83 protein-coding genes and 1 tRNA gene (1 of these 84 running past the window's edge) are annotated in these 50,498 nt (G+C 71.0%); 64 read left to right on the top strand and 20 right to left on the bottom strand.

The features are described from left to right. The 43 genes from ACWER9_RS06690 to ACWER9_RS06480 form a co-directional block, all read left to right on the top strand. Positions 1-269 carry the end of an ERF family protein gene (locus tag ACWER9_RS06690; RefSeq protein ID WP_452300848.1) on the top strand. Its footprint begins 463 nt before the window's first position, so the window shows 269 of its 732 coding nt (coding positions 464-732); its start codon lies off the left edge, out of view; the stop codon is at positions 267-269. Continuing rightward, positions 266-559: a hypothetical protein gene (locus ACWER9_RS06685; protein WP_452300847.1), complete on the top strand. Its 294-nt coding sequence runs from the start codon at positions 266-268 to the stop codon at positions 557-559. The genes ACWER9_RS06690 and ACWER9_RS06685 overlap by 4 nt, the downstream gene beginning before the upstream one ends. After that, on the top strand, positions 556-1,158 hold the full coding sequence (locus ACWER9_RS06680; protein WP_452300846.1) for a hypothetical protein: 603 nt from the start codon (positions 556-558) through the stop codon (positions 1,156-1,158). Before ACWER9_RS06685 ends, ACWER9_RS06680 begins: the two co-directional genes overlap by 4 nt. After that, positions 1,155-1,469: a hypothetical protein gene (locus ACWER9_RS06675; protein WP_452300845.1), complete on the top strand. Its 315-nt coding sequence runs from the start codon at positions 1,155-1,157 to the stop codon at positions 1,467-1,469. The genes ACWER9_RS06680 and ACWER9_RS06675 overlap by 4 nt, the downstream gene beginning before the upstream one ends. Further along, positions 1,457-2,365 (top strand): hypothetical protein, encoded by a 909-nt coding sequence (locus ACWER9_RS06670; RefSeq protein WP_452300844.1) that lies wholly within the window; start codon positions 1,457-1,459, stop codon positions 2,363-2,365. The genes ACWER9_RS06675 and ACWER9_RS06670 overlap by 13 nt, the downstream gene beginning before the upstream one ends. Then, positions 2,358-2,528: a hypothetical protein gene (locus ACWER9_RS06665; protein ID WP_452300843.1), complete on the top strand. Its 171-nt coding sequence runs from the start codon at positions 2,358-2,360 to the stop codon at positions 2,526-2,528. The genes ACWER9_RS06670 and ACWER9_RS06665 overlap by 8 nt, the downstream gene beginning before the upstream one ends. Then, positions 2,521-2,712, top strand: coding sequence for a hypothetical protein (locus tag ACWER9_RS06660; RefSeq protein WP_452300842.1), 192 nt, complete (start codon positions 2,521-2,523; stop codon positions 2,710-2,712). The genes ACWER9_RS06665 and ACWER9_RS06660 overlap by 8 nt, the downstream gene beginning before the upstream one ends. Then, the gene (locus ACWER9_RS06655) at positions 2,709-3,161 is read left to right on the top strand and encodes a hypothetical protein (protein ID WP_452300841.1); all 453 of its coding nucleotides are present in this window, start codon (positions 2,709-2,711) and stop codon (positions 3,159-3,161) included. The genes ACWER9_RS06660 and ACWER9_RS06655 overlap by 4 nt, the downstream gene beginning before the upstream one ends. Next, the gene (locus ACWER9_RS06650; protein ID WP_452300840.1) at positions 3,158-3,427 is read left to right on the top strand and encodes a hypothetical protein; all 270 of its coding nucleotides are present in this window, start codon (positions 3,158-3,160) and stop codon (positions 3,425-3,427) included. Before ACWER9_RS06655 ends, ACWER9_RS06650 begins: the two co-directional genes overlap by 4 nt. After that, positions 3,424-3,807 (top strand): hypothetical protein, encoded by a 384-nt coding sequence (locus tag ACWER9_RS06645; RefSeq protein ID WP_452300839.1) that lies wholly within the window; start codon positions 3,424-3,426, stop codon positions 3,805-3,807. Before ACWER9_RS06650 ends, ACWER9_RS06645 begins: the two co-directional genes overlap by 4 nt. Further along, on the top strand, positions 3,800-3,994 hold the full coding sequence (locus tag ACWER9_RS06640) for a BldC family transcriptional regulator (protein ID WP_452300838.1): 195 nt from the start codon (positions 3,800-3,802) through the stop codon (positions 3,992-3,994). The genes ACWER9_RS06645 and ACWER9_RS06640 overlap by 8 nt, the downstream gene beginning before the upstream one ends. Beyond that, positions 3,991-4,296 (top strand): hypothetical protein, encoded by a 306-nt coding sequence (locus ACWER9_RS06635; protein WP_452300837.1) that lies wholly within the window; start codon positions 3,991-3,993, stop codon positions 4,294-4,296. The genes ACWER9_RS06640 and ACWER9_RS06635 overlap by 4 nt, the downstream gene beginning before the upstream one ends. After that, on the top strand, positions 4,293-4,664 hold the full coding sequence (locus ACWER9_RS06630) for a hypothetical protein (protein ID WP_452300836.1): 372 nt from the start codon (positions 4,293-4,295) through the stop codon (positions 4,662-4,664). Before ACWER9_RS06635 ends, ACWER9_RS06630 begins: the two co-directional genes overlap by 4 nt. Continuing rightward, positions 4,661-5,293: a hypothetical protein gene (locus ACWER9_RS06625; protein WP_452300835.1), complete on the top strand. Its 633-nt coding sequence runs from the start codon at positions 4,661-4,663 to the stop codon at positions 5,291-5,293. Before ACWER9_RS06630 ends, ACWER9_RS06625 begins: the two co-directional genes overlap by 4 nt. Beyond that, a complete protein-coding gene (locus tag ACWER9_RS06620) occupies positions 5,290-5,673 on the top strand; it encodes a hypothetical protein (protein WP_452300834.1) in 384 nt (127 codons plus the stop codon). Before ACWER9_RS06625 ends, ACWER9_RS06620 begins: the two co-directional genes overlap by 4 nt. After that, positions 5,670-5,906, top strand: a complete 237-nt coding sequence (locus tag ACWER9_RS06615) for a hypothetical protein (RefSeq protein ID WP_452300833.1) — start codon at positions 5,670-5,672, stop codon at positions 5,904-5,906. Before ACWER9_RS06620 ends, ACWER9_RS06615 begins: the two co-directional genes overlap by 4 nt. Further along, a complete protein-coding gene (locus ACWER9_RS06610) occupies positions 5,903-6,025 on the top strand; it encodes a hypothetical protein (RefSeq protein ID WP_452300832.1) in 123 nt (40 codons plus the stop codon). Before ACWER9_RS06615 ends, ACWER9_RS06610 begins: the two co-directional genes overlap by 4 nt. Next, positions 6,022-6,396, top strand: coding sequence for a DUF6085 family protein (locus ACWER9_RS06605; protein WP_452300831.1), 375 nt, complete (start codon positions 6,022-6,024; stop codon positions 6,394-6,396). Before ACWER9_RS06610 ends, ACWER9_RS06605 begins: the two co-directional genes overlap by 4 nt. Positions 6,397-6,399: 3 nt before the next feature. After that, the gene (locus tag ACWER9_RS06600) at positions 6,400-7,041 is read left to right on the top strand and encodes a hypothetical protein (RefSeq protein ID WP_452300830.1); all 642 of its coding nucleotides are present in this window, start codon (positions 6,400-6,402) and stop codon (positions 7,039-7,041) included. Between the two features lie 3 nt (positions 7,042-7,044). Then, positions 7,045-7,272 (top strand): hypothetical protein, encoded by a 228-nt coding sequence (locus ACWER9_RS06595; RefSeq protein ID WP_452300829.1) that lies wholly within the window; start codon positions 7,045-7,047, stop codon positions 7,270-7,272. After that, complete coding sequence (locus tag ACWER9_RS06590) at positions 7,269-7,439, top strand: hypothetical protein (protein WP_452300828.1); 171 nt, start codon at positions 7,269-7,271, stop codon at positions 7,437-7,439. Before ACWER9_RS06595 ends, ACWER9_RS06590 begins: the two co-directional genes overlap by 4 nt. 3 nt (positions 7,440-7,442) lie before the next feature. After that, a complete protein-coding gene (locus ACWER9_RS06585; RefSeq protein ID WP_452300827.1) occupies positions 7,443-7,727 on the top strand; it encodes a hypothetical protein in 285 nt (94 codons plus the stop codon). Beyond that, entirely contained in the window at positions 7,727-8,563 is an 837-nt protein-coding gene (locus tag ACWER9_RS06580) for a hypothetical protein (protein WP_452300826.1), read from the top strand. The genes ACWER9_RS06585 and ACWER9_RS06580 overlap by 1 nt, the downstream gene beginning before the upstream one ends. After that, positions 8,560-8,799 carry a hypothetical protein gene (locus ACWER9_RS06575; RefSeq protein WP_452300825.1) on the top strand — a complete coding sequence of 80 codons (240 nt, stop codon included), beginning with the start codon at positions 8,560-8,562 and terminating at the stop codon, positions 8,797-8,799. The genes ACWER9_RS06580 and ACWER9_RS06575 overlap by 4 nt, the downstream gene beginning before the upstream one ends. After that, positions 8,796-8,957 carry a hypothetical protein gene (locus ACWER9_RS06570; protein WP_452300824.1) on the top strand — a complete coding sequence of 54 codons (162 nt, stop codon included), beginning with the start codon at positions 8,796-8,798 and terminating at the stop codon, positions 8,955-8,957. The genes ACWER9_RS06575 and ACWER9_RS06570 overlap by 4 nt, the downstream gene beginning before the upstream one ends. Before the next feature lie 28 nt (positions 8,958-8,985). Then, positions 8,986-9,648: a hypothetical protein gene (locus tag ACWER9_RS06565; protein WP_452300823.1), complete on the top strand. Its 663-nt coding sequence runs from the start codon at positions 8,986-8,988 to the stop codon at positions 9,646-9,648. Further along, complete coding sequence (locus tag ACWER9_RS06560; protein WP_452300822.1) at positions 9,645-9,881, top strand: hypothetical protein; 237 nt, start codon at positions 9,645-9,647, stop codon at positions 9,879-9,881. The genes ACWER9_RS06565 and ACWER9_RS06560 overlap by 4 nt, the downstream gene beginning before the upstream one ends. Next, positions 9,878-10,144 carry a hypothetical protein gene (locus ACWER9_RS06555; protein WP_452300821.1) on the top strand — a complete coding sequence of 89 codons (267 nt, stop codon included), beginning with the start codon at positions 9,878-9,880 and terminating at the stop codon, positions 10,142-10,144. The genes ACWER9_RS06560 and ACWER9_RS06555 overlap by 4 nt, the downstream gene beginning before the upstream one ends. A 440-nt stretch (positions 10,145-10,584) precedes the next feature. Next, positions 10,585-10,716, top strand: a complete 132-nt coding sequence (locus ACWER9_RS06550; protein ID WP_452300820.1) for a hypothetical protein — start codon at positions 10,585-10,587, stop codon at positions 10,714-10,716. Between the two features lie 217 nt (positions 10,717-10,933). Beyond that, on the top strand, positions 10,934-11,428 hold the full coding sequence (locus tag ACWER9_RS06545; protein ID WP_452300819.1) for a hypothetical protein: 495 nt from the start codon (positions 10,934-10,936) through the stop codon (positions 11,426-11,428). After that, complete coding sequence (locus ACWER9_RS06540) at positions 11,418-13,076, top strand: hypothetical protein (RefSeq protein ID WP_452300818.1); 1,659 nt, start codon at positions 11,418-11,420, stop codon at positions 13,074-13,076. The genes ACWER9_RS06545 and ACWER9_RS06540 overlap by 11 nt, the downstream gene beginning before the upstream one ends. Before the next feature lie 18 nt (positions 13,077-13,094). Beyond that, complete coding sequence (locus ACWER9_RS06535) at positions 13,095-14,540, top strand: phage portal protein (RefSeq protein WP_452300817.1); 1,446 nt, start codon at positions 13,095-13,097, stop codon at positions 14,538-14,540. Further along, positions 14,530-15,591 carry a VG15 protein gene (locus tag ACWER9_RS06530; RefSeq protein ID WP_452300816.1) on the top strand — a complete coding sequence of 354 codons (1,062 nt, stop codon included), beginning with the start codon at positions 14,530-14,532 and terminating at the stop codon, positions 15,589-15,591. The genes ACWER9_RS06535 and ACWER9_RS06530 overlap by 11 nt, the downstream gene beginning before the upstream one ends. A 48-nt stretch (positions 15,592-15,639) precedes the next feature. Continuing rightward, positions 15,640-16,398 (top strand): hypothetical protein, encoded by a 759-nt coding sequence (locus ACWER9_RS06525; protein WP_452300815.1) that lies wholly within the window; start codon positions 15,640-15,642, stop codon positions 16,396-16,398. A gap of 59 nt (positions 16,399-16,457) precedes the next feature. Further along, positions 16,458-17,180: a hypothetical protein gene (locus ACWER9_RS06520; protein ID WP_452300814.1), complete on the top strand. Its 723-nt coding sequence runs from the start codon at positions 16,458-16,460 to the stop codon at positions 17,178-17,180. Next, on the top strand, positions 17,180-18,244 hold the full coding sequence (locus ACWER9_RS06515; protein WP_452300813.1) for a major capsid protein: 1,065 nt from the start codon (positions 17,180-17,182) through the stop codon (positions 18,242-18,244). The genes ACWER9_RS06520 and ACWER9_RS06515 overlap by 1 nt, the downstream gene beginning before the upstream one ends. Beyond that, positions 18,244-18,657 (top strand): hypothetical protein, encoded by a 414-nt coding sequence (locus ACWER9_RS06510; RefSeq protein WP_452300812.1) that lies wholly within the window; start codon positions 18,244-18,246, stop codon positions 18,655-18,657. The genes ACWER9_RS06515 and ACWER9_RS06510 overlap by 1 nt, the downstream gene beginning before the upstream one ends. A 73-nt stretch (positions 18,658-18,730) precedes the next feature. Next, positions 18,731-19,126: a hypothetical protein gene (locus tag ACWER9_RS06505; protein ID WP_452300811.1), complete on the top strand. Its 396-nt coding sequence runs from the start codon at positions 18,731-18,733 to the stop codon at positions 19,124-19,126. 59 nt (positions 19,127-19,185) lie between these two features. Further along, on the top strand, positions 19,186-19,599 hold the full coding sequence (locus tag ACWER9_RS06500) for a hypothetical protein (protein ID WP_452300810.1): 414 nt from the start codon (positions 19,186-19,188) through the stop codon (positions 19,597-19,599). Between the two features lie 179 nt (positions 19,600-19,778). Continuing rightward, complete coding sequence (locus tag ACWER9_RS06495) at positions 19,779-20,741, top strand: hypothetical protein (protein ID WP_452300809.1); 963 nt, start codon at positions 19,779-19,781, stop codon at positions 20,739-20,741. Positions 20,742-20,750: 9 nt separating this feature from the next. After that, entirely contained in the window at positions 20,751-21,140 is a 390-nt protein-coding gene (locus ACWER9_RS06490; RefSeq protein WP_452300808.1) for a DUF6093 family protein, read from the top strand. Then, on the top strand, positions 21,137-21,523 hold the full coding sequence (locus tag ACWER9_RS06485; RefSeq protein WP_452300807.1) for a hypothetical protein: 387 nt from the start codon (positions 21,137-21,139) through the stop codon (positions 21,521-21,523). Before ACWER9_RS06490 ends, ACWER9_RS06485 begins: the two co-directional genes overlap by 4 nt. Then, positions 21,520-21,933 carry a hypothetical protein gene (locus ACWER9_RS06480; RefSeq protein WP_452300806.1) on the top strand — a complete coding sequence of 138 codons (414 nt, stop codon included), beginning with the start codon at positions 21,520-21,522 and terminating at the stop codon, positions 21,931-21,933. Before ACWER9_RS06485 ends, ACWER9_RS06480 begins: the two co-directional genes overlap by 4 nt. Here ACWER9_RS06480 and ACWER9_RS06475 read toward each other — a convergent pair. Further along, the gene (locus ACWER9_RS06475) at positions 21,930-22,400 is read right to left on the bottom strand and encodes a hypothetical protein (RefSeq protein WP_452300805.1); all 471 of its coding nucleotides are present in this window, start codon (positions 22,398-22,400) and stop codon (positions 21,930-21,932) included. The two genes, ACWER9_RS06480 and ACWER9_RS06475, sit on opposite strands and share 4 nt — an antisense overlap. Positions 22,401-22,483: 83 nt before the next feature. On the opposite strand from ACWER9_RS06475, the gene ACWER9_RS06470 reads away from it, so the two are divergent. From ACWER9_RS06470 to ACWER9_RS06410, 13 genes are all read left to right on the top strand, one after another. Further along, on the top strand, positions 22,484-22,819 hold the full coding sequence (locus ACWER9_RS06470) for a hypothetical protein (protein ID WP_452300804.1): 336 nt from the start codon (positions 22,484-22,486) through the stop codon (positions 22,817-22,819). 14 nt (positions 22,820-22,833) lie between these two features. Next, on the top strand, positions 22,834-23,190 hold the full coding sequence (locus ACWER9_RS06465) for a hypothetical protein (RefSeq protein WP_452300803.1): 357 nt from the start codon (positions 22,834-22,836) through the stop codon (positions 23,188-23,190). Between the two features lie 3 nt (positions 23,191-23,193). Next, positions 23,194-23,673: a phage tail tube protein gene (locus ACWER9_RS06460; RefSeq protein ID WP_452300802.1), complete on the top strand. Its 480-nt coding sequence runs from the start codon at positions 23,194-23,196 to the stop codon at positions 23,671-23,673. Between the two features lie 92 nt (positions 23,674-23,765). Next, complete coding sequence (locus ACWER9_RS06455) at positions 23,766-24,314, top strand: hypothetical protein (protein ID WP_452300801.1); 549 nt, start codon at positions 23,766-23,768, stop codon at positions 24,312-24,314. 95 nt (positions 24,315-24,409) lie between these two features. Next, on the top strand, positions 24,410-24,682 hold the full coding sequence (locus ACWER9_RS06450; protein ID WP_452300800.1) for a hypothetical protein: 273 nt from the start codon (positions 24,410-24,412) through the stop codon (positions 24,680-24,682). A gap of 4 nt (positions 24,683-24,686) precedes the next feature. Then, positions 24,687-27,608: a phage tail tape measure protein gene (locus tag ACWER9_RS06445; protein WP_452300799.1), complete on the top strand. Its 2,922-nt coding sequence runs from the start codon at positions 24,687-24,689 to the stop codon at positions 27,606-27,608. A 13-nt stretch (positions 27,609-27,621) separates the two neighbouring features. Then, the gene (locus ACWER9_RS06440) at positions 27,622-28,011 is read left to right on the top strand and encodes a hypothetical protein (RefSeq protein ID WP_452300798.1); all 390 of its coding nucleotides are present in this window, start codon (positions 27,622-27,624) and stop codon (positions 28,009-28,011) included. 1 nt (position 28,012) lies between these two features. Further along, entirely contained in the window at positions 28,013-29,137 is a 1,125-nt protein-coding gene (locus tag ACWER9_RS06435; RefSeq protein ID WP_452300797.1) for a hypothetical protein, read from the top strand. Next, positions 29,134-29,817: a hypothetical protein gene (locus ACWER9_RS06430; protein ID WP_452300796.1), complete on the top strand. Its 684-nt coding sequence runs from the start codon at positions 29,134-29,136 to the stop codon at positions 29,815-29,817. Before ACWER9_RS06435 ends, ACWER9_RS06430 begins: the two co-directional genes overlap by 4 nt. A 12-nt stretch (positions 29,818-29,829) precedes the next feature. After that, positions 29,830-32,823, top strand: coding sequence for a carbohydrate binding domain-containing protein (locus ACWER9_RS06425; RefSeq protein WP_452300795.1), 2,994 nt, complete (start codon positions 29,830-29,832; stop codon positions 32,821-32,823). An 11-nt stretch (positions 32,824-32,834) separates the two neighbouring features. Beyond that, positions 32,835-34,556 (top strand): PIG-L family deacetylase, encoded by a 1,722-nt coding sequence (locus ACWER9_RS06420; protein WP_452300794.1) that lies wholly within the window; start codon positions 32,835-32,837, stop codon positions 34,554-34,556. Positions 34,557-34,567: 11 nt separating this feature from the next. Beyond that, a complete protein-coding gene (locus ACWER9_RS06415) occupies positions 34,568-35,458 on the top strand; it encodes a hypothetical protein (protein WP_452300793.1) in 891 nt (296 codons plus the stop codon). 271 nt (positions 35,459-35,729) lie between these two features. After that, on the top strand, positions 35,730-36,002 hold the full coding sequence (locus ACWER9_RS06410; RefSeq protein WP_452300792.1) for a hypothetical protein: 273 nt from the start codon (positions 35,730-35,732) through the stop codon (positions 36,000-36,002). Here ACWER9_RS06410 and ACWER9_RS06405 read toward each other — a convergent pair whose 3' ends face one another. Continuing rightward, the gene (locus ACWER9_RS06405; RefSeq protein ID WP_452300791.1) at positions 36,003-36,320 is read right to left on the bottom strand and encodes a hypothetical protein; all 318 of its coding nucleotides are present in this window, start codon (positions 36,318-36,320) and stop codon (positions 36,003-36,005) included. 30 nt (positions 36,321-36,350) lie between these two features. Between ACWER9_RS06405 and ACWER9_RS06400 the strand changes: the two genes are divergently transcribed. Beyond that, complete coding sequence (locus tag ACWER9_RS06400; RefSeq protein WP_452300790.1) at positions 36,351-36,584, top strand: holin; 234 nt, start codon at positions 36,351-36,353, stop codon at positions 36,582-36,584. Positions 36,585-36,658: 74 nt separating this feature from the next. Here ACWER9_RS06400 and ACWER9_RS06395 read toward each other — a convergent pair whose 3' ends face one another. From ACWER9_RS06395 to ACWER9_RS06370, 6 genes are all read right to left on the bottom strand, one after another. Then, positions 36,659-37,246, bottom strand: coding sequence for a hypothetical protein (locus ACWER9_RS06395; RefSeq protein ID WP_452300789.1), 588 nt, complete (start codon positions 37,244-37,246; stop codon positions 36,659-36,661). 243 nt (positions 37,247-37,489) lie between these two features. Then, on the bottom strand, positions 37,490-37,948 hold the full coding sequence (locus ACWER9_RS06390; protein WP_452300788.1) for a hypothetical protein: 459 nt from the start codon (positions 37,946-37,948) through the stop codon (positions 37,490-37,492). Next, positions 37,945-38,559 carry a hypothetical protein gene (locus tag ACWER9_RS06385; RefSeq protein ID WP_452300787.1) on the bottom strand — a complete coding sequence of 205 codons (615 nt, stop codon included), beginning with the start codon at positions 38,557-38,559 and terminating at the stop codon, positions 37,945-37,947. The genes ACWER9_RS06390 and ACWER9_RS06385 overlap by 4 nt, the downstream gene beginning before the upstream one ends. Next, positions 38,559-38,792 carry a hypothetical protein gene (locus tag ACWER9_RS06380; protein ID WP_452300786.1) on the bottom strand — a complete coding sequence of 78 codons (234 nt, stop codon included), beginning with the start codon at positions 38,790-38,792 and terminating at the stop codon, positions 38,559-38,561. The genes ACWER9_RS06385 and ACWER9_RS06380 overlap by 1 nt, the downstream gene beginning before the upstream one ends. Then, the gene (locus ACWER9_RS06375) at positions 38,792-39,136 is read right to left on the bottom strand and encodes a hypothetical protein (protein WP_452300785.1); all 345 of its coding nucleotides are present in this window, start codon (positions 39,134-39,136) and stop codon (positions 38,792-38,794) included. The genes ACWER9_RS06380 and ACWER9_RS06375 overlap by 1 nt, the downstream gene beginning before the upstream one ends. A gap of 72 nt (positions 39,137-39,208) precedes the next feature. Beyond that, positions 39,209-40,504, bottom strand: a complete 1,296-nt coding sequence (locus ACWER9_RS06370) for a hypothetical protein (RefSeq protein ID WP_452300784.1) — start codon at positions 40,502-40,504, stop codon at positions 39,209-39,211. A 127-nt stretch (positions 40,505-40,631) separates the two neighbouring features. On the opposite strand from ACWER9_RS06370, the gene ACWER9_RS06365 reads away from it, so the two are divergent. Then, on the top strand, positions 40,632-40,856 hold the full coding sequence (locus ACWER9_RS06365; protein WP_452300783.1) for a hypothetical protein: 225 nt from the start codon (positions 40,632-40,634) through the stop codon (positions 40,854-40,856). Between the two features lie 54 nt (positions 40,857-40,910). Here the strand turns inward: ACWER9_RS06365 and ACWER9_RS06360 are convergent, their stop codons facing one another. The 6 genes from ACWER9_RS06360 to ACWER9_RS06335 form a co-directional block, all read right to left on the bottom strand. Continuing rightward, a complete protein-coding gene (locus tag ACWER9_RS06360) occupies positions 40,911-41,078 on the bottom strand; it encodes a hypothetical protein (protein ID WP_452300782.1) in 168 nt (55 codons plus the stop codon). Between the two features lie 78 nt (positions 41,079-41,156). Next, positions 41,157-41,345: a DUF397 domain-containing protein gene (locus ACWER9_RS06355; RefSeq protein WP_452300781.1), complete on the bottom strand. Its 189-nt coding sequence runs from the start codon at positions 41,343-41,345 to the stop codon at positions 41,157-41,159. Between the two features lie 19 nt (positions 41,346-41,364). Then, positions 41,365-41,568 (bottom strand): hypothetical protein, encoded by a 204-nt coding sequence (locus ACWER9_RS06350; protein WP_452300780.1) that lies wholly within the window; start codon positions 41,566-41,568, stop codon positions 41,365-41,367. Continuing rightward, a complete protein-coding gene (locus tag ACWER9_RS06345) occupies positions 41,565-41,831 on the bottom strand; it encodes a hypothetical protein (protein WP_452300779.1) in 267 nt (88 codons plus the stop codon). Before ACWER9_RS06345 ends, ACWER9_RS06350 begins: the two co-directional genes overlap by 4 nt. Continuing rightward, positions 41,828-41,998: a hypothetical protein gene (locus ACWER9_RS06340; RefSeq protein WP_452300778.1), complete on the bottom strand. Its 171-nt coding sequence runs from the start codon at positions 41,996-41,998 to the stop codon at positions 41,828-41,830. The genes ACWER9_RS06345 and ACWER9_RS06340 overlap by 4 nt, the downstream gene beginning before the upstream one ends. Before the next feature lie 148 nt (positions 41,999-42,146). Continuing rightward, entirely contained in the window at positions 42,147-43,154 is a 1,008-nt protein-coding gene (locus ACWER9_RS06335; RefSeq protein ID WP_452300777.1) for a helix-turn-helix domain-containing protein, read from the bottom strand. A 156-nt stretch (positions 43,155-43,310) separates the two neighbouring features. Here ACWER9_RS06335 and ACWER9_RS06330 point away from each other — a divergent pair, with 156 nt between their 5' ends. Both ACWER9_RS06330 and ACWER9_RS06325 read left to right on the top strand, forming a co-directional pair. Then, positions 43,311-43,721 (top strand): GntR family transcriptional regulator, encoded by a 411-nt coding sequence (locus ACWER9_RS06330; RefSeq protein ID WP_452300776.1) that lies wholly within the window; start codon positions 43,311-43,313, stop codon positions 43,719-43,721. A 134-nt stretch (positions 43,722-43,855) separates the two neighbouring features. Beyond that, positions 43,856-44,431, top strand: a complete 576-nt coding sequence (locus ACWER9_RS06325) for a hypothetical protein (RefSeq protein ID WP_452300775.1) — start codon at positions 43,856-43,858, stop codon at positions 44,429-44,431. A gap of 69 nt (positions 44,432-44,500) precedes the next feature. Here ACWER9_RS06325 and ACWER9_RS06320 read toward each other — a convergent pair. After that, positions 44,501-44,575: transfer RNA gene (locus ACWER9_RS06320), tRNA-Val, on the bottom strand. Between the two features lie 50 nt (positions 44,576-44,625). Then, complete coding sequence (locus ACWER9_RS06315; RefSeq protein WP_452300774.1) at positions 44,626-45,246, bottom strand: PGPGW domain-containing protein; 621 nt, start codon at positions 45,244-45,246, stop codon at positions 44,626-44,628. A gap of 294 nt (positions 45,247-45,540) precedes the next feature. Between ACWER9_RS06315 and ACWER9_RS06310 the strand changes: the two genes are divergently transcribed. Next, entirely contained in the window at positions 45,541-45,972 is a 432-nt protein-coding gene (locus ACWER9_RS06310; RefSeq protein ID WP_053653619.1) for an SsgA family sporulation/cell division regulator, read from the top strand. A gap of 96 nt (positions 45,973-46,068) precedes the next feature. On the opposite strand, the gene ACWER9_RS06305 is transcribed toward ACWER9_RS06310, so the two are convergent. Next, positions 46,069-46,845: a glucose 1-dehydrogenase gene (locus ACWER9_RS06305; protein ID WP_452300773.1), complete on the bottom strand. Its 777-nt coding sequence runs from the start codon at positions 46,843-46,845 to the stop codon at positions 46,069-46,071. 202 nt (positions 46,846-47,047) lie between these two features. Here ACWER9_RS06305 and ACWER9_RS06300 point away from each other — a divergent pair, with 202 nt between their 5' ends. Then, positions 47,048-48,040 (top strand): helix-turn-helix transcriptional regulator, encoded by a 993-nt coding sequence (locus tag ACWER9_RS06300; RefSeq protein WP_452300772.1) that lies wholly within the window; start codon positions 47,048-47,050, stop codon positions 48,038-48,040. Between the two features lie 7 nt (positions 48,041-48,047). Continuing rightward, complete coding sequence (locus tag ACWER9_RS06295; RefSeq protein ID WP_357357457.1) at positions 48,048-48,503, top strand: RrF2 family transcriptional regulator; 456 nt, start codon at positions 48,048-48,050, stop codon at positions 48,501-48,503. Positions 48,504-48,515: 12 nt separating this feature from the next. Here the strand turns inward: ACWER9_RS06295 and ACWER9_RS06290 are convergent, their stop codons facing one another. From ACWER9_RS06290 to ACWER9_RS06280, 3 genes are all read right to left on the bottom strand, one after another. Beyond that, positions 48,516-49,127 carry a malonic semialdehyde reductase gene (locus ACWER9_RS06290; protein ID WP_452300771.1) on the bottom strand — a complete coding sequence of 204 codons (612 nt, stop codon included), beginning with the start codon at positions 49,125-49,127 and terminating at the stop codon, positions 48,516-48,518. Further along, positions 49,124-49,684 (bottom strand): flavin reductase family protein, encoded by a 561-nt coding sequence (locus ACWER9_RS06285; RefSeq protein WP_452300770.1) that lies wholly within the window; start codon positions 49,682-49,684, stop codon positions 49,124-49,126. The genes ACWER9_RS06290 and ACWER9_RS06285 overlap by 4 nt, the downstream gene beginning before the upstream one ends. Before the next feature lie 191 nt (positions 49,685-49,875). Next, the gene (locus tag ACWER9_RS06280) at positions 49,876-49,953 is read right to left on the bottom strand and encodes a putative leader peptide (protein WP_349881247.1); all 78 of its coding nucleotides are present in this window, start codon (positions 49,951-49,953) and stop codon (positions 49,876-49,878) included. A 247-nt stretch (positions 49,954-50,200) separates the two neighbouring features. Here ACWER9_RS06280 and ACWER9_RS06275 point away from each other — a divergent pair, with 247 nt between their 5' ends. After that, a complete protein-coding gene (locus tag ACWER9_RS06275) occupies positions 50,201-50,380 on the top strand; it encodes a DUF4236 domain-containing protein (RefSeq protein WP_030333600.1) in 180 nt (59 codons plus the stop codon). Positions 50,381-50,498: the final 118 nt, after the last annotated feature.

Below are 50,498 nucleotides of genomic sequence, written 5' to 3'. Positions count from 1 at the left end.
CGGCTCGGCAGGCTGGCGGGCCGGCCCTGCCGGGCGAGTCGAGCCCGGGTGCCGGCGGGATCTCGGAGGCGCAGTCGCGCAAGCTCCACGCCTGCCTGCGGGAGGCCGGCATCAGCACCCGGGACGAGGCGCTGCTGTACATCTCCGACGTGCTGGACAAGCCGATCGAGTCGACGGCGCAGCTGTCGAAGTCGGAGGCGGCCCGGGTGATTGACCGCCTGGAGCGGTTCATCGCGCAGCAGGAGCCGGGCGGCGGTGAGGACCAGTGAGCCGGGGCGCGCACGCGATGGCGGAGCGGACCGCCCGGGCCCTCGACATCGTCGAGCAGATCGCCGGCCGCACAGGCGACCCGGCCACGGCGCAGCTCAAGGCGATCGACCTGATGCTCGACCCGGTCGCGCCGGCGACCATCCCGGTCATGCTGGCGCTGCTCAGCGAGGCGTGCAAGGACCTGGCTGAGGCGTCGGGTCGGCCGGTGGCCGAGGTGGTGGCGGGGTGGCGCGCGTCGTCGGCCCGGTACATCGACATGGCCGAGCGGGCGCGCGGTGATCTGCCGTGACCGAGCTGCGCATGATCGGCCTGGACCTCGCGCTCGCCGCGGCCGCGATCAGCTGGACCCACGACCACCACGGCCAGGCCGCACTGGGCTGCCGCACCGTCTACACCGCCCGGGTCAACCGCGACGCCGTTGACCACAACCGCATCCACAAGGTCCTCGAATGGGTCGCGGCCGCGGCGAAGAGCCGCCCGCACCTGGCGGTCATCGAAGGCACGTTCACCCGTGGCGGTGGGAGCGACATTCCGCTGATCGGGTTGCGCACAGTCGTGACCCACTGGTTGTGGACGCAGAAGATCCCGTACGTCGATGTTGCCCCGTCGACGCTGAAGGTCTGGGCGACGGGGCACGGCGCGACCACCGGCGACAACAAGGTCACCAAGGACAAGGTCAGAACGGCCGTGGTCGCGACGTACGGCCGGCTGATGACCATCGACCCGCGTGACGACAACCAGTGCGACTCGGTGGCGCTGCTGTCGCTGGGGTTGGCGGCGTACGGGCAGCCGCTGGTCCGGATCAGCCGGTCGCAGCAGACGCGGGCGCTGGCGGTGCCGAAGTGGCCGACGTTGGCCACCGAGTCCGGGCCGGTGGTGCCGGTATGAGCGCACCGCAGATCCCGCCGCACGTCCTCGCTGACGTGGACCAATCCCGGGCCGAGCTGACGGAACTGGTCGGCGCGGTCCGGGAGCACACCGACGCGTTCGTGTGCGAGATGCCGGGCTACTGCCCTGGCGAGCAGGTGGCCGTGTTCGTGCACCGGATGCCGGCGGACCGGCAGCGCGCGCTGCTGTACATGGCGCTGGCCGAGCTGGTCGCCCTGGACTACGGCGCGCCGGTGCACCTGACCGAGGCGGCGGTGGCCGCCCTTGATGACAAGCCGAAGAGCAGGGGGTGGTGGTCGTGGCGCCGGTGACGGGGCAGGCCGCCGTGGTGGACGCGGGCGCGTGCGGTGAGTGCGGGTGCGGGCAGTGGAACCACCGGCTGGGCAAGAAGGGCTGCAAAGACCCGGGCTGTGGGTGCGGGAAGTACGAGCCGCCGAAGGACGCGCCTGCCGAGCCTGAGCCGTCCGACGCTGAGGTTGAGGCGGCGGAGACGGCCCTGGATCGCGATAAGCCGTGCTGCTCCGAGGGCCCGGACGCGCCGCACCACCGGGAGTGCCCGGTCGGGGAACGGCCGACGTTGGTGGTCGACCCGGGCAGTCCGGTGCCGGGTGTGGTCGACGTGCGTCCGGACGACACGGACCCGGGTGTACCCGTGGGTGGGTTCGAGCCGGCCGAGCCGGGGGACGCCGACCTGCCCGTGGCCGTGGAGCCGACCGACGACGAGGTGGCCGACGAGATTGACCGGGCCGAGGCCACCGCCGAGATCGAGCGGCTACACGCCGAGCTGGCCGAGATCCGGTCGGCGTTGGGCGTCGACGAGGTCACCTCGCCCATGGAGGCGATCCGCGCGTTCGGGCGGGAGATCACCCGGCTGACCACGGTCCTCGGTGATCGGACGCGGGAGCGTGACGGGTTCGAGGTGCAGCGGGACCAGGCGTACGAGCGCGTCGACGAGCTGACCGAGCGGGCGAGGCGGCTGCGCCGCGAGTTGAACGGTGCGAACGCCGGCCGGCTGCACGCCCAGGACGCCCTCGACGAGGCGATCCGGACCGGCACCACGGCGGCCGCGAACGTGCTGTTCCGGTACGACGCCGACCAGTGCACCACGGAGGGCTGCGGGAGCCGGTACACGGTGCCCGTCGACCACCAGCACCCGCTGACGCCGGTGACGGTGCTCGTCGTCCGCCGGGAGGTGCCCGGTGCCTGACGGCAAGCCGAACCCCGGATCGCAGGAAGCACACGACGGCGGCTGCCTCTGCCCGGTGCTCGACAACAACCACGGCAAGTTCCCGCCGTACCCGCCGGACGGCTGGTGGATCCGCGAGGACTGCCCGATGCACCGCCTGCCGGTGGTGATCCCCGGTGCGTAGGTGGCTGGCACGGCTGGTCGACGCCGAGGTGCGCCAGCTCAAGGCCGAACTAGACGAGGCCCGGCGCACCCGCGCCAAGGCCATGGCGGCGGCCGTGCGCTGGCACGCCGTCGCCCAGATCCACAAGGCCCGGGCAGACGCCCTGGCCGCTCAACACCGCACGAAGGAGAGCACCACCGGATGACCACCAACATCAGCTCGGCGTGGACCAAGGAGTCCCGGCCCCGCAACGGGCTCGTCGCGATCGAGGACAAGCTGGTCAACGACAACCTGCTCGACGCCGCGTACTGGGCTGTCTGCCGGGTCGAGCCGAACTTCTACAAGGTGTCGTCGGAGGACGGCAGCAAGACCCCGACGGCGAAGATCGCGCACATCGAGGTCGTCGAGGACGAGGCCGACGTTGAGGTGGTGCGGTCGCTGTTGCAGCGGCGGTTCAAGGACCGCACGGGGATCGACGACGCGCCGCCGGCGACGTTGTTTGACGCCGGGATGGGCGGCGGCGAGGACGGTGCACGGGAGGTGCCGGAGGCGTCCGGGGAGGAGTTGCTGGCCGAGCACCGGGAGCGCAAGGCGGCCGAGCAGGCCGGGGGCGTGGCCACGCCGGCGTTCTCCGACGGCGGTGAGGGCCAGTGACCGGGCCGGAGCACTACCGCGAGGCCGAGAAGCTGCTCCAGGACTGCGGGTTCAACACCGCCGAGGACGCGTCCGCCGCAACCTCCGACGCGGCTACGAGCAACTACCTGGCCGCCGCTCAGGTCCACGCCACGCTCGCGCTGGCGGCAGCGACCGCCATCAACGACCCGGACCCGAACGGCACCGGCCAGCCGGACTGGGCGACGAAGGAGTGGGAAGCAGCGGCGTTCCCGGACCCGCTCGACACCGAGGATGGCCCGTCGTGACCGCCCCGACGATGACCGTCAGCGCGCTACAGGCCCGCGTCGACCGGGGCGTCGTGTGGCTCGACGAGCACATCCCCGACTGGTGGCACGCCAACCGGCCCAGCCAGGGCTTCGACTCGGGTGGCCCGATCGACCTCGACGAACTGTCCATGAAGAACTCGTGCTACTGCGTCCTGGGTCAGCTGAACGGCAACTTCTACCGCGCCACGATCAGCCTCGACGAGGCGGTTGCGTTCGGCTTCGACGCGGCCACCATGCCGATGGTCAACATCGCGACCGACGAGTGGCGGACCGCGATCGCCGACGAGTTCGACGCCCTGACTGAGCTGTGGTCGCGGATCATCGAGCAACGCCGGGCGGAGGTGACCGGCCGTGGCTGACACCCAGAACCGAGGCCGGCTCCTCACACCCGGCGAAGTCGCCGCGATCTTCCGCGTCGACCCGAAGACCGTCACCCGGTGGGCTGCCGCCGGCCGGCTCCACGGCATCCGAACCCCGGGCGGGCACCGCCGGTTCTACGAGGCCGACATCCAGGCCGTCCTCACCGGGGAGCCGGTCGAACCATGACCGAACGCGACGCGCTCTACGAGGCGCTTCTGACCGAACGATTCGGGCCGCGACCGACCCCAACCGTCCGCCCAGTACCGCTCTCCCTGCGTCGCAGTGACGCCGCCGACCTGTTCCGGGTCGGCGGCGTCATCCACAGCCCACCCGGCCCGCGCCTGGACGACGACGTCCTGCGGATGGCCGGCTACGGCTGGTCGATGGAACAGATCGCCGCGCTCATCCAGCGCGACGAGGTGTACGTGGCCCAGGTCCTCGCCCGCCACGGGCGGGGTCCGGCCCTCGAGGAAGGACTGGCGGCATGACGGCACCGACCCTGACCGCGCCGACGGACACCGGCGTGTGCGGCACCCCGGCGGGCCGGCAGCGGCACCGCCGCAACGGGGAGGACCCGTGCGACCCGTGCCTGAACGCCCGCCGGGGCCAGCAGCGCGGGCACTACGCCGTGCGGACGGCGCGGCGCCGCAACCGCCCGTTGGTGACCGCTGAGGACCGTGCGGCGGCAGCGAAGGCACCACGGTTGACGTCGGGGATCCTGGCCGGCCGGCAGACGTCGCACGACTTCGCGCCAATGCCGGTGAAGACCGGCGTGGGAACGCTGTGCGCGGCGTGCTGGGGCTGGCGGGATGACCCGAGGCACCCGGTGCTCGGCGGTCCGGTGGTGGGTCGATGAGCAGCCGGTTCGTCATCCGCCCACTCGGCCCCTGGCTCGGCCCCATCACCAACCCCGCAGCCCGCCGAGACGCCCGACGGTTCCGCGCCGACTGGCAGGACACCCTCGACATGCTCTCCCACGAAGCCGAGCTGCTCGGCGCACAGACCGTCGTCCTGCAGGTCGACGTCACCGAGGGGGAGATCCGCCGCGACGGGATGCTCCGCGCCAACGCCCGGGTCAGCTTCCCCGGTGTCCGTGTGGCGATCGACAGCCGCCACGGTCCGCTGACGTACGCGACGGACCAGTACGACTCGTGGCGGGCGAACACCCGGGCGGTCGCCCTGTCGCTGGAGGCGCTGCGCGCGGTCGACAGGTACGGCGTCAGCAAGCGGGGCGAGCAGTACCGGGGGTGGACGGCCATCGCGGCGAACGCGGCGGAGATGACGTTGACGCCCGACGAGGCCGCCCGGGTCTTGGCCGACGCGTCGGGTGTCGACGCCACCGAGTTGCGGGGCAGCGCCAAGGCGGTTCAGGCGGCGTACCGCCACGCGGTCCGTACGGCGCACCCGGACGCCGGGGGAAGAGCCGACGTGTTCCGGCTGCTGACCGCTGCTCGGGACGTGCTCGTCGGGGGCCGGTCGTCGTGACGGACCTGCTGATTGCTTCGCACGACCAGGCCGTGCACGCCATCCGCGAGCACGTCAACCAGGACGGCGTCGACGAGCTGCTGCGCGGCGTCGTCCTCACCGTCGTCGAGGTCCACCCGTCGTACCCGTCGCCCACCGGCAAGCCGGAGCCGGACTGCTGGTCCTGCGAGGGCAAGGGCTGGTTCGAGCGCGAGGGGACCGTCTGCGACGGGCTGCTGGCCCGCGTGGAGATGGTCCGGGAGCACTGCCACTGCCGGTGCCCCTGGTGTTCCGGGTGCGACGAGCCGCTATGCGACGGCCCGTGCCCGACCGTCGAGGCGATCGCGCACCGCCTCGACCTGATCCCCGCCGAACTACCCGAGGGAGACACCCGCCCGTGAGCCGCATCGAGATCGAGGCCGGGGGTCGGCGGATCGTCGTCGAGCACGGCGGCGAGCTGGAGCCGATGAAGCAGGCCGCACTGGAGCTGTGGGCCGCCGCCGAGCAGGTGCCGGACCGGCCTGGGCCGGCGGTCGGTTTCCAGGCCGACCGGCGGTGGACGCCGGAGGTGCTGCCCACCAGCCCGGGGCGGTACGGCGCCCCTCCGATGGCGCCGGTGACCGCTGGCCCATGACTGACGACAGCGTGCGGGCGGCGGTGATCCGGCACCTCGTGCCGCTGCTGATCCGCGCCCGCCGCATCCGCCCCCGCCGAGCCCGACTGCTCACCAACAAGCTCAGGAGACACCGATGACCGAGAAGCCGTACACCGACGCCGACATCGCGCACCTGACCGCCGCAGTCCGCGCCCGCATCGGATGGCCCATCTCCGCCGGCGAGGCCGGCACGATCGTGACCGTCGTCTTGCAGGAGCTGGCCACCACCGGCCGACTCGCCCCCGTCGACGACGACCCCCGCCACATCATCGAGTTCCGCCCCGCCGGGTGGACCATCAAACACCCCCTCGCCTGCCGGCCGAACCTCTTCGCCTGCCCCTTCAACCGGGCCGCCCTCGCCCTCGACAGCCCACCGGCCAAGTACGGCCGGTACGTCGTGGACCTGTCCGACGAGGGTGTCAGCGGGGACCTCGTCGTCGGCGACCGCATCGGCCCGGTGGAGGGCTGAACGATGACCGACCACATCCGGGCCGCAGCCCGCAACCTCGCCGCACGCCGGCTCCGGCAGCCCGTCGAGGACTACGAGGCCGTCGCCGCCCACCCGGCGACCACCGAGGCCGACGCCGACGCGATCACCGCCGAACTGGGCCGGCTCGCACAGGACATCCTCCCGCCCTCGCACGAGGCCGTGCAGCGGATGCTCGACGACGCCAGCCGCGCGTTCGTCGTCGCTCGCCCGGGAGCCGAGCGGGTCGAAGTCCTCAACGGCATGCTCGCTGGCTGGTACGCGGCCTGGCCGTCCACGGCGGTCACCGACGAGCACGACGGCATCGCCCGCCACCTCGCCGCCCTGATCGACGCCGCCGAAGCCCGCGCCGTCGCGTGCCCGTGCCTGCCCGGCGCTCCAGAGCACCGCCACGGCGTCGGCGGTTACGCCCCGGACCACCCACACACCGACCCGGGTGATGGCCGCACGGAGTGCGTGCGATGCGGTAAGTACGTCTGGCCGGTCATCCACTCCTGCAAGGGAGTCCCGGTCACCGCTGCCGCCCGAGCCCGCTCCGAACCGCCGTGCTTCGACTGCGGCCAGCAGGAACCCGACCACGTCGACGGCCGGTGCCCGCAGTACCGCCCGGCCGAGCGGGAGGGCTAACCGGTGACGTGCGACGTGTGCGGCCTGCCCGACCTTCACCAGGGCCAGGGCGACGGCATCGGGTCCTGCGACTGCCCGCGCTGCGAGTGCGGGGCGGCGCGCGGCTCCTACCTGTGCGACTGCGTGTTCGACGAGTGCGACGACTGGGGCAACGGCGACGACGTCGAGTGGCCTGACGACGAGCTGGGCCGCCCGGTCGTCACCGTCGAGCTGCCCGGGATCAGCCGATGACCCACCGACTCGCAGGCCGGACCTACCTCGAACGCGGCCAGGCCGTCACCGTCATCTGCGGCTGGGGACCCGGCGGCGGACCCCGCAACGTGTGGATCCGCCGCGCCGACGGCACCGAGGTCGTGCGCCCGTTCCGAGGCCTCCGCAAGCCGCCGGAGGTGAGCTGACCCGTGACCCAACAGGCGGCGCTCATCCACCAACCCGGACGCGGCGGCATCTGGCGCAAGTACCTCCTGCTCCCCAGCCGCACCATCAACGCCGCCCCATGGCTGGACGCGTACGCCCAACACGCACCCGTCGGCACCTGCCGACCCTGCGGCGGCTACCTGTTCCCCGGACCGCCCTACCGCCCCTCCGGCAGCCGCCGCGACTTCTACCCCGCCACCTGCGCCACCTGCAAGCAGGACACCGCAGCACCCGGCCCCTGCCCACGCAAGAAGAGGAAGAACGCCTAATGCCCTGGGTCAGATTCGATGACCAGTTCCCGCTGCACCGCAAGGTCGGCGGACTCAGCGACGCGGCGTACCGCGTTGCCTCCGAGGCGATCTTCTGGTGCTCGCGGAACCTCACCGATGGTGTGATCCGCGCGCACGAAGTCAACCAGATCCGCCCTCGCGCCGAACGCAGTGTCGGAGAGATCGTCGGCCGGGATCTGTGGCACCACGCGGCCGACGTCGAGGCCTGCCCGAACTGCTCTGCCCGTCTCGCCGAGGCCGGCCGGCCGATCCCGCCCGACGGGTACGTCGTGCACGACTACCTGGGCTTTCAGCCCTCCCGGGCCAAGGTCATGCAGGAGCGAGAGGCCAAGGCCGAGCGGCAGCAGCGGTGGCGCGACAAGAAGCGAGGCGGACCGAGAGACGCGTCTGTAGACACGTCGCGAGATGCGTCTACACCCCGTCCTGTAGACGCCCCTGTAGACGCGTCTGTAGACGCCCCTGTAGACCCTGCCCCGTCCCCGACCCCGTCCCCGCCCCGAAGGAAGCGGGGACGGGAGTCCCCGGGAGATCCACCGCCCGCCGCACGGCGGCAGGCGCCCGGCGGTGGATCAACCCCACCCGCCACGAACGCACCGTCGAGCACCGACCCCGACAACCCCGACTGGCGCACCCGCCCCGCGTTCGGCGCACCCCGCGAACCCGACGAAGCCGAACGCACCCGCAGCCGTGCCGCCGCGGTACGCGCCGCGATCCCGCCCCGCAGACGCACCCAGCCGACCGGGCCAACGGCCCTCGAACGCCTCACCCAGCTCGCCGACAGCATCGACCCGAACCCGACCCAGGAGGCATCGTGACCGTCACCCGCACCCGCGTCCGCACCCACCCCGCCGCCGGACCCGCCAAGCCCCACCGCAAGCCCGCCGAACCGATGCTGCTCGACCCCACCCGGTGCGCCTGCCGGAACCCGACGCTCGTCGCCACGTTCCGCGCCGAGCAGCTCGTCGCCCTGGAGCTGCGGCACCTCCGGACGAATGGGTGCGTGTACCCCGCCCAGCCCGTCGACGTCGAGTCCTGGCTGCTCCCGTGGTGACCGTCGAGCCGGTCTGGCCTTGCGGCGCCTTCCAGCGTGACCTGCCGCCGGGGACGAAGCCGTACCGGTGCACCGAGCCGTACGACCACCCCGGCGACCACCTGGTCGAGATCGACGGTCGCGTTGTCGCCCAGTGGCGACGCCTACCCCGCACCTGACCACCCGCACCACACGAGAGGCCCCGCGTTGACCAACCCGCACCAGCTGCACGCCACCCGCGCCGCCTGGTCGCTCGCCGCCACCCGCACCACCCTCAACAACGCCGTCACCAACGAAGCCGACATCCGCCGCGCCGAAGCCCGCACCATCGCCGCCGCCGGCGCCATCCAAGCCTGGCGACCCATGCCCGGCCCCACCAGCCACGGCGGCCACGGCGACCTCGTCGGACGCACCGCCGTGTCCACCCTCGAACCCGAGTACCGCGACGGCCAGCTCGCCCGCCTCGCCACGTCGACCACGGCAACCCTCGCCTGGCTCGCCAACGCCCTGCGGCTCACCCCCGCCGGTGACCCGCTCCACGCCCTGGCCGACGCCGCGCCCACCCTCCGACCCACCACCGCCCGAGAGATCACCCTCTGGCTCGACGAAGCCGACCAGCGGATCCGCGACGCCCTCCACTGCGACCCCGACGGCCACCCGCTCACCGGCGTCCGCTGCCCACGCTGCGCCCGCCGCCAACTCGCCGCCCACACCACCGGACCCCGGTCGACGTGGACCGTCACGTGCACCACCAGCTGCGTGTGCACCGGCCCCGACTGCCCATGCACCATGCCCGAACGCTTGGCCGACGTCCCCCACATCTGGGGCCCCGACCACCCACTCACCACCGCCCTGACCAGCGCAGCATGAGGGACAATCGAACCGTGGACAGCGGCACGACCGGGCAGCCCGGCAACGGATGCGACGACCCCCGCGCCATCCACCCGCACTGGTGCGGCTTCTGCGGCGCGGTCGAAGTGTTCAGCGCCGCCCAATGCGCCCGCCTCCGGTTCGTGCCCCCCTGCCCTCGCTGCGGCGAGCGACAGTGGCGCAGCGAGATCGACGAGCTGACGGCACCCGACCATCGGGAGGCGACCGAATGACGGACGAGTGGATCCCCGCCAACGGCGACCACTGGGGCACCGCACGCATGATCGCCACCCACCTCGGAGGCGACATCACCACCGCCATGATCCGCAACTGGGCCAAACGAGACGGCCTCCCATCAGCCAAGATGCGCGACAGCCACGGTCGACCCGAAGTCCGCTACCCACGCCAAGCAGCGACCAACATCGAAGCCGCGAAGTGGCTCAGCGGACGCGGCCGCAAGCGCCGACTTGACGAAACGATCAAAGCCGCCGCATGATTTGATCACTCCGAACCGGTAGACGAACCCTGCCCAGAAACAGACGACGGCCTGGTCGAGCGCATCGCTCCCAGGTCGTCTGCCTATCCGGCGGAGGTGGCCATGGCACTCAAGGTCTGCTCCTGCACCGGATGCCCAGCCCACCCCGGCAGCTGCCCCGAACTCACCACCACCAGACGCTGCACCGCCTGCACCACCACCGTGGACAAGGCACGAGGCAGCCGACACGACCGCGGATACGACGCAGCCCACACCCGAGAACGGGAACGCTGGCGACCCCACGTCGAACGAGGCGACGTCGACTGCGCCGCACCCACATGCGTCATGCCCGAACGCCGCATCCAACCCGGACAACCCTGGGACCTCGGACACACCGACGACCGCACCACCTGGCGCGGACCCGAACACCAGCCATGCAACCGAGGATGGAGACGCGACCGATGAGCGACCAGCCCACCACCACGGCGCCCACCATCGACACCGCCCTGGCCAACGCCAGCCGCCTCCTGCACGCCGCCGAGCTGGAGACCAACCACACCACCATGGAACGGCTTGAGAAGCTCGCCGACTAATGGGTGTCCATCGCCGGCCTGCTGGTTCAACGCGACCGACCCTGAGCAATCTCACCCTCCGTCACCAGGGGTGGGGGGTAACCCCCAAGGGTGATCATGAGCGGGACCGCCGGGGAGGGCGCTGTCCGGTCCGGCGGGTTCAAACGACGTCTGCCGTCACGCAACGTGACGGCAAGCCGAGGTGCCGCGCAACGCGGACCGAGGGAGCTGATCGAACATGGGAAGTGGCGGAGCGCGCGCCCGATCCGGGCCTGCACCTGATCCGGAGGCGCTGCGTAGAGAGCGCGGCACCGATCCTGGCTGGCACGTCCTGCCCGCTACCGGCCGGCCCGATCCTCCGCCGGAGTGGCCGCTGCCGGATCCGGCCGACCGAGAGCTGCAGCTGTGGAAGACGCTGTGGGCGAAGCCGCAGGCGACCCGGTGGGAAGTCCTCGGGCAGGACCTGGAGGTGGCGCTGTACGTGCGCCGATTCGTGGCCGCTGAGCAGCCTGGGGCGTCGTCCTCGGCGGTGGTCGTGGTGCGGCAGCTCGGTGAGGCCCTCGGCCTGACGATCCCGGGTCTGCTGCGTAATCGCTGGCAGATCGGGTCGGCGGAGTCGCGCCCAGCACCGGCGGTGACGGGCACCGAGGGTGCGGCGCAGCCTGCGGCACGGGGCGCATCCAAGGGGCGCGAACGCGGACGACTGACGATCGTCAAGCCCGATGACGAGTGATCACTACGTCGTCGACTTCCCGACTTTGTGGATCGCACCGGCGTGGATCGAGGCCCACTGCATTCAGCCGACGGGATTCCGTCGCGGTGCGCCGTTCGAGCTGTACGACTGGCAGATGTGGTGCACGCTCAACCACTACCGGGTCAAGCCGACTGCGTACTGGCGGCCTCAGAGCCCGATGCTGGCCACGGCGTTCCATTACCGCCGGTCGGTGATCATCGCGCCGCAGAAGGTCGGCAAGGGGCCGTGGTCGGCGGCGGGCATCGCGCTTGAGGGAGCTGGGCCAGCCCTGTTCCGGGACTGGGCGGGCAAGGACGACGGGTACGCCTGCGCGGATCACGGCTGCGGGTGCGGGTGGGAGTACCCGTACGAGCCGGGCGAGCCGATGGGTATGCGCTGGCCGACGCCGCTGATTCAGGTGACGGCGTTCTCCGAGAAGCAGACCGACAACATCTACCGCGAGGCGCTGCAGGCGATGATCCGTCTCGGCCCGCTCGGTGACCTGATGCGCGTCGGTGAGGACTTCATTCGGATCGGCACTGAGGGTCGGATCGACACGGTGTCGTCGTCGGCGAAGTCGCGGCTGGGGAACCCGGTCACGTACGTGCCGCAGGACGAGACGGGCGTGTGGACCGACGCGAACGGCATGCGGGAGGTCGCCGAGACGCAGCGCCGGGGCCTGGCGGGCATGGGCGGCCGGGCGCAGGAGACGACGAACGCGTTCGACCCGGCGCAGGATTCGGTGGCGCAGCGCAGCTACGAGGCGGCGGCGGAGGACATCTTCCGGTTCTACGAGCCGCCGCCGGCGAACCTGTCGTACCGCAACCGGCGGGAGCGGCGACGGATCCACCAGATCAACTACGCCGGGTCGCCGCACGTCGACGTCGACGCGATCGACGCGGAGGCGGCCGAGCTCGCGGAGAAGGACCCCGCCCAGGCGGAACGGTTCTTCGGCAACCGGATGGTCTACGGCGCCGGCACGTGGCTGGATGGTGACCGGTGGGACGCCCGCGAGTGGCTGCGCGCTCAACCGGCTGGTACGCCGGCGCGGGTGGTGCCGGCGGGAACACCGGTGGTGGCGGGGTTCGACGGCTCGGACACCGATGACTGGTCGGTGATCCGGCTGCAGACCGAGGACGGCTACCAGTTCACGCCCCGCTACGGGCCGGACCGGTTGCCGTGCATCTGGGATCCGGCGCAGCACGGCGGTCAGGTGCCGCGCCTGGAGGTCCGGGCCGCGTGGGACGAGATTGTGGACACGTACAAGCTGGTGCGCGTGTACCTCGACCCGCCGGGCTGGAAGACGGAGATCGACGAGCTGGCCGAGCGGTACGGCGAGCGGGTGTTCGTGCGGTGGGAGACGTACCGCCTGGTGCAGATGCACGCCGCGGTGGTGCGTCTGCACACCGACGTCACGAAGACGGGCACGACGTTCACCCACGACGGCGACCAGACGATCGCCGTGCACGTGCGGAACACACGCAAGCTGCCCCGGCCGTCGCAGCGGTACGTGCTCGGCAAGCCGTCTCAGGCGCAGAAGATCGACGGCACCGTGTCGTCGGTGCTGTGCAACGAAGCCGCCGGCGACGTCACCGCGGCGAAGGCATGGCCGCGGGCCCAGTCGCGTCAGGTGCTGGTGTTCCGATAGCCGAAGGGAGTTGACCGGGTGGCCCTCACCGAAGACGAACGTCGACTCCTCAACGGGTTGCAGATCAAGGTGGGGCGCACTGCGCGCCGTAACCGGGTGCTGGAGGCGTACTACGACGGCGAGCAGCGCGTCGAGCAGCTCGGCCTGGCGATCCCGCCGGAGCTGCGCCGGTTCTTGACGATCGTGGCGTGGCCAAAGACATACGCTGACGAGATCGCCGCCAGGACCACCCTGGAGGGGTTCGAGCTGCCGGACGCCACTGACGCCGACGACGAGCTGTGGCGGATCTGGCAGGCGAACGGCTTGGATGCGGAGTCGAAGCTGGGTCAGCTCGACGCGGTCGTGCGGGGCAGTGCCTTCGTGGTCGTAGGCGCCGGTGACACGGACACGCCGGACGCCCCATCTCCGGACGGCGGCGACGATGACCGAGAGCGGTCGGCGGAGATTCCGCTGATCACGGTCGAGTCGGCCGATGAGATGGCCGTCGAGCTGTCCCCACGTACGCGTCAGCCGATCGCCGGCGCGAAGTTCTACGCGGAGGATGGCACTGCGCGGGCCACGTTCTACCAGCCGAACGCGACGACCTGGCTGGAGCGCAGGAATGCTGCGTGGGTTGAGGTCGACCGCGACGAGCACCAGCTGGGGGTTGTGCCGGTGGTGCCGCTGGTCCGGGGCGCTCGCCTGTCGAAGCGTGACGGCCGGTCGATCTTCACGGCCATCATCGGCTTGACCGACGCGGCCGCCAGGGCGTTGACGAACGGGCAGGTCGCCACGGAAGCACTCGCAGTCCCGCAGCGATGGGCAGCGGGGCTGTCACCGGACGACTTCAAGGACCCGAAGACCGGCGAGACGCTCCCGACCTGGGAGGCGTACTTCGGTGCGCTGTGGGCGTCGACGAACAAGGACGCGAAGTTCGGTGCGTTCTCGGCCGCTGACCTGTCGAACTTCGACTCGATTGTCAGTCTGTACGCGAAGCTCGTGTCTGGTGTGTCGGGTCTGCCGATGCGGTACCTCGGCCAGGCCACGACGAACCCTCCGTCGGCGGAGGGGATCCTGGCCGACGAGTCGCGGGTCATCAAGCAGGTCGAGGACTTCCAGACGGCCCTGGAGGCGTCCTGGGAACGGGTCATGAAGATCGCGGTCCGCTTCCGTGACGGCCGCTGGGACCCTCGGATGGAGCAGCTGGAGACGCAGTGGCGGTCGGCGGCGACCCCGACACGGGCGCAGGCGGCCGACGCGGCGGTGAAGCTCGTGCAGCAGAAGATCATCCCGCGTGAGGCGGCGTGGGTGGATCTCGGTTACTCGGCGGCCAGGCGGAAGAAGCTCGCCGAGCAGTTCGCGGCCGAAGAGGCGCGAGACCCGGCCCGCCGGATCGCCGCGGCGCTGGGCGCGGGCCGCAACGGCCTGACCGACGCCGGCGGCGCCGAGCAGGACGACGAGGTGGTGCCGGCCGGTGCCGGCTGAGCAGATCGCCCTCGACCACTACCGGCGTCGCAGCGAGCTCGTCGACGCGCTCGCCGACCTGGCTGAGGGCCTGTGGGCGCTGGTGGACCCGGGCGACATCGCCCGGTCGTGGACAACACTGCTGGTCGACCTGCTGGTCACGGTCACCGCGACGCAACTCGCCGCGGCGCGTACCGCTGACGGGTACCTCGACGAGGTCCTCGATGCGCAGGGCGTCGACCCGGCCGCTGACGGGCAGCTGGTCCCGGCCGCGCTCGCCGGCGTCGCGTCGGACGGCCGGCCGATGGCCAGCCTGCTGTACGAGCCCGCAATCGGGGCTCTGGCGGCGATCGGCGCCGGGGTCGACGTCGACGAGGCGCTCACCATCGGCGGGACGGCGCTCAGCACGATGGTCCGTACGCAGGCGGCGGACGCGGGCCGGGCCGCCGATCAGGTGGCGCTCGCGGCTCGTCGACGGGCTGGCGGGTACGTGCGGATGGTGGTCGGCCGGACGTGCGGCCGGTGCGTGGTCTTGGCCGGCCGGTTCTACGGGTGGAACGCCGGGTTCGACAGGCATCCGCGCTGCGACTGCGTGCACGTGCCCGCCGGTGAGGACACCGCCGACGATGTCCGCACGAACCCGCGGGCGTGGTTCGACAGCCTCGACGAGGACGAGCAGAACCGGCAGTTCACCGCCGCCGGCGCCCGGGCGATCCGCGACGGGGCCGACCTGGCGCAGGTTGTCAACGCCCGCAGGGGCGCGTACGGGCTGACGCCGGCCGGCGCTCGCCTTACCGCCGAAGAGGAACGGCTGCTACGCGGTGGCCGGGACATCGGCCGCCTGGAGGCCGTCGACGTGTTCGGCCGGCAGTTGTACATCACCACGGAGGGCGTGACGACCCGAGGGCAGGCCGGTGTGCGGCTCGGCGCCGGCCAGACCGGTGTAAAGGCCGACGGGGCCCGGTATCGGTCGGCGCGGCCGCCGCGGCTGATGCCGGAATCGATCTACCAGATCGCGGGCAGCCGCGACGAGGCGCTCCGCTTGCTGAAGCGGTTCGGCTACATCCGATGACTCCCGCAGCGCAACGCTGCGGGCCTGACCCCGCAATGGAGTCCGACAGTGCGAATCCACCTCCCGGCCCTCGGACCGGACCTGCCCATCCACCCGTTCACCGGTCTCACCGCGATCGGACTACGCCGCAACGGCGACCCGATCTGGCCCATCAAGGGCGGATCCGGCGAAGGCGACGACGACACCGGCAGCGGTGACGACGACGAGACCGAGGACACCGGCGGCGACGACAAGGACGACGACGGCAACGCCGACGACCTGCGCGACGCCGGCAAGCGGGCCCTCGACACGATGAAGGGCCAGCGGAACACGGCCCGCGCTGCCCTGCGCCCGTGGACCGCACTGGCCCGCGAGCTGGGCGTGAAGACGCCCGACGACGTCAGGGCCCTGATCGCCGCCAGGAAGACCGGCGGTGACGGCGGTGACCAGCCCGACCCGGAGCAGATCCGCCGGGAGGCACGGGCGGAGGCGCAGCGGGAGACGCTCAACGACCGGGTCCTCGACAAGATCGAGGCGAAGGCCCGCAAGTTCGCCGACCCGGCGGACGCGGCGGCGCTGCTGCTGCGCGAGCACGGCGTCGACGACTTCGTCGAGGGCAACCGGATCGACGGCGACGCGATCGCCGAGGCGCTCGACGAGCTGCTCGAGCGTAAGCCGTACCTGGCGGCGGCCAGCGGCGAGCCGAAGGCCCGCAAGCCGAAGCCCGACCCGTCGCAGGGCAGCCGCGGCGGCGCGAAGCCGTCCGCGTCGGACCGGGCCGCGAAGCGCCTCGAACGGCTTGGTGTTCGCAAGCCCAGCACCACCTGATCCACGCCCCGGGGCGCCCATGCGTCGGGGTCACCACCCAGAGATGAGGGATCACACCCATGTACAGCGATCTTGGGGTGACGAAGACGACCCGGCGTGCCGGCGGCCCCACCTGGGCCGGCGACTTTCCGGTCGACTGCGCACCCATCACGCTCGACGCGGACGCCGTCCTGGCGGTCTACACGGACGGCAACATCCCGTCCGGTGCGACCCTGGCGCTGGTCACCGCGACCGGCCGGTACGCCCCGTACGGCGGTAGCACCGAAGAGGTCCAGTCGGTGTCCATCACCGGCACCCCGACCGGCGGCACCTACACGCTGACCTTCAACGGTCAGACCACCGCGGCGATCCCGTTCAACGCGACCGCCGCGCAGGTCCGCACCGCCCTGGAGGCGCTGTCGAACGTCGGCGCCGGGAACGTCACCACGACCGGCGGCCCGCACCCGGGCAGCGCCGTGGCCGTCACCTTCACCGGCACGCTGGCGAACACCAACGTCGCGCAGATGACCGCGAACAGCGGCAGCCTCACCGGCGGGTCCAGCCCGACCGTGGCGGTGTCCACGACCACCGGCGGTGGCACCGACCTCGGCTCGAACGGCACCGAGACGGCCAAGGGCTTCCTGCTCGGCGACAAGCAGGTCCGGGCCGGCCGGAACGTCGACGCCTCCCTCTACTACCGGGGTCGCGTGTACGAGGACCTCCTGCCGTCCAACGGTGGGTTCGACGCGCAGGCGCGCACCGAGCTCACCCCGAACATCTACTTCGACAAGGTGGGTGCCTGATGGCCACCATGGCTCTCGAACTGACCGATCCCGAGGAGCTCACGCTCGCGGCCCGGCAGATCCCGTTCCCCGGCGGCATCCTGCAGCGGTGGCTGCCGGCCGTGACCCGCCGCGACCACCGGTACCTGTTCCGCCGGTCCGCGCGGTCGCTGCGACGGGCGATCCCGTTCCGGCCGTGGAACACCCCAGCCGTACCGATGGACCGCGGCGAGATGACCGAGGTGACCGGTCGGATGCTGCCGCTGTCGGGCATCCTGTGGCTGTTGGAGGAGGACTCCCAGCTACTCGACGCGGCGCGTGCCGCCGGCGACGAGGACGCGATCGCCGAGGTGTTCGACCAGGACCTGCTCACCCTTACCCGGGGCGCGCTGCAGCGCCTCATGCTCGCCCACGGTGAGGCGATCGCCTACGGGAAGGTCACGGTCGGCACGCAGGCGGCGCCGGAGAACCGGCTGCAGCTCGGGTCGGTCGACTTCGGGATCCCGGCGCAGCACTTCTTCACGGCGCCGACGCTGTGGAACGGTGTCACGCCGGACATCTTCGGGCAGATGGACGCCCACAAGACGGTGTACAAGACCACCACGGGCGGCGAGGTCCTGCCGGGTGTTGGCATCATCAGCACCCGAATCCTGAACGTGATGCTGAAGGACACGGACTTCCGCAACGTGTTCGGGTCGCTGCTCGGTGCCCCGCCGTCGATCGGGGCGGCGAGTGTCCGCCAGGCCCTGGCCGACCGGGAGCTGCCGCGCCTCATCGTGGACGACACGATGGTGCCGGACCACACCGGGAAGATGACCCGCGTCCTGCCGGACGACCGGATCGTCTACCTGCCGGAGGAGCCGGGCAACGAGGGCGGCATGCCGGTCGGGCAGACCCAGTGGGGCACCACTGAGGAGGCCAAGAAGCTGATCCGAGCGCAGGCGCTGGGCGAGGACAACGCCCCGGGTCTCGTCGCGGTGGCGATGGAGTCGGAGAACCCCGTCCACACCGGGACCATGGTCGCCGGCATCACGATGCCGGTGGTCACGGACCCGGACCTGATCATGTCGGTGAAGGTGCTCTGATGGCCACGCTGAGGGAGAGCACGCACGTGCGGCACCCGGAGACGGGTGAGCTGGCATTCCTGATCGCTGGTGGTGACGTACCCGAATGGGCGTCGCCGCTGGTCGGCGAGCACCTCATCGACGGCGTCTCTGCCCGTCCCGGCTCGGTGGCCTCTGCTCCGGAAGACCCGGCCGCCGAGGTGGTCCGTCTCCAGGCGCGTATCAACGTGCTGAAGGCCGCCATCCCGTCATCTGCCGCGGGCGAGGGCGCGGATGCCGCCGGCCGGGACGGCCCGCCCCCGAAGGGCGGAGCAGGATCAGGCGCTCCGACGTGGCGTGAGTACGCCGCGAAGAAGGGCGTCGACGTTGCGGAAGACGCGTCCCGAGAGGACGTGATCGCCGCCCTGGAGGCGGCCGGCGTTCCCACCGAGTAGCAGGTGCTGGGCCGGACGGCACTTCTACCCGCTGTCCGGCCCACCTGTCGTCGATCGATCGAAGGGGCGAGCGATGGCTGATCTGTTCGAGCTGGCGCAGCTCGCCTCGTACATGCAGAGCGACCTGGACCAGGCGTCGGCCGAGTTGGCGCGCGCGCTGACGACCACGCTGATCCGCGCCGAAGTCGGTGCTGAGCGGTACGACGCGATCGTGGACCTGTCGCCGTTCCTGTCTGTCGCCCTGGAGGTGGCTCGGCGGGTGCTGCTCAACCCGGCCGGCGTCCGGGCGGAACAGGTGGACGACTACTCGGTGACGTACGCGACGGAGTTCGTGGCCGGCGCCGCGCTGACCGCGGCGGAACGCCAGCTGGTGCGTTCTATCGGCGGCCTGCCGTCGTCGGGCGCTTTCACGATCCGCCCAGCGGCACGGCCGGTGGTGGTGAGGGACTCCGCGAGATGGTGGCCGTGAGTCGCGACTGATCCCGGGCCAGGGTGCCCACCAAGCACGTCACGTAGGAGGGGGCTGTCGTGGCCACCAGAATCTCGACGGCGGCACGGAATGCCGCCGCAGGTGCTATCGCAGGTCTTCTCGATGCCGGCGCGGGCGCGGGCACGATCAAGGTGTACTCGGGGTCGCAGCCAGCCACGGGGGACACCGCCGAGAGCGGGACTCTGCTGGCCACGTTCACCCTGGCGGACCCGGCGTTCAGTTCCGCGTCGTCCGGGGTGGCCACGCTGGCGGGTACGCCCAGGTCGACGACAGGTGTCGGCGCGGGTACGGCCGGCTGGTTTCGTGCCGAGGACTCGACTGGCGCGAACGTGCTGGACGGTTCCGTGACAGCGGCAGGCGGGGGCGGCGAGCTGGAGCTGTCAACCACCACGATCTCCGTTGGGCTGACCGTGGAACTGACGTCCGGCGCCGTGACAATGCCCGCGTCCTAGTTCCGGGGGGTGGCACGGTGTCGACCCTGGTCAACTCGTTCGAGGGTGGCAGTGCTGGCGCGGCCGTCACCACCGGGAACAGCGGCGCCGCGTCGGGGGATGCGTGGACGCTGGCGACGGATACAGCGGGCGGGACCTGCGTCTACAGTTCGACCGGTTCAGCGCACGGCACGCTGTGCATGTTGACGACGCTCGGCGCGACCGGTGGTGCGCAGCGGCGTGGGTGGTCGGTCAACGCCGGTGACTCTGCCGCCGTCCAGCACTTCCGCTTCTACCTGGACCCCGTCTCAGTCGTCGGTACGGTGTCTCCGCTGCGGGGCATGAACCTGACCAGCTCAGGACAGCGGTTCAGGGTGCAGGTCACCTCCGCCGGGGTGTTGACGCTCCAGAACAACGCGAACACCACGATCTGGACCAGCTCAGCGTTGTCGACGGGTACGCAGTGGCGGGTGGAGGTGTCGGTAGGCGGGTCCACCTCGGCAACCGGCCGGGTGCGTATCTACGCCGGAGACGCCACCAGTACCAGCCAGGACTCCGGTGACCTCGCCGGCCAGAACTTCGGCGGCCCGATCCGCGAGGTGTGGTTCGGGCAGACCGCCGCCGCCACGAACGTCGCCCTCACGCTCGACGACTGCGGCTGGTCGGATACCGCACTACTCGGCCCGGCGCCACCCCCTCCGGGCACCGGAGGGCTGACCGCATCGCTGCCGGCACTGGCGTCATCGGTGGGCGGTTCATCCCGCGCGTCCACGGTGCTGGGCGCATCACTGCCTCACCTTGGCGTTACCGCCAGCGGCAGGGCCCAGACGACGGGTGCGATGCCGACCCGGCTGCCCTCGCTGACGGTTGTCGCCTCGGCCGCCGTGTCTGCGACTGGGTTGGTCTCTCCGGTGGCACCGCCGCTGTTGGTGAGCTTGGGCGGCACGTCGCGCTCTGGTGCTGCGCTCACCGTTGGGCTGCCTGCGCTGGTATCGGCCTTGGCAGGCGCGGTCGAGGGTGGAGCGACGGTCGACCGACCGTTTCTCGGTGTCGTGGTCCGGCCGGCGGCGGGCGTGACGGTTCGCCCGTCGGAGGGTCGGGTGCCACGCCTGGCGGATGCCGTGGTTCCTCGACCCGCGGAGGGTGTTGTTCTTCGACCGTAGGAGGCTGCGATGTTGGAGGCGGTGTTGGCCCGGGGCCGAGCTGCTGCTGAACGGCTGATGGTCGACGAGTGCGTGATCCGGCGTGTCACCGGTGAGGCCAGTGACGACGACGGAAACGTGGTGAACTCCTACGAGTCGCTGTACTCCGGGAAGTGCCGGATTCAGCAACACGTCGGCCAGGCGGCCCAGGCCGACGTGGGCGAGGACTTCCAGCTGATGCTGCGCTTGGAAGTGCAGCTCCCGATGTCCGTCGCCGGCCTGGAAGTCGGCGACGAGGTCACGGTGACCGCGTCGGTGCACGATCCGGACCTGCCCGGACGAGTGTTCCTAGTGCGGGACCTCGCGCATAAGAGCCACGCGACGGCCCGGCGGGTCGGAGTCACGGAGCGGACATCATGACGGACTTCGACGCGGGCGAGCTGAAGCAGTGGCAGCACGACCTCGACGAGGTGCTGCTGCAGGCGCCGAAGGAAACCCGGGCCGTGGTGCAGCGCGGGGCGCTCAACATCAAACGCGACGCCCAGGGCCGAGTACAGGGCCTGGCGCACGCGCCGGCGTACCCGTACGCGATCTCCTACGACACCAAGGAGACGCCGGCCGTGTTCACTGCCGAGATCGGCCCGGACAAGACCAAGCGGCAGGGCGCGTTGGGCAACTTGATCGAGTTCGGGTCGGAGAACAACCCGCCGCGGCCGCACATGATCCCGTCCGGGGAGGCTGAGCGGCCCCGGTTCGAGAAGGCCATGGAAGACCTGGCCGCGCGGATCCTGGAGCAGCGGTGAGTGCCAAGGAACACGCGGAGGCGATGCTCGAGTTGGCCCGGTCCGCGCCGGGTACCACTCCGCTGGTCGTTCTCGACGGTGCCGTCCCGAAGGGCACCCTGCCGCCGTACGCGTTGGTGTACTTCGTCGACCACGATCCGGAGGACGCCGAGAGCCGGTCGGTGGAGGACGCGCCGGGCCGGTTCGTGTTGACCGGGTACTGGCATCTGGTGGGCGGGAACGCCGCCGCGACCCGGGCGCTCGCGGATCGGCTTCGGGCCGTGCTGCTGGGTGTTACTCCGACGATCACCGGCCGTGTGTGTTTCCCGATCCGACGGGAGGAGAGCCGACCTCCGGAGCGAGACGAGTCGACCGGGCAGCTCGTAATGGACCGGGTTGACCTCTACCGGCTGTCCAGCGAGCCGGCCTAGTGGCGGGCGAACCACTCCCGTGCCGACTCGGGGACGAGTACCAGCGCAACGACGGCGGCGCCGACCGCGAGGGACAACAGCTGCCCGTTCAGTCCGGCAAGGACTGCGAGAGCGCCACCGGCGACGGCGAGGACCTGGGCGACGCGCTGCCCGAGCCACAACCCGTAGGCGATGAGCCCGTAGATCACCACTGCGCCCGCCGCGGCGATCGCGAACGCCCACCCGTCCATGGTGTCGGCCAGGCGAGGGATGGCCGCAACGCCGGTGCCAGCGACCAGCAGGACGGCGGCGACGATGGCGCCGGGAGCTCGCCTCGCCGGTGGTGACGGGGGGCGCACCTCGGCGGCGATCAGCTGTTCGATGTCGGCGCGGCTGAGCCCGTAGAGGCGCTCGAGTTCCTCGACTGGGGTGCCGTCGGCGTACGCCGCGACGAGTTCGTCGCTGGGGCTCGCGTCGTCCACTGCCATGCCGGACACCGTACCGGCGGTCTCCAAGTAATCACCGTCCGCCATTCGGACGGACCTTACCCGAGAGTCAGGAGGTGCGGCGCATGGCGCTGCAAGCAGCTCAGTCGGTTGTCACGACTGGCACCACGCCGGCGGCGATCACCCCGTCGGCGTCCGACACGATCGCGGAGTCCAGCTTCGGCGTCAACGGCGTTCACCTGCGGGTCATCACGACGGGGACCGCCACGAACGTGTCGGTGCTGGATCCGGGCGCGACGCCTCAGGGCAACCCGGGCACCGTCACCGCGGTGCCCGCGCCGGCGACGGGCGTCCGCATGATCCTCATCCCCCGGACCGCGATCAACCCGGCCACCGGCGTCGCGACGGTCACGTTCAGCGGGGCGCTGACCGGGGTCACGTACGAGCTGCACCGGGCCTAGGGAGGCGCACCGCGATGACGGCGAAGACGCAGTACTGGATGACCGACGGCTACGGCGTGAAGGCGCTGATGGTGGGCGTCGACGAGCGCGACAGGTGGAAGCCGCTGGGCTGGGCGGAGTCCGACGATCCGGCGGCCGGTGAGCGGGTGTGGCTGCGGCACAAAGAGCACGGCGGCCGAGCACTGTTCGCGGTCGAGGCGGCTGAGGTGTGGATCGAGAAGGGCTGGTTGCCTTCGGATCCGGAGCCGCCGGTGAACCCCTTCAACTCCCCGGACCCGGCCGCGGCGGCCGGGCCGGCGACGCCCACCGAGACGGCCCCGGCCGAATCGGGCGCGGCTCCGAAGTCCGCCAACAGCACGAAGGAGAAGTGAGCGATGCCGGACATCCCCGGCGATGGTAAGACCCGGGTTGACTGGGTCCCGGCCATCGCGAACATCAACGCCCCCACCGTCTCGGAGCTGAACGCCGGTATCCGGGTCAGTCGGTGGATCACCGCCGACGGGATCGTCGGGTTCCGCCCGGAGACCGCCGACGTGCCGACCGGCAACGTCGAGAGCACGTTCGACACCAATACGAACGGCCGGCGCACCTTCAGCGGAACGATGCTGCGCTTCAAGAAGCAGTCGGGCAGCGACGTGGTGTACACGACGATGACGCCGGACGTAACCGGGTTCATCACGATCCGCAGGTCGCTGCCGGCCGCGAACGCGTTCGCTTCAGCCCAGCCGATCCAGGTGTTCCCGGTGATCTGCGGTGAGACGGCGTGGATGGATCCGGAGCCGAACACGGTGGAGCGGTTCGAGGTGCCGGTCAAGCTGACCGACCAGCCCGCGCTCCGGGCCGTCGTCGCCTGACCCTTCCAGAACGAGCGGGGGCGGACCAACTGGCCCGGTCTGCCCCCGCTCTCCGCATTGCTGGGCCAGGAACACGAAGGGCCAGAAGACCAATGACCGACTTCCAGATACTGCTCGCCGGCGCGCGACTGCCCGAGGCCACCGTGCCGGTCTGCCTCCGCGGTGACCTCACCGCCGAGTTCGAAGACCTTGAGCGCCAACTCGACCAGGCGCAGCGTGAGACACTCGCCTCCCTCGAGGACCAGTCGTCCGCCAACGGCATCGCCGAGCGGATGGAACACGTCCGCCAAGAGATGCTGCAGCACACCTACCAGTTCCGCCTGCGCGCGATGCCCCGACCGGCGTGGCGCTCGTTCATCGCCGAGCACCCACCCCGCAAGGACACCGAATCTGGGGCGGTCGTCGAGCAGGACCGGGGCGTCGGTGTGAACACCGAAACGTTCTTCGACGAGCTGGTACGCCGCTCGGTCGTCGACCCGCAGCTCACCGACGACGAGTGGAAGCTGCTACTCGACCAGGCGCTCACCGACCGGCAGTTCGACACCCTCTCCAGTGCGGCGTGGGGGCTGAACCGGCGGGACGTCGACGTCCCTTTCTCGCTCGCCGCCTCGCGGATGACCCGGAGTACCGCGCCCGAGTAGAGGCGGCCGACCGGCTCGGGATCCCCGGGTCCCGGTTCGACGGTCGGGAGCCGGTCCAGACGACCCGCCACCACTACAACCGGCGGGGGCGGCTGGTGCGGTCGGTCACGACCCGGGAGCCGGAGTGGACGGAGCAGGACCGCGCCGAGGTCTTGGCGTTGGCGCTGTACCGGGCGGAGTTCTGCCCGTGCGGCTGCGGTCAGCGGTACGTCGAGACCACCAGTGACGAAGAGACGGGCCCGCAGTTCACCGCCGACCGGGTGGTGTGCCGGGCCCGTCTGGCTCTGCTCGAAGCGCAGAAGGCGGCAGCCACGCAGGACGTGGTCGGCGGCGCCCGGATCTGGCGGGTCCGTAAGCGGGAGGGGTGAACTCGTGACGCTTCGCACCGTGGGCGTGAAGTTGACCGCTGAAGTGAGCGGCTACATGTCGGGGATCCGGCAGGCCCGCGGGGCGACCCGCGACTTTGTGGGTGAGCTGGACAAGGCTGCCCGGGCGGGCAGGTTGGACGCGGTCGCTGACCAGGCGACGATGCTCGGCGCGGGCCTGGTCGGCGCGTTCGGCTTGGCGGCCGGCGCCGCGGCGAAGTTCGACAAACAGATGTCGTCCGTTCAGGCGGCTACCCGGGCCAGCACCACCGAGCTGGAGTTGTTGCGCAACGCGGCGATGCAGGCCGGAAAAGACACTTCCTACTCGGCCACGGAGGCAGCCCAAGCGGTCGAGGAGCTGGCTAAGGCGGGTGTGTCGACGGGGAACATCCTCGGCGGTGGTCTCACCGGGGCGCTGAACCTCGCGGCGGCCGGGCAGATGGACGTGGCCGAGGCTGCGGAGACCGCAGCCAGCGCGATGACCCAGTTCAAGCTGGCGGGCTCTGAGGTGCCGCACATCGCGGACCTGCTCGCGGCTGGTGCCGGCAAGGCGCAAGGCTCGGTGCACGACATGGGCATGGCCCTCAACCAGGCGGGTCTCGTGTCGGCGCAGATGGGCCTCACGATTGAGGACACCGTCGGGACCCTGACGAGCTTCGCGTCGGCGGGTCTGCTCGGGTCCGACGCGGGCACGTCGCTGAAGACAGCCCTGTTGATGCTGGCCAACCCCAGCAAAGAAGCCGCCACGTTGATGGCGAAGCTGGGCATCAACGCGTACGACGCGCAGGGCAACTTCGTCGGCATCACCGCGTTGGCCGGACAGCTGCAGACGCAGCTTGGCGGGCTCACCCAGGAGCAGCGCAACGCTGCCATGGCCACGATCTTCGGCGCGGACGCGATCCGCGCCGCGAGCATCCTCTACGAGCAGGGTGCCGACGGTGTGCAGAAGTGGGTCGGGAAGGTCGACGACCAGGGCTACGCGGCGGACACCGCCCGGATGAAGACCGACAACCTGATCGGTGACCTGGAGCGGCTGCGCGGCGAGCTCGACAACCTGGCTATCCAGGCTGGGTCCGGGTCGTCAGGTGGTCTGCGGTGGCTCACGCAGGCGGCAGAAGGTTTGGTCGCGCAGATCGGCTCGCTGCCGCCGGCGATCTCCAGTACGGCGGTGGGCCTGACGGGCCTGGCTGGCGTGGCGATGCTGCTCGGCGCCGGGTGGGTGCGAGCCCGGCGGTCGAACGCGGAGATGCTCGGCGAGCTGCGGGAGACCGGGCCGGCGGGGCAACGGGCGGCGCGCGGGTTGGAGGTGGCTCAGCGCGGCGCGACGCGCGCGGCCGGGGCGTTCATCGCGCTGCAGGTCGCCGGGGCAGCGATCGGTGCCATGCAGAAGGACCTGAACCCGCAGGTGGAGGCGTTGGGTAAGGGCCTGGCCGAGTGGGGTCAGTCGGGGCGGTTGGCCGGCGAGTCGGCGCGGGTGCTCGGCGCGGACCTCGCGGACCTCGGTGTCGGGTTGAAGTTCTTGGCGGACACCGACAACGGGCGGCGGCAGTTCGTCCGCTGGGGGCAGGACATCCTGGAGACGGTCGTGCCCGGCCTGGATGGCACGAACACGTCGCTGACGCGGACCCGTGAGCGGGTTCAGGCGATGGATCAGGCGTTGGCCGGCCTGGTGCAATCCGGTAGCGCTAGCCAGGCAGAGGCGGCGTTCCTGCGGCTTGCCGAGGCTGCCGAGAAGGACGGCGTCAGCATTGAGGAACTGCAGGCCCTGTTCCCCACCTACGCCGGGGCCGTGGAGACTGCCGGGTCGGCGACGTCGTCCGCCGCTGGGCAAATCGGTGGGCTGGGCGGGTCGGCGTCTGAGGCGGCAGAGCAGGTAACCGCGCTGAAGGACGCGTTCGACAAGCTGTTTGGTCAGCGGATGGACCTGGACACTGCCCTGCTGGCGTACAAGCGGGGCATCGCCGACGTCAACGCCGAACTGAAGGACGGCACCCGCACGCTCGACATCAACAAGGCGGCAGGCCAGGACAACATCGAGTCGGTGTTGAAACAGATCGACGTGATCAACGATCTGCGGCAGTCCCGCATCGATCACAACATGAGCCTGGACGAGGCGAACGGCAAGTACGTGAAGGACATCGACGGCCTGCGGAACACGATGCTCCAGCTCGGTTTCAACAAGAAGGCCGTCGACGAGCTGATCGGCAAGTACCGCGACATCCCGGGTGAGGTGTCGACGGACGTGTCGGCGCCAGGGGCGCAGTCGGCTAAGAAGCAGGCGGAGGACTTCAACTTCGCGGTGAGGTCGGTGCCGCCCAGCAAGACGGTGCCATTCTGGGCCACCACCGCTGAGGCCAAAGCCGCCGTGAACGCCCTCAAGGCGAAGATCGATTCGCTGAAGAACAAGCACATCTACATCTCCGGCACAGTCCGGTGGACCAGCACAGGTGACCTGAAGGTCCCCGGTGGCACCCAGCTGAAGAACCGGTGGGGTGGCCTCTACGAGCACGCCGAGGTGGGGCTGTTGCGGGATGCGCAGATCGCGTCGCCGCGGGGCCCGGCTCGGTACGCGTGGGCTGAGCCAGCCACCGGTGGGGAGCTGTTCGCCCCGCGGTTCGGTGACATGGCCCGCACGCGCGCCCTGGTGGGTTACGCGATTGAGAACTGGTGGGGCGGCTGGGGGAGCTTCGCCCCGAACCCTGGCCGTGGCGGTTCCACTCTGCAGCTGTCGCCCGGGCCAGTTAGTTCGTCGACGGCCGCGCCGGCCGCTGCGGCGATCGGCGGCGCGGATCTGACTGTGCACTACCTGCTGCGGGAGTTGGTCGCCGCGGTGGAGCGGGTCGCTCCCGGGGTTGGGGAACAGCTGACCGGGTCGGTGTCCTCGGCGCGGCAGCTCAGCCGAGCTCAGGGCCGGACGTACGCACGTTGATTCGGAGGTGACCATGGCGATGTTGCTGCTGGATCGGGTGTGGATCAACCGCCTCGACACGGGTGAGGCGATCGCGGCCGGATCGATGGACCGGTCGCAGCAATACGAGCAGGACGGCGAGGTGACGACGTTCGCAGGTGGTCGTCAACGTGCCATAGCCATCGAGGGCGAGCGGGGCACCTTCGGTGTAACGCTACGGAAACTCTCGCTGGCCACGGTCGAGAAGCTGCGCGAGTGGAAGGGCATCGCCGTTCTGGTGCGTGACCATCGTGGGCAGCAGTGGACGGGTGTGTTCTTCGTCGTCACGCCGTCCGAGCCGCCGGTCGCGCCGGGGCCGACCGCTGGCTACTGGTACGACGTTGCGTTGACGGTGCGGACGATCACCGCCAGCGAGGGTGTGTGACGTGCAGGCCCTGACGGGGTCACCTCGGGAGCACCTGGCTGCCGCGCAGGTCGAGGCGCTGATCGTGGACAGCCCTGCGGTGACGGTGGGGTACGGGGCGGAGCTGGTCGACCAGTCGCTGACGGTGCTGGCGGACATCTCGGAGGACCTGCTGGGTGGGTCCGTATCCCGCAACGCGTACGCCGATCTGCACGGCACCACTCAGCTGATCATTGCCCGGGACCTGGACTGGGGGCGGGCCATCGTCCGCCCCCACATGGTCCTGTCCGACGGCGTGACCACCGCCCGATTCAACCTGGGTGCCTACTTCACCAAGACTCCGAAGCGGGACCTGAGTCGGGCGCCGGCAACGTTCGACGTGGCCGGCGTCGACGTCCTGGACGTGCTGGTGGACCCGGTCGGACAGACGTACGCGGTCGACGCCGGAGTCGGCTACCTCGCGGCGGTTGAAGACATCCTGATCCAGCGGGGGTTCGTGCAGTACATCATCGACCCGACGGCAGCGTCGACGACGCTGCCGACCGCGAAGGTGTGGCAGTTCGACGACCGCACGTCCTGGTTGACCGTCGTCAACGACCTGCTCGCCGCGGTGGGGTACGCCGGCATCTGGTCGGACTGGGACGGCCGACCGCGCTGCCACCCGTATCAGCCGCCACTTGAGCGCTCGGTGGAGTGGACGTATGAGGCGGACGGTGGCCGTTCGATGATCGCTCCGGAGCGCACTGTCGAGCAGGACTACTACCAGGCACCGAACCGGTGGGTGTTCTACCAGCGCAACAACGTCGAGCAGGCCCCGGTAGAGGGCAACGGCATGTACACGTACATCAACCAGTCAACCGGGCCGGCGTCGGTCGACGCTCGTGGGCGGGTGATCTCACGGGTCGAGGGACTGGATGCCGCCGATCACGCGGCGCTGATACGGCAGGCACAGGAGCTGATCGACGCCGATATGCGGATGCCATCGACGTACAGCGGGACGACCGCCCTCAACCCCTTGCACTGGCACTTCGACCGCCTGTTCGTGATCGACGGCGCGGCAGGTCCTCCGCTGGATGTCCTGGGCACGCAGTGGACGCTGCCGCTGACCGGCCGGCGGATGACCCACGAGTGGCAGGTGCTGCGGTGAGCCGCCTCGACACCGAGCTGCGGCGGATGGTCGACGAACGGCTCGCGATGCTGCTGCCGAAGCAACCCGGCCGTATGGGCCTGGTCGTGACCGTTGATCCGGCGAGCGCCGCGTGCACGGTCATCTTCGACGGTGACGTCACCCCTGTGCCGGTAAAGCGGTGGTCGCACGTGCGGATGCGCCCGGGTGACCGGTGCGGACTGCAGCAGTACGAGGGTGACTGGGTGGTCGTCGGGGCGTTCGCTTCGGACGCCACGTGGGTAGCGTCGGCGTCCACCAGCTCGGCGGCGGTGACGGCGGAAACGTCGGTGATCGCTTTGACCGGAGTGACGTTCCGGGCGGGGATGGCGTACCGGTTGACCCTCGGCGGCCAGTACCAGAGCTCGGTGGTGAACATCAGCTTCTGGCGGGTCCGCAACGCGACCGCCACCACGGGGGCCGACTGGGGGCAGTTCGGCCACTACCCGGCGCAGACCGCCGCGAACCCGTACGCCCTGCTGGGTGAGCACTGGTTGAGGCGCACCGCCAGCAGTGACCTGGAGAACCAGACCGTCAGCGTGAACGTCAACGCGTCGACCGGCACGGTCACACACCTCGGCTCGGCGACGAAGCCGCGCTACCTGATGCTCGAAGAGTGGGGCCCGGCGGCCAAGTGCCCGCAGGGCTTCGCCGTGTCGTAGGAGGGGCCACGCATGGCGCAGATCGCCACCACCACCCAGGCTGAACCGCTGGGCGTCCCGGCGAACACCCGCATCGACCGTCACCCCGGCACCGGCCACCTGTACGCCATCGTGAAGAGCACCACGGCCAACACGTGGGACCTCTACCGGTCGACGAACGGCGGGACCAGCTGGTCGCTGCACCTGTCGCTGCTGCGCGCCAACATCGTCGAGTTCGGCAGTATCTTCGTCGCCGGCGACGACCACCTCTACACGTCGTATCGGACGAACGAGTCTGGCCAGGATCGGATCTGGTTTCGCCGGTGCCGGCTCAGCAGCCCGGTGTGGGGACCGGAAACCCTGACGGGGCAGCCCGCGCACGGCGGCACCCCGGGTGCGATCCACCAGGGCATGGACATCGCCCTGGTCGACCCGCCCGGCCGGTGGATGTACGTGGTCATCTGCGTCGGCACCACGTTCGGCGGCACCTCCGGCATCACCCTCTACGGGGTGCTCGTCGACGTGCCGAACGGTTTCCACCGGTTGGACAACACGTTCCTGACCGGCCGCCGGCAGTGGATGGACATCACCGGCACCGGCCGGATCGTCCCGTCGGTTGACATCCAGCACAACGGCGGCGGTAAAGGCTCCGCGACCCCGCACCTGTGGATCGCCTACGGGCGTGACGTGCTGCGGATGGTCCGCCTGGCGTGGAGTGGCGCCGGCTGGTCGGGGCCGGGCACCAGCCAGCTGCTGCAGTCCGGCCTGGCGGCGCAGGATGGCATCACCGGCCGGTGGGACGGCGACCGGTGGCTGATGGTGGTGCCGCACCCCACGGCGACGGACGCGGCGCTGGTCGTCGAGCGGGACCGCAGCAACGGCCGGTCCACCCTGCGTCAGACCCCGGCGCACCCCACCGGGGTGATCCGGGCGGTGAGCCTGTCGTACTCGGCGGCAGGTAACCGGGACATGCGCGTCTACGCGATCGGCACCAGCAACAACGACCTGTACTTCGTCGACTTCAACCGGCAGGCCGGCACGTGGACGTCCTGGTCGACGGTCACCACCACCGACGTCCTCGGCACCCCGCCGGGGCAGTGGTCGGTGCGGCGAGGCTCGGCCGGTAACGCCCGCTACGACGTGGCGATCGGGCACGCCGGGTCGCCGAACACCGTCACCTCCTACCATCAGGTACTCACGTACGCGCCGAACACCCCGACGTGGGATGTGCCGGCGATCGGCGTGGACAACGGCGCGGCGGCCGAGGTGTCATCCGCGCTGGTCCTCGACTGGGTTTTCAGCGACCCGGACCCGGCCGACGTGCAGTCGGCGTGGGCGCTGTCGCGGCAGATCGGCGCTGGCACCGTGCAGTACCTGCGGGCCAGCGACAGCACCTGGCAGGCGTCGGAGCAGAAGAACGCCGGCGCGACGACCGCGCGGACGCTCGCCGCCAGCTGGGGCGCCACATCCGACGCGGCGCACTCGTACCGGGTCAAGGTGTGGGACTCCGCCGACGTGGCGTCGCTGTACTCCGACGCGTTCGTGGTCTTGCCGGCGGGCAAGGTCAACCCGACGATCACCGCGCCCACCGCGTCTCAGGTCCTCAACCAGGACCGGGTCACTGTCACGTGGACCGTCAGCGAGCAGACCGCCTACCGGGTGCAGCTGCGGATCCTGAGCGAGACGGTCTTCGACTCGGGGTGGATCGCCGGCACCGCGACGACGTACACACCGCAGTTCCCGCTCGGCGACCTGTTCGGGTACGCCGTGGTGGTGCAGACCCGCAACCTCAGGGGTCTGGCCAGCGACGAGGTGCAGCAGATCTTCTCGGTGGACTTCGTCGAGCCGTTGACGGCGACGCTGACGGCGACGCCGCTGCCGGGTCTCGGGGTGATTCGGGTGGCTATCACCAACCCTCCGACCCCGGCACCGATGAATCCGAACCCCTACTTCGAGGCGGACGCCGCTGGGTGGGCCGCGGTGGGCGGTGGCGTCGCTCGGTCGACCGCGCAGGCCCACGAGGGTGCCGCGTCGCTGTTACTCACCCCGTCCGGAGGTGCGGCGACGGCGCAGGCGCAGACGGACTTGCTGCCGATTGGGGCCGGTGTCGGTGTGCACGCTGAGGCGTGGGTGCGGTGCGCGGTGAGCCGCACCGTCAACATCGCGATCAACTGGAATCAGGCCGGCGGGACCTTCATCTCGCAGTCGTTCGCATCGTTTCCGGTGGTGGCGGGCGTGTGGACGAAGATCGAGGTCGACGCTGTTTCCCCGCCGCTGACCGGGCAGTGCCGCCTGCTCGCGGCAAGTCTCACCGGCACACCACCCAACACGCACCTGCTGCACATTGACGAGGCGACGATCCGGCTAGCGACCGACCCGCCAGCGGCGGCCAGCGTCGACCTGTACCGACGGCCGGTACGTAACCCGACCCTGTTCAGCGCGGACTTCGAGAGCGCCGACATGTCCAGCTGGGGTTCGTCGCACGCCGGCACCGCGACCCGCACGAACAGCAAGTCACACTCCGGCAGCTGGTCGTACCAGCTGACCTCCGACGGGACGGACTTCCTCGGCTCTCACGTCGAAACCGTCAAGATCCCCTGCACCCCGGGGACCAGCTACTTCCTGGACATGTGGATCGCCGGCTCAGCGATGAAGGACACGTTCGCGCAGCTGCGGTTCCACGACGCGGGCGGTGCGTTCATCGCCTCGAACAACGGGATCGGGAAGCCACCGCCGACGGCGAACGCGTGGGAGTACCGGTGGGCGACCGGCACAGCGCCGGCCAACGCCACTCACATGACGCTGCTGGCGGTCGTGGACACCGTTCCCACCGCCGGGGACGTCATCTGGGTCGACGAGGTCCGGGTGCGGGTGAACGACTCGACTCCGGGGGTCCGTGTGGCCCAAGGGCTGCCGGCCGGCGCGACGTACGACGACTGGCGGGCCGTTTCGGGCGTGGATTACGAGTACCGGGCTGAGGTGCGCAGCGTCATCGGCACCACGGTCGGCGGCGTGTGGACCCGATGAGAGGGGAATCTGTGACCTGGCTTTCGGTGGTGGCCCACCCCGACGACGACCTGCTGTTCCTCAACCCCGATTTGTCGGACGCGATCCGCGCCGGGGGCGAGGTGACCACCGTGTTCGTGTCCGCCGGTCAGGCATCGGGCACCGGCCTCACCGACGGCGAGCGGGCGTATGGCAGGCAGCGGGGCATCATGGACGCCTACGCCCACATGGCCGGCTACACCCCGGTCGGCGACCAGTCGGAGTGGGTGGGCGAACTGGCCACGGTGGCGGGCCGCAAGGTGGAGCGGTACACGCTCGACGGGCGGGTCCGCCTGGTGTGGCTGGCCCTGCCGGACGGGCAGCTCGACCAGCTCGACGCCGGCACCCCGAAGAGCACGGTGTCCATCGGGCAGGGGCTTGGCGCATCTGTCTACACGTACACCCGGGCGCAGCTCGTGGCCGCCCTGGTCGAGCTGATCGGCACCCACCAGCCGGAGCAGGTGTGCACGGGTGACCCGTGGCCGGAGTCCCGGTACACCCCGCACGACCACACCGACCACACCGCCGCCGCCCGGATGGCCGGCGACGCCGCGGTGGCGGCCGGGGTGCCGGCGCTGCCGTACCGGGGGTACTCGATCGGCGCGGTGCCGCCTAACCTGCCGCCGGCGGTGGCGGCGGACAAGCGGGCCATCTTCGAGACGTACGCCGCCTACGACCAGGACGCGGCGGCGTACGGGTGGTGTGAGCGGATGTTGTATCGGTGGCCGCGCGGCACGACCTGGGTGGGCCGCAACGCGGACGGCAGGTTGCAGGTGGTCGCGGTCCGGTCCGGGCAGGTGATCACGTGGTGGCAGCTCGCCGACTGGTCGTGGTCGCAGCCCCGGGTGCTCGGCGGTACCGGCGGCCCGGTCGCCCCGGGCCTGGCCGTCGGCTACGACACCGACGGGCGCATGGAGCTGTTCGCCCGTCGGTTGTCCGACCACCGCCTGATCGTGCTGTGGCAGACGTCCCCGTCGGGCCCGTGGGCTGGGTCGTGGGCGTCGCTGGGCAACCACAACACCGGCGCCGTCACCGAGGCGCAGATGGGCGTTCCGGCGGTCGCCCGCCACGCCGACGGCCGGCTGTGCGTGCTGGTGAAGAACGGTGGCGGCGGGGTGTCGGCGAAGAGCCAGACCGCGCCGGGCGCTGGCTGGGGGTCGTGGGTGGACCTCGGCGGCGTCCAGGTGCAAGACGGCCTCACCGCCACGGCCGGTCCGGGCGGGCGGATCGAGGTGTTCGCCGCGACCACGGCCGGGATCCTGCGCTGGTCCCAGTCCGTCCCGAACGGCCCGTTCACGGTGGACACGACCGTGCCGGACTTGCCGCCCGGCTCACCGCCCACCGTGGTGCGTCAGCCCGACGGCCGGCTGTTGCTGGTCTACCGGCAGGCCGGCGGCACCGGCATCGTCCTCACCCGCCAGGTCGCCGCTGACGGCCCGTGGGGGCAGCCGGTGGTCGTCGCCGGTCCGGGCGGGCACGGCCAGGTCGCCGCTGCGGCAGCCGCCGGCCGGGTATGGCTGGCCTGCCGCGACGCCACCGGGTGCGTGTCCGCTACCGCCCTCGACGCGGCTGGGCAGCCGGTCTGGTGGCAGCAGTACGGCAGAGCCTGCGACGTGCCCGCCCTGTCCGTGGCCGCCGGGGTGCTCCACGCGTTCGTCGGTGACGCCCCGGCGTGCCGCCCGTTGATCGAGTCCACCTGGACCGCCCTGCCCTGAGGAGGACGCCAATGCCCACCCCCGCCCAGTTGCAGGCCGAGTCGTACTGGACCCGGGAGATCGTCACCGACGAGATCGACTGGCTTGGTGACGAGCTGTGCCGGCGCACCAAGCGCCCCCGGACGGCCTTCGGTAGCAAGGGGAACACCGCGCACCTGCGCGGCGCTCACCGCTCCCAAGAGTGGATCAAGCGGTCGCGGTACTGCACGAACCGCACCTACACGGTGCAGTCCGGTCTGACCGCCGAGCAGGAACGCCACGTCGCTGGGGTGGACTTCACCCCCGGCGACTGGGGTACGGCGCGCAACCGTGCGCTGATGGTCGAACAGACCGGCCGCCTGCTGGCGGCCATGAAGGCCGGCCAGCTCGACGAGGTGATCGAGCTGTTCGGCACCACGAACGGCCGCACGGTCACCGGCTACAACAACCGCACCAACCAGGCGGCCAGCTCGGACGACTCCCACCTGGACCACTGGCACCTGACGATCGACCGGCGGCACTGCCGGAACCGGAAGCTGATGGAGCGCATCCTGGCGATCGCGCTTGGTCTACCTGTGGAGGGGGACGACGACATGTCGGAGCGAGCGAGCCGAGTCATCGAGGCGTGGGCGTCGGGGGTAACCGCGACCTCGGCGAAGGAGAACGTCGAGCCGGTGAAGTGGCGCATCCGCGACGAGGCGTGGCAGGCCAAGACCGACGCCACTCTCGCCGCGGTGCTCGCCGCCGCGAAGGGCCTCGACACAAAGGCCGTCCTCGCCCGGATCAACGAGGTGGCCGCCGCCGAGTCGGCGCGTGATGCCGAGCTGGTCGAGCTGGTCCGGCAGGCGAAGTCCGGCGAGCTGGACGCCGACCAGTTCGTCGACGAGGTGGCGCGGCGACTCTCGGGCCAGGCAAGTGAGTGACCGCCGAGCGCATCCGGCAGACCTTCAGGGACTGGGCCTGCGTCCTGCTTGGCCTGGGGATCATCTGTCACCAGGCGTTCGTCGTTCCGCCCGGCCAGGCCTCGGAGATCCTGGTCGGCGCCGGTATGACGCTGGTCCTGGGGCCGGCCCTCGGTGGAGCGATCGGCCTCCGCCGGGAGGCCAGCGGGGGCGAATCTGGCTCTCCGTCGTCGCCCTCGTCGTCGCCGTCGGGATCCTCGTCGTCGCCGGCGTCGTCCGGGGCGGGTGAACCGTGACGTGGAACGGGTGGCGCGTCCTCGTCGCGTGTCTGCTCGCTGCTCTCGGATCGTCGACCGTCTCGATCCTCTACAGCAACGAGTCCGCCAGGCAGTCCGAGCAGCGGGTGTCGGAGCAGCAGCGGCTGTCGGAGCAGCGGTGGTGCGGCATCGTGTCCACCCTCGATGACGCGTACCGGCAGACCCCGCCGCAGACCCCGGCCGGGCAGAAGATCGCCAGAGACATCCGGCAGTTGCGGGCACAGTTCGGCTGCCCGGAGGGGCGCTAACTACTCCCGGTCGTACCGAATCCCGGACTGCTCCAGCCGTGCCCGTACTTCGGCCGCGTGCTGAGCGGCAACCGCCATGTCGGCGCCCGCCGCCTGGAGCAGCTCGACCACCGGCCCGCTGATTCCCTGCGGGTCGGCCAACGCGACCCCGGCCTGGATGCCCAGCAGCCGGGGGTCGGTGGACACCTGACGCACTGCGGCGACCGCCTGGTCGCGGGGTGCGTCTCGGTCGCTGCCGGTGCCGTACCGGCCGGCCACGCCGGACAGCCCGGCCAGGACGAGCCGGTCACTCGCCGGCAACGACGGAATGTGCACCACCCGAGAACCGTAACCCGAGGAGGTACCACCGTGTTCACAGGCAGGTTCTGGAAGTCCACCGCCGAGCGGGCGGTGAAGAGCGCCGCGCAGGGTCTGCTGCTCTACTGGGGCGCCGACGTCGTGTTCAACGCCTGGCAGGCGGACTGGGCGGCCGCCGGCGGCATCGCGTCCGGCGCGGCCGTGCTGTCGGTGCTCACCTCGCTGGTCAGCGCGAAGGTGTCCGGGGAGCCGGACTCGCCGAGCCTTGTCGGTGCCGAGCAGTAACATCGCCCCCGCTGCGAACGGTTGCGCCCCCACTCTCCTTCGGGAGGGTGGGGGCGCTTCGCCGTTCCCTCGAGCTACTTCGTCTTCCGCCAGGTGCCGCAGCTGGACGACTCGAAGTCCTGCCCCTTCTTGAGCACCACGGTCGGACGGCCACCACCGGGTATGTCGTTGGAGATGATCGTGTCACCGTTCGTGCCGCTCTTCAGGATCGCCCAGTAACAGTCACCACTCACCGGCTCCGTCACCCGGTACGTGCCGGCCGGGACGTCGACCCCCACCGTCCACGTGCCCTCATCGATGGTGGGCGGCGGCGGTGGGGGTGGTGGGGCCGCCTTCGTCGTCGCCACTGCGGCAGGCGAACTCGTCGTCGGCGACGGCGACGGGCTCGGGCTCACCGTCCACGTGGCCCTGCCCTGGTTGTAGATGCAGGTGAGCGTGCGACCGTCGGCGGCGACCGCCGACGAGTTCACGTTCTCGCACATGACGTCAAGCGCGACGGTGGTGTATGTCGGGCTCGGCTTGGCAGCCGGTGCCGCCGGGTTCGAGCCAGCTCGACCTGCAGCGTAGGACGCTCCGCCGATCGCAAGGGCGGTGACTACTGCTGCGCCGACGATCAGCGCCTTGCGTTTGCGGTCGGTAGGCGGCTGGGGAGCGTTGGTCATGACGGGCACCGTACTTTCCGTGATCGTCAGCTAGCTATCGGTTCCGGCGGCGGACTCAGGGTCCGTTCGGGCCATGTCGGCTAGGGCGTCCTGCGGCGCCGCATTGGCCAGGTAGTCGCGGCGCATCTTCCGTCGGCGACGTCGGCATCGTCCGCACGCCCAGGGCAGCGGCCACCACCGTCCACAGATCCAGCACCTCACCCGGTCACCCCCGGCGCAGGGTACGGCGGGCCGGCAACCCCGCTACGCCGCATCGCGGTGCTCCCGGATTCGCCGCTTCGCGGTCGCTTCCGACACCCGGTACACCGTCATCAGGTGCCGCACGATCTCCATGTACGACAGGCGCTCACCCAGCAGCCGGGCGACCGCTCCGTCGACGGTCTCCGGCTCTTCGTCGTCGTCGAGGTCCAGGTCCAGCTCGTCGTCGACGGGCAGCTCGTCGACGACGCGGACCCGGCGGCCGCCGACGACGCGGATCCGCCCCCACCACCCGGTGTCACGGCCGGTGTCATCGGTGTCAGACACCGTGTTGACCTTGGGGTTCACGCTGACACCACTCCCCTCGTCCTCGGTGGGGGAGGGGTCGCGGTACTCCTGAATCCCGATGAACAGCAGGAACAGCACGACCGCGATCAGCACCGCGATCGGGCCGCCCCAACCGCGGTCTGGCTCACTGGTTGCGGCAAGCAGGACGGGGGTCATTCTCCACCTCCGAAGAGCAGCTCGGGCAGGGGTGCGACGAGGCCGGCGGCGACGTCGACGAGAGACCGCGCGATGTCCCCGACCAGCCCACCGGGCAGGTCGGACATCAGGCCGAGCAGGATCGCCACGATCCACAGCGGGCCGTTGAGTCGGCGCAGCCCGGACGCCGGGAAGGACAAAGTGGCGAACCTGCCAAGCTTCTTCCCGAACTTCACCGGCAACATGCAACCCAGGGCGTAGATCCACAGCACGCCGATACCCGCGCCGATGACGAGATTGATGCTCGCGCCGGCAATGTACGCGCCGCCGGTGGAGTCGAGCAGGCTCTGGATCACCTTGCTGAGCGTCTCGACGGTCCACTGGTCAAGCGGCGACCCGTCGAAGCCCTCGCGGATCGTAGGCACAGCCACGATGAACGCGATCCGGTCGCGCAGGCTGTTCGGCCCGACGCTCATCCAGTCGATGAGCAGGGCCAACAGCAGCAGGATCGCGACGGTCGTCGGCGACATCGCGTGCTCAAGCACGGCCGCCGACCCGGCACCGGGCGCGGGTGACGGCGATGGAGAAGGGCTGGGCGTCGGCGCGGCGACCAGCAGGGCGTGAAGCAGCATCAGGATCCCGTCCAGTTCCGCACCACCGCGCCGGCCGCGTCGCGGACCTCCATGCGCGGTGCGTCCATCGGTTCGTTCGCGGCCCGGGCGTCGCGGGTCAGCGCCCACAGGTGCCGGTCAAGGGTGCTCTCGTAGCCGGGCACGTCCAGGTCGAGGAAGACCACGTGCCGGCGGTCGTGCAGCACCTCGTACGTGCCGTCGAAGATGTGCAGGCGGTACTGCTGGGTGACCATCAGCGGTCCATCTCCAGGTGGATGCAGGCCACCAACAGCAGCAGGCCGAGCACCAGGCCGACGCCAGCGGACGTCCACGCGATCAGGGTGTGACCGCCGAGGATAGCGGCGAGCACGACCGCGACGTCGACGAGCACCGCGGCCGCGCCGGCGAGGACGATCGGCGTCCACGGCACGTGCCGGGCAGCCAGCACGACGGGGTCGATCCGGGCGAGGCGCATCTCGGCGACCCTCGCGGTCACCTCCGACGCGGTGCCCGCGGGCGCGGTGATGGTCTTGCCCGCGAGTGCCCGCAGCGGCGAGTCCGCGGGCACTTGGCCGCTGACTCGGTGTGTGGTGTGCATGATGGGTGCCTTCCTTTCGGGGAGGGTCCCGGGGCGCGGCTGGCTGTCCAGGCGTAGACCGCGCCCCGGGTGCTACTTGGCCGGGGCGTCTGCCCGCGACCGCTTCCATGAGTTGGCGAACGTCTTGCCGACACTGGCCAACCGGGCGAGCGTCCGGTCTGACGGTGGGCGTTTGTGCTGCTGGACGTACTGGTCGTACGCGGCCGCGACCCGGTCGGCCTCGGTCGCGGGCGGCGGCGGTGTGGGCGGCCGGACGGTCGGCGGATCCACCTTGGCGCTGACGGTCCGGCGCGGGCGGGGTGCTGCGGGCAGCGTCGCGGGCACCCGGGCGGGCGGCTCCGTACTGCCCGCGGGCACACTGCCCGTCGCGGGCACCGGGCTGCCCGGAGCCGGCCACACACCGAGCGCGCCGCCGCCCAGGGCGAGGCGGACCGCGCCGGCGTCAACGGCCCGGCGAGCGCCCTGGACTTGCTGCTCCAGCTGGCGGCACAGCTGGATGTCCGGGTCGGACTCGTCGACCGCGCCGGCGGGCAGACCGCGTAGTGCGGCCCACGCTGACCGAAGTCGGCCGCCGCCGGTGGTGCTCCGGCGTTGCGCGTCGCGATGAGCGTGGTAGCCGGCCCACGCTGTGCGGGGGTCGCGGACGTTGTGCTCGATCGACCACCGCTCCGCCCGCCACGTTCTGACCGGGAACGCCCGCCGCCGCTTGCGGTCGAACACGGCGCCGGTCTCGTCGACGAGGTCAGCGCGGAGCAGCTGCACGTGCTGGGCGCGGCGGGTGTGCAGACCCCACAGCCACGGCGACAGCAGCGACGCCATCCCGGAGCCGACCGCGAACGGTGTGGGTGTCCAGTGCTCGCCGTCGAAGTGTGAGTAGTTCATGGCGGCGACGACCGCGGCGATGAGGTACGCGCGGCGTCGCATCTCAGCCGCGGTGCCGGTGGCGCTCTGGAGCAGGGCGTCGTGGGCGTGCCAGTTGACGTAGAGGGAGATGGACTCGACGGTCGCGGCGTAGACCAGGGCGACGGTCGCGCGGACGACGGGGTGCCAGGTGGCCGGGGTGCGGGTGAACGCGTACGCGGTCTGTCCGCCGACGGCTGCGGCGTTGACGAGTAGCAGCGGGCCGATGGTGCGGGCGGACTGGGCGAGGGCGGCGAGCTTGCGCCGGCGGCGGGCCCGCCGCTTGGCCGCAGCCTTGCGGCGTTTGCGGTTGGCGCGTTCCTGCTCTCGTTTGGCCTGGCGGCGGGCCGCTTGGTTCGCGGCGTCCTGGTCGCGGGCGAACTTCGCGTCGAGGCGACGGCGCTCGTCCTCGGCGCGGGCGACGTCGGCCATCTCGGCGGCGGTCGGCCGCCGTCGAAAGAGGGTCATGTGTCTATCTTGGCGATAGTGGCGCTCTTGGCGCAACTGCCGTTAGCGTCACCGGCGTGTCGGTGTGGCTGTTCCGGGCGTGTCTGGCGTGAGATCATCCCGAGATGGGACGAGCAGGGGGCATCGGTTGAGCGGCAGCGTGTGGGTGAGCCCGGCGGAAGCGGCCGAGCTGCTGGAGGTGTCCCCGCGCACGGTGCTGCGGTCCCTGCAGGACGATGAGCAGCGCGCCCACGAGTGGGGTCCGGAAGGCACGGGTTGGCGGTACAAGCCGCTGACGCCCCGGGGGCAGCGCACCTACTACCAGCTGCGTCGTAGCGCGGTGATGGCGAAGGCCGGCGAACCTGAGCAGTAGCCAGACGCACTGAAGCCCCCGGCACCGATGTTCGGTGGCGAGGGCTGTCGCTGTTCAGGATCTTGCACGGCCTCGGCGGGGTCGCTCCGCCGCGACGGTCGGCCAGATGCCCTGCTGCCGGCGGCGGCACTCCGGATCGGGGCAGTCGCAGTACCAGCCGAGTTCGTCGCTCGGGATCCGGTCGCCGCCGCAGGTGTGCTCCGGGCTGAGGATCCGGGTCATGCAGCCGAGGCACGTCGACGGGCGCGCGTGAGGGGCCGGCCCCGAGCTGGGAGCCGACCCCTCGTGCCGCACGCCCGGTCAGAAGTCCTGGCCGGCGCGGATGCTGTCGACGAACGGCGCCCACTCGTCGGCGTCGATCACGATCTGCTCGTCCGGGCGCTTCGAGCTGCGCAGGACGCGCTTGCCACCCTTGTCGATGGCGACCTCGACGCAGTTCGGGCCGGAGTTGTCGCACCTGTTCGGGCGTACGAAGTTGAGCTGGTCCATCGTGATTCCTTCTCTCTCTTCAGCCGGCCATCGGGTATGGCCGGTGGTCCTGCGGGGTGGCGTGAGGGGCCATGCCGAGCGCGTCGCGCGCCCACGCTTCCTGCCGGCAGCCGGCGCCGGGGCACTCGATGCAGCAGCGCCGGCCGGCCGCGTGGGCGTTGACGGTCAGCCGCGCGGAGAAGGTGACGGCGGCCCGGTCGTAGGGCTCGTCGAGGCGGCTCACGGCCGCTCTCCGGCGGCGGTCGCGGCCAGGACGTCGACGTCGACGAGCAGCTCCCAGCACCACGGGGCCGTGCAGTCGGACGACTGCCACGCGCATTCCAGCCCGTGCCCGCGCACCCAGGCGTACCGGGGGTCGTCGGAGTCGTGGACGGACACGACCCGGATGTCGTAGTAGGTGTGCCCGGCCTGTCCGGGGGCGACTTGCCACTCACCGGGGCGCACCGACAGGCGGCTGCCCGGGGCGGGCATGGTCTGGGCGGTCACCGGGCCGGCCTGTACTCGTAGCGGTGCTCAGCGACGCGCTGGCGAGCCTGCTCGCGTAGCCGCTCGGCGGCGGCGGCCTGCTCGCGTACCTGGATGGCTGGGCCGGCGGGCTCGGCTGGGGGCGAGCTGGTCAGCAGCTGTCGCAGTTTCCTGGGGACGATGTGCACGATGTCGCCTCCCTCGCTCCGAGGGGCGCGGCCTCACCGCTGACAAACGGCCAGTCACCGCGTCCTAACCCCAGAGTGGCGGGTGCGCTAGTCAGCTATCTAGCCTCGACCTGTCCGCCACGGGGTCGCGGACACGTCCCGGACACCATCACGTGGAAGATGCGACCAGCGCGCGCCGATACTCGGCCACCCACTCGGCGCCGCGCTGATCCTCCGGCAACGCGTCCAACCCCGCGCGGAGGTTCTCGCCCGCCGCCGCCCGGTCACCGAGGGCCAGATACGCCAGGCCAAGACCCATGCGGGAGAACGTCGGCGTCAACCAGTACGCAGTCGCCGGCGGCGGCTCCGACTCGGCAGCGGTCGTCAAGTCGCCGGCCTCGCCGAGCAGCCTCACCGCGGTGGCGCGGTCGCCGAGCAGCGCGTACCCGTGAGCGGCCTGGATCGCGTCGCCGACGCGCTGCAGCGGCGCCGCCCCCGGGGTGTGGTAAGCGGCGAGGAAGTGCCGCACGATGCCCCGCGGGTTGTCACGCTGGCGCTCCAGGTAGCCGCGGAAGTTCTCCGCCTGCGCGGCGAGCGGGCCGCTCTCGACCGCGTCAGCCTCGCGGGCCGCCTCGATGAGCACCCGTACGGCCTGACTGTCGTTGCGTAGCTCGGCGTACAGCCACCCGACGAACTGTGTCCACTCGGCCGCGACGGCGTGCAGCTCGGGCGCGCGTGGGCCTCGGGCGTGCGCCGCGAGGTCGCGGACGGCCTGCCACTGCGGCAGGGCCATGGGCAGCATCATGGGTGCGGGCAGGGCGTCGTCGAGGCGGCGCTGCGCGGCCAGCACGTCGGCGAGCAGTTGAACCCCGACGGCGTCGAGGCGGGTCGGGTTCGCTGCCAGGTAGGCGAGCCGGTCCGCGTCGTCGGGGTTGGCGGTGGTAGGCGGGTCGACGACCATGGCGGCGAGCGCCCCGCCGGCGTCGAGGGCCACGTCCAGGTTGCGGGCGACGTCGCACGTCGGTCGGGTGCGCCCGCTTTCCAGGTCGTGCAGGAAGCTCTTGCTGTAGTGCCCGAGGCGGGCCAGGTCGCGCAGGGTCATGCCTCGGTCGGTGCGCCTGCGGGCGAGTTCGCCGGCGAACGCTGGGTCGACGATGGTGCGGATGCGGGCGGGCATCGGACGCTCCCAGGTAGAGGACTGGGTGGCGTCCCGCCGGCCTCTACCCCGACGGGCCGCCACTTCGCAGCGTACGGCACGGATGCCCGTCAGTGACCGTCCTAGTTACTTGACTAGTCCACTGGTGTGCGTCGAATGGCTGTTTACCCTGCGGCGGTGATCTATCCCGGACAGGAGCCGGTCGGCTACCAGGAGCTGGCCGAGATTCTGCGTGCTCGGATCACGTCGGGGCAGCTCAACCCTGGTGACCGCCTACCGTCCGAACGGGACCTGTCGCAGACCTACGACGTCGCGCCGATGACCGCCCGGGCCGCTGTGCAGCAGTTGCGCAACGAGGGCCTGGCTGAGGCGGTGCGAGGTCGCGGGGTGGTGGTCCGGACGCCGGTCGAGGTCGAGCTGGTGCACGCGGAGCCGGGCGAGTGGGTCACGGCCCGCAATCCGACGCCCGAGGAGCGGCGGACGTATCAGGTGCCGGAGGGTGTGCCGCTGCTGGTGGTGTCCCGTCTGGACGGACTATTGGACGCGTACCCCGCGCACCGCTACCGGGTGGTCTTCCGGGTGGGTTGATCATCCGAACGGTTACCGCGTGGACGCCAGACGTAACACCTTTGTTAACCGTTGACGCGGCAACGGTTCGCTATCTGCAAGATGCGGCGTGTAGGCGTTGCCTCACAGGGTGTACCAACCGCGAGACTCCCACGATGGAAAACACGTGGGGACCCCAAGCTACCGACCCGCCACGACGCCATACCGAGTACGGCTATCTGATCGTTGGCGTGGCCGCGATAGGCATCACTGTCACGCTCTACCTCGTCGACCACCTGGCCGACGTGTCCGTCCCGACCGGCACCTACCCGATCCTCGCCAGCCTGGCCGGTCTCGGCGGCGTCGGATGGATCGTGCGGTCGAGCGACGCCCAGCGCCACGACGAGCGCGCCCGCCAGGACATGCTGGACCAGCGCCTCGCGGCAGCAGAGGCACTACTCGCCACGCTCGTTCAGCAGCGCGACGTCGGCATCCACCCGGCACGGCCCGCAGCTCGCCACATCCCCGGCGGTCACATGTACGTCGCCGGCAGCCAGGGCGACACCATCGGTTTCCGCAGAGGCAGCAGTGTGGACGGACCGACGGATCCATCTGGCGCGACGCTGCAGCGGGCACGCGAGGACGGCATCGAGCAGGGCTTCGAGATTGGTTACACGGCGCAACTGGCGGAGCGGGGTGTGACGCCCCTTCGGCAGCGTGCTCGGCGGTCGCGACTCATGGGCGACTCATGATCTCTGCCGGCGGGTAGCGAAGAGCCCGGGTGGACTGTGTCCATCCGGGCTCTGACCTGCTGTGGAACTTGGTGGGCGATGCTGGTATCGAACCAGCGACCTCTTCGGTGTGAACGAAGCGCTCTCCCACTGAGCTAATCGCCCTCAGCGCCACTGACTCTACCCGATCGTGGAACCGGACCGGAAATCCGGGGTCAGTGCGTCGCGAGGTAGTGCATCGCCTTGGCCACCACGTCGATGCCGAGGCTGTACTTGAGGGACAGCCAGACCACGGTGGCCACGAAGACCAGGCCGACGGAGCCGAGCACGATTCGCACCAGCAGCGATTGTCTGGTGACCCAGCGTGTCCATCCGTGGACGTGGCGGCGGGTGAAGCCGAGCAGCCGGCGCGCCCAGTGGTATTCGACGGCCCAGATGCCCAGGCCGGCGATCACCAGCAGCCAGCCCGGCCCGGGGAGCGGGATGAGGGCGATGCCGATGGTCACCACCAGAGCCCCGGCGATGGCGATGAAGATCTTGAGGGCGATCCGGCCGGTGGGGTTGGCGCGGATGAGGTCGAGGGTCAGCGAGATCCGCTCGCGCCAGCGGGGGCGTCGCGGCGGGTCCTGCACGGCGACTCCACCACCACCGGCACCGGAGTCACTGCCGCCACCAGCGCCAGGACGACCAGCACCGCTGCCGTCGCCACCGGAACGACCGGCGTCGGACGCCGGCCGACCGGCCCGTTCGGGCTGCTCCATCGGCACTCCGTACCCCCGCTTTTCGGTTGCTCGGACCGCTACTTTCGGCGGGCCGGGCGCCGTCGCCGGATCCACTGAGGATCGCTTCGCCACCATTTCACCCCCCAGTGTCGCTCGGGCCCGTCACTGCAACGGCCGACTGGACGTTACCGGAGTAAGTCGACGACTGAGCCACCCGATACCGGGCGGGATCACGCACTGGGCAGAACCGGCAATCCTACATGAATGCTCACATTCACGCAGCGATTCCGTCCCCCTTCCCACCACTGGGTGAAGTCAGCGTATGGCGGAGCGTAGCCAGAGGTAGCACCTGAGTATGGGAAAAGCGGGACACGCGCGTTCCGCAGCGGTGCCGGGGGGAGAACGTCCATGAGTGTCATCCGACCGACGACCGTAGAGGTCGAGACGTCGCTAAGGCTCGTCGCACCTGACGCCACCGCCTTGCCGGTGCGTGCCAGTCTGCGTTACGACCCTGCTGACCCGTATGCGGTCCATGTCCTGTTCCATGCCGAATCGGCCGGGGGCGAGGCGGTGAGTTGGTCGTTCGCTCGCGAACTTCTGGTCACCGGCCTGGACGAGCCGGCCGGCATCGGAGATGTGCGGGTCTGGCCCTGGGCCACACCGCGCGGCGACTTCGTCGCGCTGGCCCTCTCGTCACCGGACGGCAACGCCCTCTTCGAGGTGCCGCGCAGCGTCCTGGTGCGTTTCCTTCGACGGACCTACGTCGTCGTCCCGCGCGGCCGTGAGGCCGAGCACCTGGACGTCGACACGGCGGTGACCCGGCTGCTCGCCGGCCGCTGAGAAACGAGCAAACCGAGGCCGCGCGGATCTGCCGAGTCCGCGCGGCCCCGGCACACCTGGGGGTACGCGGACAGCGCGCCCCGGGTCGGCCGGTGCTCAGCCGTGCGTGGTGATGCCGCCGTCGACGGGAATGACCGCGCCGGTGAGGTATGCGCCGGCCCGGGACGAGAGGTAGATGGCCGTGCCGGCCATGTCCTCGGGGCGGCCGATGCGTCCCAGCGGCACCTGCTGCTCGATGGCGGCCCGGCTCGTCGGGTCGTCGAGCGCGAACGCCATCATCTTGCTCTCGAACGGGCCGGGCGCGATCGCGTTGACGGTGATCTGCTCGCCGGCGAGTTGGTGGGCCAGGCTGCGGGTGAGCATGTGCACGGCCGACTTGGTGGCCGAGTACGCGTACACCTCCATCATCGGCACCCGGATGCCGTCGATGGACCCGATGTTGATCACGCGGGCCGGGTCGTCGGCGCTCGCGGCGGCGCGCAGCGCCGGCAGCAGCGCGGTGGTGAGCCGGAAGACGGCCTTGACGTTGACCGCCCAGAGCTTGTCGAACGCGGCCCCCGGGTACTCCTCGAGTGGTGCCCCCCAGGTCGCGCCGGCGTTGTTGACGAGCACGTCGAGGCTGTCGAAGCGCTCGCGCACGGCGGCGGCCAACGTCTCGGCCCCGGCGTCGTCGCTGAGGTCGGCGGGGATGGCCTCGCAGCGGCCCTCGGCGGAGAGGGTCGTGGCGACCGCGGCGCAGACGTCCGCCTTGCGCGACGAAATGATCACGTGTGCGCCGGCCCGGACGAAGCCCTGGGCGATCATCAGCCCGATTCCCCGCGAGCCGCCGGTGACCAGGACCGTCTTACCTTCGACCGAGAACAGCTGCGTCATGCCCATCCCATCGCGAGTCGGCGGGGGTCACCGCCCGGTCGGTGGGCCGGCGGAGGCCGGGCGGACCGCCGACCGGCGGCACTACCGCCGGGTAACGTAGCCCGGCCGCAGGGGGCGGGACAAGACCACGGCGCACCGCCGATTCCGCTACGCGCGTCGATCGGGATGCGGTGACCTGCGGTTCGGGCTACCGTCGCAGGCGATGGTCTCCACCGATCCCTCCCCCGCGCCATCGATCGGAACGGCGTCTCCCGTCACCGACGAGATAGCCACGTTCGCCCTGGCCGACCTCGCCGGTGACCCGGGCTGGCGTCGGCCGGTGATCGTCGAGCGGGAGCTACTGATTCTCACCACGCGTCGGCACGGCGACGCGGAGCTCGACTTCCACCTGTTGCCGTGCCGCCCCGGCACGCTGCTGCGGGTCCGCCCCGGTCAGGTGCTGCGCTGCGCCGGCCCCCAGTTCGACGCCACGGTGGTCGCCTGGGAGCCCGAGGCACTGCACGGCTTCGACGTCGACCTGACCACGATCGCGACCTGGCGGCAGTTGGCAGGTGAGGACGAGGACGCGGTGATCAGCGAGGTCAGCCAGTTGGCGGTGGACTGTCAGCGACACCCCGACGACCCCACCGCCCGCGCGCTGCTCCGGCACCAACTGGCCGTGCTGCTGCTGCGCCTCGCCCTGGCCCACACCGACAGGCCGCCGTCCCGACCCGAGGACGAGACGTTCCACCGGTTCCGTCGCGAGGTCGAGCACGGCTATCCGCGCAGCCGGCGGGTGGAGGACTATGCGGCCGACCTCGGCTGCTCGGTGCGTACCCTCACCCGGGCCTGCCTGGCCATCACCGGCCGCAGCGCCAAGCAGGTCATCGACGAGCGGGTCGCGTTGCAGGCCGGCCGGTTGCTCGCCGCGACGGATCAGCCGATCGCCCAGATCGGCCGGCAGCTCGGCTTCTCCGAGCCCACGAACTTCGGCCGCTTCTTCACCCGCGAGGTCGGGGTCAGCCCCGGCGCGTTCCGGGCCGCCCGCGACCAGCCGGCCGCCGGCCGGGTGGTCCGACCTCGACCGCCTGCCGATTCGACGAGCGTCAACGGGGGCCGATTCCGCCCCGGCGGCCTCGGCGAACCCGCGAACGGCGGGCACGCCACGAGACCCGGGCCGCCCACCGCGGGGCCCGGCGGCACCGGCCGGGCATGATGGCAGGGTGCAGATCTCCGCGCGCGGCGACTACGCGGTACGGGCGGCGTTGAGCCTCGCCACCGCGTACCCCTCGCTGCTGTCCACCCAGGTCATCGCCGCAGAGCAGGACATGCCCCGCAAGTTCCTGGAAGCGGTCCTGGCGGATCTGCGCCGGGCCGGCATCGTCCGCGCCCAACGCGGCGCCGAGGGCGGCTACACCCTCGCGCGCCCGCCCCGCGAGGTGACCGTCGGCGCGGTGCTGCGCGCCGTCGAGGGCCCCCTGGCCGGGGTACGCGGGCTGCGCCCCGAGGAGACCCGGTACGAAGGCTCGGCGGAGAACCTGCCCGGCCTGTGGGTGGCGGTCCGCGCCGCCGTGCGGCGGGTCGTCGACGAGGTGAGCCTCGCCGAGATCGTCAGCGGTCGACTGCCCGCGCACGTCCGCAAGCTCACCGCGCTGCCCGACGCGTGGGAGCCCCGCTGACCCGGTGCCGGCTCAGAGCGTCCACACCACCTCCTCGGTGTCGAGTCGGGGCAGCCGCCGGTCCCAGGCGTCCGGGCCGGGATGCCCCAGGTTGAGCAGCAGCAGCGCCTCGTACCGGCCGTCGGGGAAGAACTCACGGGTCACGGCGGCCGCGTCGAACCCGGCCATCGGGCCGGCGGCCAGCCCGGCGGCGCGTACGCCCACGAGCAGGTAGCCGATCTGGAGGGTCGCGCTGAAGCGGGCCTGCTCGGCGCGGGCCGGACGGTCGGCCAACCAGTCGCGGGCCTGCGGCCGGTGCGGGTACAGCTCGGGCAGCCGCTCGTGGAAGTCCACGTCGGCGGCGAGCACCGCCACCAGCGGCGCGGTTGCCGTCTTCGCCCGGTTGCTCGACGAGACGTACGGCAGCAGCCGGGCGCGGGCCGCCGCCGAGCGGAGCAGCACCACCCGCAGCGGCTGGCCGTTGTACGCGGTCGGCCCGTACCGGATCAGGTCGTGGATCGCCGCGACCTGGGCGTCGGTCACCGGCTCGTCGGTGAACGTGTTCGCCGTGCGTGCCGCCCGGAACAGCAGGTCCTGGGCGGCCCGGTCCAACACGAGCAGGTCGGCCGTGGTCGGTGCCGTCACGGCTGGACGGCGGTGTAGTAGCCGCCCCGGTGGTGGACCAGCGGGGCACCGTCGCCGCCGTCGCCGAGCGCCAGCGGCTCGGCGATCACCAGCGTGTGGTCGCCGGCCGGCACCCGGTGCACCACCCGGCAGAGCAGCCGGGCCAGCACCCCGCCGAGCAGCGGCACCCCGAACGGTCCGGACGTCCAGTCCGGGTACGCGGCGAACCTGTCGATGCCGCTCGTCGCGAAGACCGCGGCGGCCTCCCGCTGCCCGGCGCCGAGCAGGTGCACGGCGACGTGTTCGGCGCGGGCGAGCACCGGCCAGCTCGACGACGCCACCCCGAGGCAGAACGAGACGAGCGGAGGGTCCAGCGACACCGACGTGAACGAGGTCGCGGTGAAGCCTGCCCGGATGGGCGCGCCGATCCCACCCAGGCAGGCGGGGTCGCTGCCCCGGGCGACAGCGGTGACCACGGTGACGCTCGTGGCCTGCCGCCGCAGCAGAGCACGGAACAGGTCCGGGTTCACCGGTAGCAGCTCGGCGACGTCCGTCGCGGGCCGCTCCACGGTGGTCACGCCGACACCAGGGCCGACGCGGCGAGGGTACGCGGGACGACACGACGGGGTGGGAACATGGAGGGATCTCCTGATCTGTCCACTACGGCAGCGGGGACGCCCGGATGAGGGCGTGAAGGAACGCTGCTCCGCGTTGAGCGGGCGGGCGGTGGGAGTGCGGCGCTGGAGCCGAGCCGGGTGAACCGGTCAGCTCAACAGAGCGCGCTCGCGTGCCGGACCAGGTCGACGTGCACACGAGCGGTGAGGAGAAGCTCATCCCGCTGCGACATGACCCCATGCTGCCGGGGAGCGGAACGAGCGGTCAACGGCCTTCCAGAAGATGAGACTTCTATCGCTGCCGATGTTACGAAGCACCCCGAACAGCGTTTACCGTGCCGCAACACCTATCTGGTGGATAGAGATTGCGGCCGTCGAGGGTCACTGTCCAGGCCGGACAGCGAGAGGGTTTCAAAAGTTGCCGGTCCGGGAATGTTCGATCTCGACACGGCAGGGAACGGTGACGAGGGGAGACCTCCGATGGGCCTCATGTTTCGCAAGCGCAAGAAGTACGGTCCGATCATCCTGAACTTCACCGAGAACGGCTTCTCCTCGTGGAGCATCAAGATCGGTCGCTGGTCCTGGAACTCCAAGGCCCGCGCGCACCGGGTCGACCTGCCGGGTCCACTGTCCTGGAAGCAGGACAAGTCCCGGTCGTAACCATCCCGGGAGTCGAGCGGGGTGCCGGTGGTCCAATTCGCCAGCCTCCACGACGTAGTCGCTTCAAGGCATCTACGTCGTCCGGGTGACACGACACCAGCTCAGGCATCCGGCGGCG

This window comes from Micromonospora sp. NPDC003944 (assembly GCF_053605225.1).
The sequence above is the reverse complement of the archived record's forward strand: the minus strand, read 5'-3'. Positions and strand labels throughout refer to the sequence as shown.

Bases quoted from the DNA above. Each gene is read 5' to 3' on its own strand.
- ACWER9_RS06560 (WP_452300822.1), top strand. From the start codon at position 9,645: ATGAGGGACAATCGAACCGTGGACAGCGGCACGACCGGGCAGCCCGGC.
- ACWER9_RS06505 (WP_452300811.1), top strand. From the start codon at position 18,731: ATGGCTGATCTGTTCGAGCTGGCGCAGCTCGCCTCGTACATGCAGAGC.
- ACWER9_RS06465 (WP_452300803.1), top strand. From the start codon at position 22,834: ATGACGGCGAAGACGCAGTACTGGATGACCGACGGCTACGGCGTGAAG.
- ACWER9_RS06590 (WP_452300828.1), top strand. From the start codon at position 7,269: ATGACCCACCGACTCGCAGGCCGGACCTACCTCGAACGCGGCCAGGCC.
- ACWER9_RS06355 (WP_452300781.1), bottom strand. From the start codon at position 41,345: ATGGACCAGCTCAACTTCGTACGCCCGAACAGGTGCGACAACTCCGGC.
- ACWER9_RS06540 (WP_452300818.1), top strand. From the start codon at position 11,418: ATGACGAGTGATCACTACGTCGTCGACTTCCCGACTTTGTGGATCGCA.
- ACWER9_RS06310 (WP_053653619.1), top strand. From the start codon at position 45,541: ATGAGTGTCATCCGACCGACGACCGTAGAGGTCGAGACGTCGCTAAGG.
- ACWER9_RS06605 (WP_452300831.1), top strand. From the start codon at position 6,022: ATGACCGAGAAGCCGTACACCGACGCCGACATCGCGCACCTGACCGCC.
- ACWER9_RS06460 (WP_452300802.1), top strand. From the start codon at position 23,194: ATGCCGGACATCCCCGGCGATGGTAAGACCCGGGTTGACTGGGTCCCG.
- ACWER9_RS06335 (WP_452300777.1), bottom strand. From the start codon at position 43,154: ATGCCCGCCCGCATCCGCACCATCGTCGACCCAGCGTTCGCCGGCGAA.
- ACWER9_RS06375 (WP_452300785.1), bottom strand. From the start codon at position 39,136: ATGCACACCACACACCGAGTCAGCGGCCAAGTGCCCGCGGACTCGCCG.
- ACWER9_RS06280 (WP_349881247.1), bottom strand. From the start codon at position 49,953: ATGTCGCAGCGGGATGAGCTTCTCCTCACCGCTCGTGTGCACGTCGAC.
- ACWER9_RS06610 (WP_452300832.1), top strand. From the start codon at position 5,903: ATGACTGACGACAGCGTGCGGGCGGCGGTGATCCGGCACCTCGTGCCG.
- ACWER9_RS06520 (WP_452300814.1), top strand. From the start codon at position 16,458: ATGTACAGCGATCTTGGGGTGACGAAGACGACCCGGCGTGCCGGCGGC.
- ACWER9_RS06510 (WP_452300812.1), top strand. From the start codon at position 18,244: ATGGCCACGCTGAGGGAGAGCACGCACGTGCGGCACCCGGAGACGGGT.
- ACWER9_RS06485 (WP_452300807.1), top strand. From the start codon at position 21,137: ATGACGGACTTCGACGCGGGCGAGCTGAAGCAGTGGCAGCACGACCTC.
- ACWER9_RS06415 (WP_452300793.1), top strand. From the start codon at position 34,568: ATGCCCACCCCCGCCCAGTTGCAGGCCGAGTCGTACTGGACCCGGGAG.
- ACWER9_RS06300 (WP_452300772.1), top strand. From the start codon at position 47,048: ATGGTCTCCACCGATCCCTCCCCCGCGCCATCGATCGGAACGGCGTCT.
- ACWER9_RS06675 (WP_452300845.1), top strand. From the start codon at position 1,155: ATGAGCGCACCGCAGATCCCGCCGCACGTCCTCGCTGACGTGGACCAA.
- ACWER9_RS06550 (WP_452300820.1), top strand. From the start codon at position 10,585: ATGAGCGACCAGCCCACCACCACGGCGCCCACCATCGACACCGCCCTG.
- ACWER9_RS06580 (WP_452300826.1), top strand. From the start codon at position 7,727: ATGCCCTGGGTCAGATTCGATGACCAGTTCCCGCTGCACCGCAAGGTC.
- ACWER9_RS06470 (WP_452300804.1), top strand. From the start codon at position 22,484: ATGGCGCTGCAAGCAGCTCAGTCGGTTGTCACGACTGGCACCACGCCG.
- ACWER9_RS06440 (WP_452300798.1), top strand. From the start codon at position 27,622: ATGGCGATGTTGCTGCTGGATCGGGTGTGGATCAACCGCCTCGACACG.
- ACWER9_RS06390 (WP_452300788.1), bottom strand. From the start codon at position 37,948: ATGACCCCCGTCCTGCTTGCCGCAACCAGTGAGCCAGACCGCGGTTGG.
- ACWER9_RS06600 (WP_452300830.1), top strand. From the start codon at position 6,400: ATGACCGACCACATCCGGGCCGCAGCCCGCAACCTCGCCGCACGCCGG.
- ACWER9_RS06380 (WP_452300786.1), bottom strand. From the start codon at position 38,792: ATGGTCACCCAGCAGTACCGCCTGCACATCTTCGACGGCACGTACGAG.
- ACWER9_RS06475 (WP_452300805.1), bottom strand. From the start codon at position 22,400: ATGGCAGTGGACGACGCGAGCCCCAGCGACGAACTCGTCGCGGCGTAC.
- ACWER9_RS06385 (WP_452300787.1), bottom strand. From the start codon at position 38,559: ATGCTGCTTCACGCCCTGCTGGTCGCCGCGCCGACGCCCAGCCCTTCT.
- ACWER9_RS06495 (WP_452300809.1), top strand. From the start codon at position 19,779: ATGTTGACGACGCTCGGCGCGACCGGTGGTGCGCAGCGGCGTGGGTGG.
- ACWER9_RS06635 (WP_452300837.1), top strand. From the start codon at position 3,991: ATGACCGAACGCGACGCGCTCTACGAGGCGCTTCTGACCGAACGATTC.
- ACWER9_RS06545 (WP_452300819.1), top strand. From the start codon at position 10,934: ATGGGAAGTGGCGGAGCGCGCGCCCGATCCGGGCCTGCACCTGATCCG.
- ACWER9_RS06655 (WP_452300841.1), top strand. From the start codon at position 2,709: ATGACCACCAACATCAGCTCGGCGTGGACCAAGGAGTCCCGGCCCCGC.
- ACWER9_RS06555 (WP_452300821.1), top strand. From the start codon at position 9,878: ATGACGGACGAGTGGATCCCCGCCAACGGCGACCACTGGGGCACCGCA.
- ACWER9_RS06455 (WP_452300801.1), top strand. From the start codon at position 23,766: ATGACCGACTTCCAGATACTGCTCGCCGGCGCGCGACTGCCCGAGGCC.
- ACWER9_RS06325 (WP_452300775.1), top strand. From the start codon at position 43,856: ATGGAAAACACGTGGGGACCCCAAGCTACCGACCCGCCACGACGCCAT.
- ACWER9_RS06425 (WP_452300795.1), top strand. From the start codon at position 29,830: ATGGCGCAGATCGCCACCACCACCCAGGCTGAACCGCTGGGCGTCCCG.
- ACWER9_RS06305 (WP_452300773.1), bottom strand. From the start codon at position 46,845: ATGACGCAGCTGTTCTCGGTCGAAGGTAAGACGGTCCTGGTCACCGGC.
- ACWER9_RS06490 (WP_452300808.1), top strand. From the start codon at position 20,751: ATGTTGGAGGCGGTGTTGGCCCGGGGCCGAGCTGCTGCTGAACGGCTG.
- ACWER9_RS06395 (WP_452300789.1), bottom strand. From the start codon at position 37,246: ATGACCAACGCTCCCCAGCCGCCTACCGACCGCAAACGCAAGGCGCTG.
- ACWER9_RS06360 (WP_452300782.1), bottom strand. From the start codon at position 41,078: ATGACCCGGATCCTCAGCCCGGAGCACACCTGCGGCGGCGACCGGATC.
- ACWER9_RS06630 (WP_452300836.1), top strand. From the start codon at position 4,293: ATGACGGCACCGACCCTGACCGCGCCGACGGACACCGGCGTGTGCGGC.
- ACWER9_RS06625 (WP_452300835.1), top strand. From the start codon at position 4,661: ATGAGCAGCCGGTTCGTCATCCGCCCACTCGGCCCCTGGCTCGGCCCC.
- ACWER9_RS06515 (WP_452300813.1), top strand. From the start codon at position 17,180: ATGGCCACCATGGCTCTCGAACTGACCGATCCCGAGGAGCTCACGCTC.
- ACWER9_RS06370 (WP_452300784.1), bottom strand. From the start codon at position 40,504: ATGACCCTCTTTCGACGGCGGCCGACCGCCGCCGAGATGGCCGACGTC.
- ACWER9_RS06275 (WP_030333600.1), top strand. From the start codon at position 50,201: ATGGGCCTCATGTTTCGCAAGCGCAAGAAGTACGGTCCGATCATCCTG.